This window comes from Rhizobium mayense, assembly GCF_030272705.1.
Classification (GTDB): domain Bacteria; phylum Pseudomonadota; class Alphaproteobacteria; order Rhizobiales; family Rhizobiaceae; genus Rhizobium; species Rhizobium mayense.
This window is the reverse complement of the sequence record NZ_JARFYM010000038.1, coordinates 1-57,671: the sequence shown is the minus strand read 5'-3', so window position 1 is coordinate 57,671 and position 57,671 is coordinate 1. Positions and strand designations below refer to the sequence as shown.

The 57,671-nt window shown below is 57.6% G+C and carries 48 protein-coding genes and 3 pseudogenes (1 of these 51 running past the window's edge); 25 read left to right on the top strand and 26 right to left on the bottom strand.

The features are described 5' to 3' along the window. From PY649_RS29960 to PY649_RS29935, 6 genes are all read right to left on the bottom strand, one after another. Positions 1-565 carry the 5' portion of a thiamine pyrophosphate-binding protein gene (locus tag PY649_RS29960; protein WP_285872540.1) on the bottom strand. 1,121 nt of this gene lie to the left of the window's left edge, so 565 of the gene's 1,686 nt are visible here — the first part of the coding sequence; it begins with the start codon at positions 563-565; its stop codon lies off the left edge, out of view. 66 nt (positions 566-631) lie between these two features. Then, the gene (locus PY649_RS29955) at positions 632-1,381 is read right to left on the bottom strand and encodes an SDR family NAD(P)-dependent oxidoreductase (protein ID WP_285872539.1); all 750 of its coding nucleotides are present in this window, start codon (positions 1,379-1,381) and stop codon (positions 632-634) included. A gap of 18 nt (positions 1,382-1,399) precedes the next feature. Continuing rightward, positions 1,400-2,137: an SDR family oxidoreductase gene (locus PY649_RS29950; protein WP_285872538.1), complete on the bottom strand. Its 738-nt coding sequence runs from the start codon at positions 2,135-2,137 to the stop codon at positions 1,400-1,402. An 18-nt stretch (positions 2,138-2,155) separates the two neighbouring features. After that, positions 2,156-3,361 (bottom strand): pyridoxal phosphate-dependent aminotransferase, encoded by a 1,206-nt coding sequence (locus tag PY649_RS29945; protein WP_285872536.1) that lies wholly within the window; start codon positions 3,359-3,361, stop codon positions 2,156-2,158. A gap of 95 nt (positions 3,362-3,456) precedes the next feature. Next, positions 3,457-5,097, bottom strand: a complete 1,641-nt coding sequence (locus PY649_RS29940; protein WP_285872535.1) for a hydantoinase B/oxoprolinase family protein — start codon at positions 5,095-5,097, stop codon at positions 3,457-3,459. Positions 5,098-5,110: 13 nt separating this feature from the next. Beyond that, positions 5,111-7,198 carry a hydantoinase/oxoprolinase family protein gene (locus PY649_RS29935; protein ID WP_285872534.1) on the bottom strand — a complete coding sequence of 696 codons (2,088 nt, stop codon included), beginning with the start codon at positions 7,196-7,198 and terminating at the stop codon, positions 5,111-5,113. 426 nt (positions 7,199-7,624) lie between these two features. Here PY649_RS29935 and PY649_RS29930 point away from each other — a divergent pair, with 426 nt between their 5' ends. After that, positions 7,625-8,380, top strand: coding sequence for a FadR/GntR family transcriptional regulator (locus PY649_RS29930; protein WP_432761428.1), 756 nt, complete (start codon positions 7,625-7,627; stop codon positions 8,378-8,380). A 2-nt stretch (positions 8,381-8,382) separates the two neighbouring features. Here the strand turns inward: PY649_RS29930 and PY649_RS29925 are convergent. Next, positions 8,383-8,713, bottom strand: a pseudogene (locus tag PY649_RS29925) (enolase C-terminal domain-like protein); the annotation flags it as partial. Here PY649_RS29925 and PY649_RS29920 point away from each other — a divergent pair. Further along, positions 8,711-9,439: pseudogene (locus PY649_RS29920) on the top strand (NADP-dependent oxidoreductase); the annotation flags it as partial. The pseudogenes PY649_RS29925 and PY649_RS29920 overlap by 3 nt on opposite strands. A gap of 1 nt (position 9,440) precedes the next feature. Here PY649_RS29920 and PY649_RS29915 read toward each other — a convergent pair. Further along, the gene (locus PY649_RS29915; protein ID WP_285872532.1) at positions 9,441-10,805 is read right to left on the bottom strand and encodes an FAD/NAD(P)-binding protein; all 1,365 of its coding nucleotides are present in this window, start codon (positions 10,803-10,805) and stop codon (positions 9,441-9,443) included. Positions 10,806-11,082: 277 nt separating this feature from the next. Between PY649_RS29915 and PY649_RS29910 the strand changes: the two genes are divergently transcribed. After that, complete coding sequence (locus PY649_RS29910; protein ID WP_285872542.1) at positions 11,083-11,784, top strand: IS6 family transposase; 702 nt, start codon at positions 11,083-11,085, stop codon at positions 11,782-11,784. Here the strand turns inward: PY649_RS29910 and PY649_RS29905 are convergent. From PY649_RS29905 to PY649_RS29890, 4 genes are read right to left on the bottom strand one after another with little or no spacing between them, the layout of a single operon-like run. Next, positions 11,727-12,071, bottom strand: coding sequence for a phospholipase effector Tle1 domain-containing protein (locus PY649_RS29905; protein ID WP_285872531.1), 345 nt, complete (start codon positions 12,069-12,071; stop codon positions 11,727-11,729). The two genes, PY649_RS29910 and PY649_RS29905, sit on opposite strands and share 58 nt — an antisense overlap. Beyond that, on the bottom strand, positions 12,068-13,609 hold the full coding sequence (locus PY649_RS29900; protein WP_285872530.1) for an MBL fold metallo-hydrolase: 1,542 nt from the start codon (positions 13,607-13,609) through the stop codon (positions 12,068-12,070). Before PY649_RS29900 ends, PY649_RS29905 begins: the two co-directional genes overlap by 4 nt. 3 nt (positions 13,610-13,612) lie before the next feature. Further along, a complete protein-coding gene (locus PY649_RS29895; RefSeq protein ID WP_285872529.1) occupies positions 13,613-15,592 on the bottom strand; it encodes a gluzincin family metallopeptidase in 1,980 nt (659 codons plus the stop codon). A 13-nt stretch (positions 15,593-15,605) separates the two neighbouring features. After that, a complete protein-coding gene (locus tag PY649_RS29890; RefSeq protein ID WP_285872528.1) occupies positions 15,606-15,857 on the bottom strand; it encodes a hypothetical protein in 252 nt (83 codons plus the stop codon). A gap of 25 nt (positions 15,858-15,882) precedes the next feature. Here PY649_RS29890 and PY649_RS29885 point away from each other — a divergent pair, with 25 nt between their 5' ends. Then, positions 15,883-16,746 carry a hypothetical protein gene (locus PY649_RS29885; protein WP_285872527.1) on the top strand — a complete coding sequence of 288 codons (864 nt, stop codon included), beginning with the start codon at positions 15,883-15,885 and terminating at the stop codon, positions 16,744-16,746. Positions 16,747-17,108: 362 nt separating this feature from the next. Here PY649_RS29885 and PY649_RS29880 read toward each other — a convergent pair. Next, a pseudogene (locus tag PY649_RS29880) lies at positions 17,109-18,684 on the bottom strand (ISL3 family transposase). 928 nt (positions 18,685-19,612) lie between these two features. Here PY649_RS29880 and PY649_RS29875 point away from each other — a divergent pair. The 8 genes from PY649_RS29875 (at position 19,613) to PY649_RS29840 (ending at position 30,771) form a co-directional block, all read left to right on the top strand. Continuing rightward, on the top strand, positions 19,613-20,776 hold the full coding sequence (locus tag PY649_RS29875) for an alpha/beta hydrolase (RefSeq protein ID WP_285872525.1): 1,164 nt from the start codon (positions 19,613-19,615) through the stop codon (positions 20,774-20,776). Further along, a complete protein-coding gene (locus PY649_RS29870; RefSeq protein ID WP_285872523.1) occupies positions 20,773-21,894 on the top strand; it encodes a DUF3616 domain-containing protein in 1,122 nt (373 codons plus the stop codon). The genes PY649_RS29875 and PY649_RS29870 overlap by 4 nt, the downstream gene beginning before the upstream one ends. Before the next feature lie 48 nt (positions 21,895-21,942). Further along, the gene (locus tag PY649_RS29865; RefSeq protein ID WP_285872522.1) at positions 21,943-22,821 is read left to right on the top strand and encodes a hypothetical protein; all 879 of its coding nucleotides are present in this window, start codon (positions 21,943-21,945) and stop codon (positions 22,819-22,821) included. A 13-nt stretch (positions 22,822-22,834) separates the two neighbouring features. After that, complete coding sequence (locus PY649_RS29860; RefSeq protein ID WP_285872521.1) at positions 22,835-23,452, top strand: DUF2272 domain-containing protein; 618 nt, start codon at positions 22,835-22,837, stop codon at positions 23,450-23,452. Positions 23,453-23,620: 168 nt separating this feature from the next. Next, positions 23,621-24,712, top strand: coding sequence for a hypothetical protein (locus PY649_RS29855; protein WP_285872520.1), 1,092 nt, complete (start codon positions 23,621-23,623; stop codon positions 24,710-24,712). A gap of 111 nt (positions 24,713-24,823) precedes the next feature. Continuing rightward, complete coding sequence (locus PY649_RS29850) at positions 24,824-26,626, top strand: phospholipase D-like domain-containing protein (RefSeq protein ID WP_285872518.1); 1,803 nt, start codon at positions 24,824-24,826, stop codon at positions 26,624-26,626. Positions 26,627-26,851: 225 nt separating this feature from the next. Beyond that, on the top strand, positions 26,852-26,977 hold the full coding sequence (locus PY649_RS29845; protein WP_285872517.1) for a hypothetical protein: 126 nt from the start codon (positions 26,852-26,854) through the stop codon (positions 26,975-26,977). Positions 26,978-27,459: 482 nt separating this feature from the next. Continuing rightward, the gene (locus PY649_RS29840) at positions 27,460-30,771 is read left to right on the top strand and encodes a type 2 periplasmic-binding domain-containing protein (protein ID WP_285872516.1); all 3,312 of its coding nucleotides are present in this window, start codon (positions 27,460-27,462) and stop codon (positions 30,769-30,771) included. Between the two features lie 321 nt (positions 30,772-31,092). Here the strand turns inward: PY649_RS29840 and PY649_RS29835 are convergent, their stop codons facing one another. The 4 genes from PY649_RS29835 to PY649_RS29820 all read right to left on the bottom strand — a co-directional run bounded on the left by PY649_RS29835 (position 31,093) and on the right by PY649_RS29820 (position 32,940). After that, positions 31,093-31,386, bottom strand: coding sequence for a type II toxin-antitoxin system RelE/ParE family toxin (locus tag PY649_RS29835; RefSeq protein ID WP_285872515.1), 294 nt, complete (start codon positions 31,384-31,386; stop codon positions 31,093-31,095). Next, positions 31,383-31,625, bottom strand: coding sequence for a type II toxin-antitoxin system ParD family antitoxin (locus PY649_RS29830; protein ID WP_285872514.1), 243 nt, complete (start codon positions 31,623-31,625; stop codon positions 31,383-31,385). Before PY649_RS29830 ends, PY649_RS29835 begins: the two co-directional genes overlap by 4 nt. A 252-nt stretch (positions 31,626-31,877) precedes the next feature. Beyond that, the gene (locus tag PY649_RS29825) at positions 31,878-32,384 is read right to left on the bottom strand and encodes an Hsp20/alpha crystallin family protein (protein ID WP_285872513.1); all 507 of its coding nucleotides are present in this window, start codon (positions 32,382-32,384) and stop codon (positions 31,878-31,880) included. A 94-nt stretch (positions 32,385-32,478) separates the two neighbouring features. Further along, on the bottom strand, positions 32,479-32,940 hold the full coding sequence (locus PY649_RS29820) for an Hsp20 family protein (RefSeq protein WP_285872512.1): 462 nt from the start codon (positions 32,938-32,940) through the stop codon (positions 32,479-32,481). Between the two features lie 363 nt (positions 32,941-33,303). Here PY649_RS29820 and groES point away from each other — a divergent pair, with 363 nt between their 5' ends. Next, complete coding sequence (gene groES, locus PY649_RS29815; RefSeq protein WP_285872511.1) at positions 33,304-33,615, top strand: co-chaperone GroES; 312 nt, start codon at positions 33,304-33,306, stop codon at positions 33,613-33,615. 30 nt (positions 33,616-33,645) lie between these two features. Next, the gene (gene groL / locus PY649_RS29810) at positions 33,646-35,274 is read left to right on the top strand and encodes a chaperonin GroEL (protein ID WP_285872510.1); all 1,629 of its coding nucleotides are present in this window, start codon (positions 33,646-33,648) and stop codon (positions 35,272-35,274) included. A gap of 283 nt (positions 35,275-35,557) precedes the next feature. On the opposite strand, the gene PY649_RS29805 is transcribed toward groL, so the two are convergent. Continuing rightward, positions 35,558-36,250: an alpha/beta fold hydrolase gene (locus PY649_RS29805; RefSeq protein ID WP_285872509.1), complete on the bottom strand. Its 693-nt coding sequence runs from the start codon at positions 36,248-36,250 to the stop codon at positions 35,558-35,560. Positions 36,251-36,434: 184 nt separating this feature from the next. After that, positions 36,435-37,841, bottom strand: a complete 1,407-nt coding sequence (locus tag PY649_RS29800; protein ID WP_285872508.1) for an amidase — start codon at positions 37,839-37,841, stop codon at positions 36,435-36,437. A 109-nt stretch (positions 37,842-37,950) separates the two neighbouring features. Here PY649_RS29800 and PY649_RS29795 point away from each other — a divergent pair, with 109 nt between their 5' ends. From PY649_RS29795 to PY649_RS29785, 3 genes are all read left to right on the top strand, one after another. Then, on the top strand, positions 37,951-38,514 hold the full coding sequence (locus PY649_RS29795; RefSeq protein WP_285872507.1) for a TetR/AcrR family transcriptional regulator: 564 nt from the start codon (positions 37,951-37,953) through the stop codon (positions 38,512-38,514). A 766-nt stretch (positions 38,515-39,280) separates the two neighbouring features. Beyond that, positions 39,281-40,855, top strand: coding sequence for a VPA1262 family N-terminal domain-containing protein (locus PY649_RS29790; RefSeq protein WP_285872506.1), 1,575 nt, complete (start codon positions 39,281-39,283; stop codon positions 40,853-40,855). A gap of 34 nt (positions 40,856-40,889) precedes the next feature. Next, positions 40,890-42,677, top strand: a complete 1,788-nt coding sequence (locus PY649_RS29785) for a hypothetical protein (protein WP_285872505.1) — start codon at positions 40,890-40,892, stop codon at positions 42,675-42,677. Positions 42,678-42,834: 157 nt separating this feature from the next. On the opposite strand, the gene PY649_RS29780 is transcribed toward PY649_RS29785, so the two are convergent. The 4 genes from PY649_RS29780 to PY649_RS29765 all read right to left on the bottom strand — a co-directional run bounded on the left by PY649_RS29780 (position 42,835) and on the right by PY649_RS29765 (position 46,575). After that, positions 42,835-43,266 (bottom strand): TIR domain-containing protein, encoded by a 432-nt coding sequence (locus PY649_RS29780; protein WP_285872504.1) that lies wholly within the window; start codon positions 43,264-43,266, stop codon positions 42,835-42,837. Positions 43,267-43,272: 6 nt separating this feature from the next. Beyond that, complete coding sequence (locus PY649_RS29775) at positions 43,273-44,604, bottom strand: TRAFs-binding domain-containing protein (protein WP_285872503.1); 1,332 nt, start codon at positions 44,602-44,604, stop codon at positions 43,273-43,275. 27 nt (positions 44,605-44,631) lie between these two features. After that, the gene (locus PY649_RS29770; RefSeq protein ID WP_285872502.1) at positions 44,632-45,579 is read right to left on the bottom strand and encodes a TIR domain-containing protein; all 948 of its coding nucleotides are present in this window, start codon (positions 45,577-45,579) and stop codon (positions 44,632-44,634) included. A gap of 114 nt (positions 45,580-45,693) precedes the next feature. Then, positions 45,694-46,575 carry a DUF4231 domain-containing protein gene (locus tag PY649_RS29765; RefSeq protein ID WP_285872501.1) on the bottom strand — a complete coding sequence of 294 codons (882 nt, stop codon included), beginning with the start codon at positions 46,573-46,575 and terminating at the stop codon, positions 45,694-45,696. Positions 46,576-47,000: 425 nt separating this feature from the next. Here PY649_RS29765 and PY649_RS29760 point away from each other — a divergent pair, with 425 nt between their 5' ends. The 8 genes from PY649_RS29760 (at position 47,001) to PY649_RS29725 (ending at position 54,658) form a co-directional block, all read left to right on the top strand. After that, complete coding sequence (locus PY649_RS29760; RefSeq protein WP_285872500.1) at positions 47,001-47,948, top strand: carbohydrate kinase family protein; 948 nt, start codon at positions 47,001-47,003, stop codon at positions 47,946-47,948. A gap of 68 nt (positions 47,949-48,016) precedes the next feature. Further along, a complete protein-coding gene (locus tag PY649_RS29755) occupies positions 48,017-49,420 on the top strand; it encodes a toll/interleukin-1 receptor domain-containing protein (protein WP_285872498.1) in 1,404 nt (467 codons plus the stop codon). Continuing rightward, complete coding sequence (locus tag PY649_RS29750) at positions 49,417-50,103, top strand: 8-oxoguanine DNA glycosylase (protein ID WP_285872497.1); 687 nt, start codon at positions 49,417-49,419, stop codon at positions 50,101-50,103. The genes PY649_RS29755 and PY649_RS29750 overlap by 4 nt, the downstream gene beginning before the upstream one ends. Next, complete coding sequence (locus PY649_RS29745) at positions 50,100-50,690, top strand: 7-cyano-7-deazaguanine synthase (RefSeq protein ID WP_285872496.1); 591 nt, start codon at positions 50,100-50,102, stop codon at positions 50,688-50,690. The genes PY649_RS29750 and PY649_RS29745 overlap by 4 nt, the downstream gene beginning before the upstream one ends. After that, a complete protein-coding gene (locus PY649_RS29740; protein ID WP_285872495.1) occupies positions 50,691-51,158 on the top strand; it encodes a TIR domain-containing protein in 468 nt (155 codons plus the stop codon). Positions 51,159-51,435: 277 nt separating this feature from the next. Next, on the top strand, positions 51,436-51,861 hold the full coding sequence (locus PY649_RS29735) for a hypothetical protein (protein WP_285872494.1): 426 nt from the start codon (positions 51,436-51,438) through the stop codon (positions 51,859-51,861). After that, positions 51,858-53,210, top strand: coding sequence for a KGGVGR-motif variant AAA ATPase (locus tag PY649_RS29730; RefSeq protein ID WP_285872493.1), 1,353 nt, complete (start codon positions 51,858-51,860; stop codon positions 53,208-53,210). Before PY649_RS29735 ends, PY649_RS29730 begins: the two co-directional genes overlap by 4 nt. A 197-nt stretch (positions 53,211-53,407) precedes the next feature. Continuing rightward, a complete protein-coding gene (locus PY649_RS29725) occupies positions 53,408-54,658 on the top strand; it encodes a hypothetical protein (RefSeq protein ID WP_285872491.1) in 1,251 nt (416 codons plus the stop codon). Between the two features lie 326 nt (positions 54,659-54,984). Here PY649_RS29725 and PY649_RS29720 read toward each other — a convergent pair whose 3' ends face one another. The 3 genes from PY649_RS29720 to PY649_RS29710 all read right to left on the bottom strand — a co-directional run bounded on the left by PY649_RS29720 (position 54,985) and on the right by PY649_RS29710 (position 57,668). Further along, on the bottom strand, positions 54,985-55,653 hold the full coding sequence (locus tag PY649_RS29720; RefSeq protein ID WP_285872489.1) for a hypothetical protein: 669 nt from the start codon (positions 55,651-55,653) through the stop codon (positions 54,985-54,987). 17 nt (positions 55,654-55,670) lie between these two features. Beyond that, positions 55,671-56,378 carry a hypothetical protein gene (locus PY649_RS29715; protein ID WP_285872488.1) on the bottom strand — a complete coding sequence of 236 codons (708 nt, stop codon included), beginning with the start codon at positions 56,376-56,378 and terminating at the stop codon, positions 55,671-55,673. 198 nt (positions 56,379-56,576) lie between these two features. Then, positions 56,577-57,668, bottom strand: coding sequence for an RHE_PE00001 family protein (locus PY649_RS29710; RefSeq protein WP_432761427.1), 1,092 nt, complete (start codon positions 57,666-57,668; stop codon positions 56,577-56,579). Positions 57,669-57,671 lie beyond the last annotated feature (3 nt).

Genomic DNA, 57,671 nt, shown 5'->3' with positions numbered 1-57,671 from the left:
ATGTCTCGACGCGCGTATAGGGTGGAGTGTCTGCAACGGTCACAACGTCTGTCAGCATGTCCTCTGGAAGTGCGACGACCACCGGACCCTGTCGGCCGTTGACAGCCCTGTGGAAGGCCTGACTTATCAGTTCGGGGATACGGGCCGCGTCCTCGATCTCAACGACCCATTTGGCCATCTGGCCGAACATCCGCCGGTAGTCGATTTCCTGAAATGCCTCCCGCTCCATCTGGTCGCGCGCGACTTGCCCGATGAACAGGATCATTGGAGTCGAGTCCTGAAACGCCGTGTGAACGCCCACGGACGCGTTCGTTGCTCCCGGCCCTCTCGTTACAAAGCAGATCCCGGGTCTTCCCGTCAGCTTGCCATAGGCCTCAGCCATGTAAGCTGCGCCACCCTCCTGCCGGCAGATGACGAATTCGATCTCGCTCTCCAGATCGTGGAAGGCATCGAGCGCGGCAAGGTAGCTTTCGCCCGGTACGCCGAAGACGCGGTCAACGCCATGGATCCGCAAGGCATCGATTAGGATCCGGCCGCCGTTTCGGCTGGATAGGCTTTGTTTCATGAATTTCTCCCGTTCCCACGTCAGCTGCGGTCGGTCGAAGCCAACCACAGCCAGAGTTGTTCCCTCTCACGCGTAGACGTAACCGCCAGATACGATGACTTGCTCGCCTGTCATGTACGTGTTCTTCGGACCAGCGACTATAACGACGAACTCGGCGATTTCAGCCGGCTCCGCGGCACGGCCAAGTGGATTTGCCGCGGCGAGTTCGCCTAAGAATCCCAAAGACTTCGCTTTCTCCGTCGCCATGCCCGCGGGCGCAACCGAGTTTACCAGAATCTGATCCTTGGCGAAGGCGTGCGCAAAGGAACGCGTCAAGCTGACCACGGCTGCCTTGGTTGCTGCATAGTGCGCGTTCTGCGGGTGAGCCTTGAAGGCATCGACTGACGTGATGTTGACGATACGGCCCGAGATCTGGCCTTCCGCCTTCTGCTCCTGCATGTGCTTCACGGCGGCGACCATGATGTGATAGGTGCCCTTGATATTGATCGCGTTTTCCGCGTCCCACATCTCGTCGGAGATCTCAAGCAGCGGCGCGCGGGGATAGATAGCTGCGCAGTTGACGACCGAATGAACCCGACCGACTGCATCAACAGCCTTGGCGAAGGCGCGATGGGCGGTGTCCGCGCGTGCGATGTCACCGGCAACCGTGATGATTTCCGTTCCCTTCCCGGAAAGCTCACCCTTGGCAGCTTCGAGACGCTCTTCGCTGATGTCGATGATGACGATCTTGCTCGCTTGATCCCTGATCATGAGTTTGACGGTTTCAAGTCCGAAGCCGTTGGCTCCTCCGATAACGACAACATTCAAGCCTTGCACGCTGGTTCCCTTTCTTTGTTAACGAGTAAGAGCAGCGATCTGACCGCCACCGACAACTTGCCCTGTCGGCAAGATCTCCATGCGGGTCACATCGACGTAATCGGGTAGCTCAAGCGCCGTCAGAACCAGGCGCGCGACGTGCTCCGGCTTGACCGCTTCGTAGTCGTCGTAAAGCTTCTTTTGGGCGGCTTCTTCTCCCAACGCGGTGCGATAGAGATTGGTCTCCACGCGTCCCGGCACGAGTTCGGTGATCCGGATCGGCAGTCCAAGCAGTTCGCATCGCAGCGCGGATGCGAACATGCTGACCGCAGCCTTGGTGGCTCCGTACACCGCGGATCCGGGGAAGGGCGTAAAGCCAGCAGTGGAGCCCGTAAAAAAGATATGGCCGCGACGTCGCGAAACCATAGCCTTCAGCACGTGTCTGGTGAGCTGTAAGACCGACCGCACGTTGATTTCGATCATCGCATCGATGTCTTGTGGGGTGAGTTCAACCAGGTTCGCTGACCGTGTCAGCAAACCTGCGTTGTTCACCAGCACGTCGATCTCTTCGCCGTCGATCACGGCATAGAGACTGTCCAATTTGGAAAGATCACATGCAAGGGGAACGATGTTCGCTTTCGTGGCAAGGTCGTCCAACGCGTTTCTGTCACGTCCAACCGCCAGAACTTTCAGACCCTTGGAGGCCAGTTCCAACGCAATCGCCCTGCCGATTCCGCTGGACGCTCCCGTGACAAGCGCCGTCCTGTAGTTTTCCATTGCATGCCCCTCCACCAGCTATTTTTGCAAGGAGGCAACCATTTGCTCGAGACGGTCGCATGCACTCTTAAGTTCGGCGTCGGAGGCTGCGATCGAAAGACGAATAAATGAGGGTGCCCCAAATGCAGCGCCTGGCACGCTCGACAGGCCGAAAGTGTTGAGGAGATAGGCCGCCACCGCAGTGTCGTCCGACAGGACTTGCCCATCAGGCGTGGTCCGGCCGATCAATTTTTGCACGCCGATGAACGCATAGAACGCGCCATCCGGCGGCGTGAACTGTAGTTCCTGGATTCGTTCGAGCCGTTCGGAAACGAGCTTCGACCGCCGGGCAAAAGTCTGAGAGGCTTGGCCAACAAAAGCCTGATCTCCCTTGAGCGCGGCGAGTGCAGCGGCCTGGGCAACAGAGCAAACCGAGGTCACGCTCTGCGACTGCATCTTATTGATGGTTGCGACAAGCGCCTTCGGTCCGGCTGCGTAGCCGACACGCCAGCCGGTCATCGCAAAAGCCTTTGAGACACCATTGACGATAAGCGTGCGATCACGAAGCGACGGGCATACCGAACCGAACGAGACGAAGGGCTGGTCACCGAGTAGAATGTGTTCGTAGATTTCGTCTGACAGCACAAGAATACGATCATTCCCGAGAAGCACCTTCTCGAGCGAGCGGTACTCATCCGCGCTGTAAATCGCGCCCGTAGGATTTGAAGGAGAGTTCAACATGAGCCAACGCGTGCGAGGCGTGATGGCTTTGGCAAGCACATCCGCGCTTATTTTGAAGCCATCCTCAGGTCCGCAGTTCACATAGATCGGGGTGCCACCATGTAGTGAAACGATGTCGCCGTAGGACACCCAGCAAGGGGTCGGTATGATCACCTCGTCGCCCGCTTCAAGCGTCGCGAGAAACGCATCAAACAGGATCTGTTTGGCGCCATTGGCGATCGTGATTTCATCGAGCGAAAACTCGAGGCCGTTCTCGCGGCTGAACTTCTCGACGATGGCTTTGCGCAGATCTTCATTGCCCGCCGACGCGCCGTATCGGATACCACCCTTTTTGATAGCCTCGCAAGCGGCGTCCCCGACATGCGCCGGTGGCTCGAAGTCGGGTTCACCTAAGGAAAGATCGACGATGTCGCGACCTTCCGATCGGAGTTTCTTTGCTGCCATGGCGATCGCCATGCTTGGCGATGCCTTGATACTGGAAGCGCGTGCGTTTTCGTAATTCATAATAAGATCCTTCCTGGAGATCTCCTTTGAAGATCCCTGGCAAATAGGGTTGGAGCCGGCGCGGCGGGTTGCTGCCGCGCCACGGCTCCTGCTAATCAGGATTTCTGCTGGATGTAGTCGAAAGCGATATCTTGCTTGACCAGGTCGGCGGAACGCTTCGACGCCGGGCCGTAGCCGCCGCCGCCGGGAAGCTCCAGGATCAGTCGGCGACCAGCTGGAACGTGCTGGCGACCCTTGGCCGCAAGAACAGTGCCGTCGTCCAACTTCACTGAACCGGGAGCGCCGTCCTTACCGCCTTCGCGGCCACGCGGCGCGTTCTTCACACGATCGAACATCGCGTTGAAATAGATCTCGTGACCGCTTGTCGGAGAAATCTCGACAATCTGACCAAGACCCCCGCGGTACTGGCCCTCGCCCCCCGACCCGTCGCGCAGCTCTTTGCGCCAGAAAATGACGGGGCCGACGTGTTCAGTCGCTTCGATTGACATCGACTGGACGCCGCTTGGAAACGCGGTTGCACTCGGTCCGTCCAGCTCCGGGCGAGCACCCATTCCCCCACTGTTGAACAAAAGAACCTCTGCGCGCTGTCCGCCGTCGGCGGGGCCGTTGTTGCCCTGCAGCGGTCGAGCGCTGATGTGAAGGTTCCAAAGCGCACCAGATCCCTCTGCGGGAACCTTGCCCGGCAGCATCTTGTGGATAGCACCGAGCACGGCATCCGGGACGAGGTGTCCGAGGACGTGTCGTACCGAAACGGGTGCCGGCCGCTGGGCATTGAGAATGCAGTTCGTCGGCGCCTGGATCTTGAACGGCTTCAGCGAAGCGTGGTTGTTTGGGATCTCGGGCGCGATCGCGCACTTGATGGCATAGCAAGCATAGGCAGCCGAATAGATCAGCGGGCAGTTGATGCCTTTCGGGCTCGGCGGAGACGTGCCTTCGAAGTCCGCGACGATGTGGTCGCTATGGACGTCCAAACGGACGGCAATGTCGATCGGCGAGTCGTAGCCGTCGACGCGCATCGAATTGGAGAAGGAGCCCTGCGGCAGGTCGGCGAGACGCTCGACGGTCGCATCGTAGCTTCGCTTGAAGATGAAGGAGGCGAGTTCTTCCAGATCATTCATCCGGAACTCGTCCATCATGTCCATGAGGCGGCGCTGACCGATCTCGTTGCAGGCTGCAAGAGAATAGACGTCGCCGACGACCTGGTCGCTCTCGCGGACGTTGTTGCGAATGATGTTGATGAGGTCGCGATTGACCACACCACGCTCCGCGAACTTCATGATCGGGATGAAGATGCCTTCTTCATAAACTTCGTTGGCATCCGGCCCGAAACCACGCCCGCCGACGTCGACAACGTGGGCCGTACAGGCGAAATAGCCGATGAGCTTTCCACCGCGGAAGCTCGGGGAGACGACCGTGAAGTCGTGAAGGTGGCCCGTTCCCTTCCACGGATCATTGGTGATGTAGGCATCTCCTTCGAAGATGTTTTCCACCCCGATGTCGCGGATGAAGTGGCCTACGGCCTCGGCCATCGCGTTCACGTGGCCGGGTGTCCCAGTAACCGCCTGGGCGATCATCTCGCCAGCCTGATTAAAGACACCAGCTGAAAGGTCGCCGGATTCTCTCACGCTCGTGCTGAAGGCAGTCCGGATCAGCGTAAGTGCCTGTTCCTCGACCACCGAGATCAGCCGGTTCCACATGATCTGCATGTGGACATCTGAAAGAAGATTTTTCGTCATGTCCAATTCTCCATCAAGCCTGCTTGGCACGAAGCAGCAAGCATCCGTCTGCTTGCATGACCACTTCGCGGCTGGCGGTAACGATCGTCGATGTCTCGCGTTCGGTGATGACAGCGGGCCCTGCGACCCAGTCGCCCGGCTTAAGGGATGAACGTTCAACGACGCTCGCCTGCTGGAAAAGCCCTTCCTGAGCGTCGAACATCCGCCGCTCTCCCGACGCTTGGGCAGCCTTTCCCTTTGCTGAGCGATCTACGGTAGACGGCGGAGCCACCTTCGAGGTCGCGCGCAGCGACCAACTGACGATCTCGATATCCAGCCCGTCGATAATCCGCCCGAAGAACTGCTCGTAGCTGCGATTGAACGAATTGCGGAACTCAGTCTCGTCAGCGTCGGAATACGAACGGACATCGACGGCAACGGGCACTTCCCAGCCTTGGCCGACATAACGCATGTAGGCGGTGCATTCGAGATCCGGAGTTACGTCTGGCGCTCCGGAGTGAACAAACGATGTTGCCTCGTCGGAAAGCTCCTTGATGACATCGTTGATGCCCTGCGCGTCAAAGCGGCTGAGGCGGCTGTAGGCGCTTCGCACACTTTCAAAGCCGAAGGGTGCGCGCAGGAAGCCAATAGCCGATCCGACACCTGCGCCCGGAGGAATGATCAGTTCATCAATGCCGAGCTTTTCGCACAGGCGAGCAGCATGAAGTGGAGCAGCGCCGCCGAAGGCGATCATCGTGAACTCACCGAGTTCCTTGCCATTTTCAACAGCATGCATACGCGCCGCGTTGCTCATGTTTTCGTCAACGACCTCACTAATGCCATAGGCCGCCGTGGCGCTGTCGATCTCGAGTTTGGAACCAACGTCCCTTGCCATCGCAACTGCCGACGCGTCCTTGAGTAGCTTGATCGAGCCGCCCGCAAATGCATCCGGATCAAGCCTTCCCAGCAAAAGATCGGCGTCGGTAACGGTGGGGTTTTCGCCGCCACGGCCATAACAAGCCGGACCGGGCTCGGAGCCAGCGCTGTGGGGACCAACGCGGATCTGCCGCATGGCGTCGACGGAAGCAATGGATCCGCCCCCCGCACCGATTTCCACCATCTCGATAACCGGAATGGAGATCGGCATGCCACTGCCCTTCTTGAAGCGGTAGGTACGCGCTACTTCAAAGGTCTTCGATGTCCTCGGTACATAATCTTCGATCAGGCAGATCTTCGCAGTCGTTCCACCCATGTCGTAGGACACGACCTGGTTAAGGCCGTAGCGGGTCGCGACATGGGCCGCAAAAATAGCACCGCCAGCTGGGCCGGATTCAAGGAGACGGACTGGGAATTCGATCGCGCTTTCGACGCTGATGATGCCGCCGCCCGAATGGATCATGAAGACCGGGCATCGTGTTCCTTCGGAATTGAGGCGGCCGACCAACCGGTTGAGGTAGGACGCGATCAGCGGCTTCACGAAAGCATTCGCGCACACGGTATTGAACCGCTGGAACTCGCGCATCTGAGGCGAGACTTCAGAGGAAATGGAGACAGACAGCTCTGGCTTCTTCGCAAGGAGTCGGTCACGAACCTGCTTCTCATGCGCTCCATTCAGATAGGAGTGAATGAAACCGATCGCGACGCTCTCATATCCTGCGGCGATAATACGACCACAGAGAGCATCGACTTCCTCGACGTCGAGTGGCTTGAGAACTTCGGCCTTCGGACCGATGCGCTCGTCAATCACAAATCGCTCGTTGCGACGAACCAGCGGCGCGGGAAGAGTGATATTCAAGTCATATTGCTCGAAGCGGCTCTCCGTCCGCATTTCGATAACGTCGCGGAAGCCCTTGGTCGTAATGAAAGCTGTCTTTGCGCCTCTGCGCTCGATGAGCGCATTGGTGGCGAGTGTTGTGCCGTGAATAATCGTATCGATCTGAGAAAGCTGTACATCAGCGTCCTCGGCGACGTGGCGTATGCCCTTGACAATTGCCGCCTCTGGAAAGGAGTAGTCGGTCAAGACCTTAGTCGAATGCAGGGTATCCCCCACTTCCATTGCGACATCGGTAAACGTGCCGCCGATGTCGACACCCACCCTTACCTGCTTCCCATCTTTTGCCATCGCTAAATCATGCTCCAAAGGACAATCTCAAAGCCCGGCATGAGAGAACAACCTCCGATCCGGGACGCCTTGCGAGGTAAGATCACTGAAATAATATCTCGTGTCAATACTCTTATCAAGATCGTATCTCTATACGGTAGACCTGCGGCTAAACCCAATGATTTCGGAGACTTACGTGATAATATCTCTTGGGGATATCTCAAAAGGTCGACGTAAACTCCTGTCTTTTGGCGGCGAAATCGCTGAGTCAGCCCCGTCCTCGGCACGCTGTGGCCAAAAAACCGGCACGAGGATGTTTTTTTTGGCGGTCTAATTCTGCGGTTGCATCAATGCAGGTTGTCGTACTATCACTAGAAGCGTGATATTATCTTGAGCTTTCGTTTCGCGAGGGAGCGGAGCAGTGCTGAAAAAAGCGGCGGGTGCAAATTGAAATCTCTAATGTCGAGAACGATCGAACAGATTAAAGAGAAAATCAGCCAAGGGGGTCTCAAACCTGGCGACAAGCTGCCCACGTTGAACGAGTTGGCGGTCGAAATGGGCGTCAGCAGGACCGTCATTCGCGAGGCGGTGATATCCCTAAGCTCAGATGGCGTCCTGGAATCCAAGCACGGTGTTGGCGTCTTTGTGCGGGATAAATCCGCGGGCCCTGCTGCCCCCACTCTTTCCGACGCAGTTCTAGCACCACTGTCGAAGTTCAAGACGTCTTTCATGGATTTGCTCGAACTCAGAATGGCGTTTGAAGTCCATGCGGCGGGGTTGGCAGCAGCGCGTCGTTCCTGGGGTCAGGAATCGGCGATCTGGGACGCGGCCGCAAAGTTCGAGGAAGCCCTGGACGCGGATGACGATCTTGACGATCGCGATGTCGCTTTTCATCGTGCGATTGCCGAGGCGACCAACAACTCTGCATTCATCGAGTTTTTTAATTTGATGAGCGCGAACATGATGCCACGCCCTGCGTTCTCACGCGCACTGAATCCAACTTTAATCACTCCGGAATACATCCAGCATACTGTTCAGGAGCATCGGGCGATCTGCGAAGGCATTAGTTCCGGCGACGCAACACGCGCTGCAGACGCAATGAGAGCGCACTTGCAGCGCAGCCATAAGCGATACCGTGGCTTCCAAGAAAGCGCCGTTTCACCCCTTAGCAACGTGGCGCCCGAGGCTGCCGACGCTAAATGACGTTATTGTTTCGCTCTGAACTCTTCGAGCGCAGCGCGATCAATTTCGATACCTAGCCCAGGTCCATCTGGTATAGCGACGACCATCAACTGCTTCGATCGGTGAAGTCAGTACAGCTTGCCGAAATGGATTCTCAGTCCGGTCGAATTCCATGATGGGTTCGACCGGGTTTACGCGCACTGGGTCTGGGGCCATTGCGGCCATAAACTGCAGGGCTGCGGCAATTTGTACCCCGGTTCCCCAAACATGCGGTACAACTCTTGTTCCCTTGAGCGTAGCGAAGTCAAGAATCTTGGTCGCCTCAGAGAATCCGCCGCACCCGCATAAGTCTGGCAGAGCCATGCGATTTCAGACGGCGATGGATTGCGCAAACTCGACCCGAATGCGGCGCCGATCTCTACGGCACTCGGCATTCTTGGAATGCCGGGTTTCACCGCCTATGCGGGGCTACGCAATATCGGGAGGCCCAAGGCGGGCGAAACATTGGTCGTGGCGGCTGCAAGCGGCGCGGTTGGTTCGGCAGTCGGCCAGATAGCGAAGATTTTCGGTGCAAGGGTCGTTGGGATCGCAGGTGGCCCCGACAAGTGCCGCTATATACGCGAAGAGCTTGGCTTCGACGCCGCGATAGACCATAGCGCGAGCGACTTTCAAACCCAGCTTGCATCGGCCTGCCGGAACGGTATCGACATCTATTTCGAAAATGTCGGCGGGCAGGTCTGGAATGCGGTGTTTCCGCTGTTGAACGATTTCGCGCGGGTGCCGATCTGCGGGCTGATTGCGCATTACAACGATGACGCCGCCGCATCGCGAGGCCCCGACCCATTACCTGCGGTGATGCGTGCCATATTGCGCAAGAGCCTGACGCTACGCGGTTTCATTCAGCGCGAATTTGCCGATCAACGCACCGATTTCTATCGCGAAGCCGAACAATGGATCGCCGAGGGGCGCCTCAAATATAGAGAAGACGTCGTGGACGGGCTCGAAAACGCTCCCGAAGCTTTTATCGGCCTCCTGGAAGGACGAAATTTCGGCAAGCTGGTGGTGCGCATCGCGCCATGATTCAGGGGTGGTCGCTGCGGGGTCCGTCAGCGATAGCCTGGGCGACCTTTCTTGCCTGTATTCGGATATCCGGTACGGCGGTGATTTCCCAGAACTGGCCTGCGGTCAGTGCGCCGACCGCATAGAGGGTCACCTTGCTGCCTGTCGGTGTGGAGATACGGGACTGGGCGTCGACAACCAGTCCAAGATGAAGCGGATCAGCCTCCACCAGACCTTTGCGCCGCATCTCCTGCAACAACGGCGAGTGCGCTATGCCCGCACGTTCCATGCCGGTGCAATTGACGATCCAGTCCGCTTGTATCAACGCCGCAACGCTTCCTCCGCGAGGACGGTAGTGCAAGGTTAGAGCCCTCGCGTCCTCCACATTCCGCAGATAGCCGGCTCGCACCGAAACCTGACCGCTTTGCATCATGCTGTCGAACCTGCGATAGACGTCAGGGGCAACGCGGTGACGGTGGATGTTCCACCATGGCAATGCGTGGCGCAGAAAGCGGCGGCGTTCGCTATCTGGCAGCCTCAGCCACAGAGCCTGGGTTTTCGGGCGCAGACCATCCATGACCCTGCGCCAGTCGCCGGCATTCCTGCTTTCACGACGCAGAGCATGCAGGATTTCACTCACCCTCGTGGGCAAGGCCTCGACATCGATTTCCTCAGCCGGCTTTGGATGACTGATATGATTGAGCGGAACGAGGCCGCGCCGTGAGAGCACGATTACCTTGCCCATGAATCCGTGGGCAAACAGCGCGAGAACCTGATCGATCATCGTCAGTCCCGAGCCGAGAATACAGACCGTGTCGGTCTTCCCCACCCGCCTGAGCCAAGACAGCCGCCATGGATTTTCGATGATATGCGATTGCGCATCGGCCGATAACTGCGACTGATCGAACGGCAACTTGGCATTTCCGACGCCAAGACAAAGCACGATGCTTCGGCCGGCAATCTCACCGCCATTGTCCAGCAGAAAACCGAGCGCGGCGCCATACCGCTCGACACATCCGCTGGCCTTTGTCTTGATGAAATCAACCCGGCATCGGCGCTTCCTGTTGCGCAAAAGAGCGGCCAAGCTGTCGCGGAGATACAGGCCATAATCCTGTCTGGAGGCGAAGTCTCCTCCACCCAATGGCCGCTTGCGCTCACGCAGCCATTCGACAAACGCATCCGGGCGGTCCGGAAAGAGGCTCATGCGTCCGGCGGGTACGTTCAAGCGATGCAGATAAAGCTCGGTACGATAAGCCGTTCCCCGGCCAAATCCGGGATCGTCGCCGACAACGGCGATGGATGCCGTCTCCGGAAGTAGCTCGACGAGGTTGCCGACCGTGGCGATGGCGGAAAAGCCGGAGCCCACAACAACGGCATCATAGATCATCGCTTGTTCTTTCTGCTTTCAAAAGAGCGGGAGAATTACCCATATCTTTCTCCCTTACGGTCTGATCTAGGGCAGGCGACTCCAATCCAATATGCACTGGTTCCGCCGCCCGAAATACCGGTTTCGTCCTACGCGCTTCCACTCATGAGGCGGACCCGGCTTGTCACACTTTCGAAGTCGTGGATAGCCCGAAGCTCATTGGCAACGAGTTTCTGAAGCCTCCACAGGGGCGTCGTCAACTTAACGAACCGTGGAAATCGGTGTGCGATTATTGGCCATGACACACCGTGATCCGCTCTACCGCCGCCATCGATTTCCCGCTGAAATCATTGCTCATGCCGTGTGGCTTTATTTCCGCTTCCCTCTCAGCCTGCGGATGGTGGAGGACATGTTGGGTGCCCTTGGGATCATTGTCTCGCATCAGACGGTCCGACTTTGGGCGGAGAAATTTGGTCGGGCCTTTGCCAACGACATCCGTCGTCGATCATCCGGTCAACTCGGTGACAAATGGTATCTCGACGAGGTCGTCATTTCGATCCGTGGCAAAATGCATCGGCTCTGGCGCGCCGTGGATCAGGACGGCTTTGTTCTGGAGGTTCTGGTGCAAAGCCGCCGCAATGTGAAGGCGGCCAAGCGCCTGATGCGCAAACTCCTGAAGGGCCAGGGTCAAACTCCACGGGTGATGATCACCGACAAGCTTCGGTCCTACGATGCTGCCAAGCGAGAGGTAATGCCGGGCGTCGAGCATCGCTCGCACAAAGGCTTGAACAATCGGGCGGAGAATTCCCATCAGCCCGTACGGCGGCGAGAACGGATCATGAAACGCTTCAAGTCGCAGCGACAGCTACAACGCCATCCATCCATCCATGACCCGATTGCCAACCTCTTTCACATCCCGCGCCACGACATCCCATCCAGCCATCACCGAGAACTGCGCACAGCGGCCACGAGCCTGTGGGGGAAAATCGCTCGGGCGTGAACGATAAAGTCGGCCAGCATCAGAGTCTGTGCCCTATTGCCATTAAGTTTACGATGCCGGACGTTGTCATCGAGCCCGGCACCGAAAGCGAGACGCTTGATCATGGACCAGCGCTTGCGGACGGGGCCTTGCGCGAAGGGATCGGCCATAGTGCCCACGCCAGGATCGTAGAAGGCGGTCTGGCGGTCGTCCTTCACGACGACCTCGAACATGCGCACGACATTGGTTAGGTCGCCATTGAGCTGGTTGTTGGTGCCATCGCAACAGACTACGATATTTTTGCTCATACGAAATAATCGGTGTAGAGGGGTTGGGTCCTGACAGTGGCGATTTTTTTTGTCACCTTATCCCTCATCCTAACATCAAATTGTTCGGAGGAATCCTCCCAGCGGAAAGGAACCGGCTTTTTGGACAAGGTCTCCATATCCGACTGGAAGATCACGGCGCACCTCTCCTCCAATCGGGTGCGAATGGCGGGAAGGGGCATGTGTTCCCAGCCCTTCACCTCGTGCGCTACTTTCGTATCTACCGGGATGAAAGCGGCGAGGCGGTTGCTTTTCATGAGTTCGAGCCCCTTCGTTTTCATGGTGGCATTGTGACTGCCGTGGTGGCCGACCTTGTAAAAGATGGTGCGATTGAGCAAGTCGGCGGCCGTGACGCTGCGGAATTCATCGTTTTTGTCTTTTACGGTCCAGGTGCAGGACTCCCAGGACCGCCAGTTCCCGGCCTGAGCGTCCCCCACGAAGAGCAGGACGTCCTTGCCCCCCAACTCAATTGCCAGGACGAGGCTGGTGTTGTTGGTGGCACTATCTAGTTGCAGAGCCAACCGCTCGCCTGTAGCGAGCCAGGCATTGTCGATGGAGCGCCAGGCAAATTCCTCGTGATAATAGCCTTCGATGCCTGGCAGTAGCGGGTCTTCTATCAGGGAGCCGTCTGGGCTTTTCTTGCGCCGAGCAGCGGTGGCCTGTTTCTTGCGGTTCTCAGCGTGCTTTTTTAGCTCGTCCAGTTCGCGGCCCAAAGACGAGTGAAAAGGCTGGGCACTCTCATCACCGGGACTGAATGCCGCGAGAAACGCCTCGGCGAGGCCGATGGGAGGGTCGCTAAGTCCATATCCCTCGCCTTTAGAAGGATTGGTCTTTCGCATTGCGTCGTCGTCCCTTGGCGGGCCGACCACAAAGACTCTGACGTCATCCACACCATCCAGCAGGATGGAAGTTCCCGTCTTCATGATAGTAGGGGAGCGCTTATTCTTCAGGAACTGAAGGGCTCCTCCCGTGCCTCCGGCATCCTCGTCTTCACCACCGGGTGCGCCGGCAGCTGCGGCGCCAAAGAAGCCAAGGAGCTCCGACATGCGCGCAACCTGCTGATCCAGATTGTTTTTTTTCGCAGCCTCCTTTGCGGCTTTGACGGCCTCCATTTTCCTTTGCCTCTCCTCGCGTAGACTGGTGGCGAGATCGTCGGTCTCATCCTCCGTCCACGCGAGCCAAAGCTCCTTAATCTCCATGGTATCAAACAGACCGCGCGCCTGTTTTTCGTCGAACCCTGACAAGTGGTCCCAGTGTTCGTGGGTAATGACGACGACGTCGAGAACGCCACCGGTTGCGTCTTTCACGTTCTGCGCGACCTGCCGCATGACGGAGCCCGGCTCGCCCGTTCCAAGGACGACGCCGCAATCGATCAGCATGTGAAGATGCTTTTCCTGACCTTTGGGGAAACTGAGCAAAAAGCAGTCGCCTAGACCGTGGCGGTACATGCGAATGCGGACCCGAAAGTCCGGATTGGCCGCAGTGGCGGCGGCAGGAGCGGAGTTTTTTCTGGTAGGCATGGTCTATTCTCCGGAGTGGAGCATTGCGAACGGCTCCGCATCGTCGATCATGCCGTAAGTCGCGGCCAGCGACATCACGGCCGGATCTTTGGCCCACTGCTGCGCGCGTGTGATGCGATTGTCTTTTTTTCCATTGCTGTAGAGGGGTTTGCGGATCACATAGCGGATAGCCTGTTCACTGGTGGCGTGTCCCAGATCAACGATAATAGTGCAGCCGCCCCAAATTTGCTTACCGGGCGATTCACCCGTAGTGACCGCAAGCCCCGCAGCCGGCTCTTCCAACGGCTTGTGCTGGAGGATGGAGAAAATCACCTGGTTGAGGACCGACCCATCCTGACGCTGGCGCTGCACCGGCCACATGGCATGAACTTCGAAACGAACCATATCATCGCCGGAAAACCTACGCGTGATATTGAAGTCCAGGCCGGTGATTTTTTGGAGCACCGGATCGTTATATTCCAGCCAGAACTTTTCCTGCAAATAGTCGTGCAGCTTTGCCCGTTGCTGCCGGGTCTTTTGCCACCGGGCGTGCCGGTCCTGATCTATGCCGAGGTCATGATAAAACTGTTGCAGAGTTTTACTGAGCTCGGCCAACCGCGTATAGGTGTTGATTTCATCGGCGCGGTCCCACGTCAGGGCCTCCTCGGAGAGAGACCTCAACTTGCGCGGATAAATGCCGTGCTGTCGAAAAGCGTCGATGAAAGCGATGCGATAACCCCGGATGTCGTCGGGGAAGACATCACAATCGGCGGTGATCAGCGCGCGCAGATAATCCCCAAAATCAATATCCACCGGAGGACAGTAATCGAGCGCCCGGATACACATGTTGAGGACGTGTTTGGCCGCCTTTACGGCTTCAGCCGAAAGGCGGTTTACTAGATCGGGGTGAAGTTCGCCTTCATTTAAAATGCCGGTGCCTCCGCTGGCGATGCGCCGCAAATCCGCAATGCGGGATTCGTAGATAGACACAAACGAGTCGAACACCGCAGAGACGAGAATGGATCCACGATCGTGCGGTTCCACTTCCGTTTCCATGCGCCGCGGGTCGGGAGGGCGCCTTTCCCACTTGCCGGTTTTTTTGTTGATGGAACCAAGCGCGTTGCGGAGGGAGCCCCTGTTGCCGGTGGCCCGTCCAAATTCCTGAGCGAGTTCTCCCAGGAGGCTGTTCATGCCCATATCACCGCGGGTTTTGGAAATCTGATGTTTTACGACCTCGATGAAAGTGAAATGCTGAAACATGGCGACAATGTCCGCGAAAGCCTCATGGAAGGCCAGACCGTCCGGCTGCGTCACCTCCATGAACCGAGGATGGATGCCGTCGAGGATGGCGTGAGCGGTTTCGTGCGCGACGATATCGTGGGACAGGCATCCAAAAACAATGCCTCCCGGATAGACTGCGGGATCTCCCGCCGCCGACGCCGGGAAATAGCCAAAGAGAAGTGCTTTTTTTGCTGGAGAATAGTAGGCGTTGGCCTCGCGTAAGGCATGCGGATAAACGGCCAAGCGGCGGACCCAGGTGTTCTGCCAGTCCTGCGGAGTCATTTCCCGGTATTTCTTCCACGGGGCGCGGTCGGACCACATCACCGGCCTTGCGATGGCGCGCTCGAAGTTTTTGACAGTGGTCATGACCACGGCATAGACCATCTGCTGATGGAACTTCGGATTTAGCGGCGAAGCCGGCAGTCCATCTTGAGCCAGCAGGTGCGGATCCTCCAAGTCCACCGGGTCGTAGTAAAATTTGCTGGCGGGATCGACGTCGATGACCTCGACGTATTCTCCGACCGGACCCTTGGCGAGCGGTTCCCACGGCACCGTGTATATGCGCTCGTTGATGAAGGCTGTTTCGAGCTTGGCGGAAAGACTCGGGTCGAACGAATACCCCCGCAGTCGGCGGTTGGTGGGCGTGTGCCGACGCTTATCATCTTTGGAATAGTCGATCGTCTCCGGGGAAGACCGTGCCCTCGGTCCTGTCGATCTCGCCATAATGCAGGCCCCTCTAAAATCTCAAGCCAACGCGCTGAACTTCGAGACGTCGCCAAGCGCTCCGGCGCGATGTCGAACCGCCTGAACGCGGTTTCAAACTGTCGTCATCGAGATCGATAGTAGTCAACATCGCAATCCCCCGAAGAGCATTCCCAGCCTCACGATCGGCGGCGCGCCACAAGCCGGTGGCCAGGAAGATTTCCACTCCCGCATACGCGTTGAAATTGTACAACAACTGATGTTCAAGTACAATCGTCGCGATCATGTTGCCGATCTTGGGGAGGAAGCAAATGAGCACGCCCTGGACAACCTCCATCAAACAGTTGGGACCTGTTCGCAATCCCGAGCCGCCCGCAAATCCGCATGCCGGCAGCTTCGCCCCACCCGGTTTTGGCACCGTCACCATGGCGCCACTCGACCTCTTCAAGAGCATCGCGCGCTGTACCGCGCTCACGCGTTCATCGCCGGCACTGGTCGCGGCATTGCTTACCAGCAGCCGGGCGCTCCTGGAATTTTTGGTTGACGACGCGACCAATGTCATCGCCTTCATCGATGACGTGACGAACCTTGCGGATTCCGAGCGGACGGCGCTGTCGGGTCGCATGGGCGCCGGCATCACCGACCAGACGATGGAAATGCTTGGCTTCGTCTGGCGCGACGTGACCGAGGAGCTGATCGCGAGTGCCGGCCCGCTCGCGGACTATGTCTATGAAGATTCGACCGGAACGCTCGTCCTTGCGGAGGCAAAGGGATCGATCACGACTGGCGCGACGCAATCCGGCACTGATATCAGGGCGCGCAACGCCTATCGGCGCCAGGTCGATCCCTACGCATACACGTACCCGCTGGGCGCCAAGGGCGGACCGTCGGTGGGGCTGATCGAGCACGGTTACGCCATGGCATTCGCCGCCTTGCCGGGCCCTGCTACGGCGCCGGCGCCGCTCGGGCAACGGCATTTCCCCCCGTGCCTCCTACCGCGGCTCTGCACGCTCCGCCGAGTCTTCTGCTCCGGCTTGGCAACTATCGCGCTGTGTTCTTGCTTTCGGATGCACCTATCGTCGTGGAAAAGATCGACAATGTCCTGCGCGGGACTACGGCCGACCTTCCTCCGCAGATGTTTTGGGAGGTCCGGTGTAACGAGAGGTTTTTCCTGATTGGCCTCGATCCGAGATTTGCGTCAATCGACACGCTCGAGAAACACCTTGGCGACTGGGTTTTTTGCAATTGCCGTCCAGCCGGCGGTAGAAGTCCTCAGGCAGATCGCATACGGCTTCGATCCGTGCTTCCCCCAAGGACTATCCATCATGCCGCTCATCCGCGCAGTCGGCGAGTTTCCTCCCTTCCTCCAGTCCCGCGACGGCTTTGCTATGCTTCGCCGGAGCGCAAGTCAGCTCACGCAGGAGATCAAATGGGGTCCGAACACGGGCATCTTCAACACCGCCCCTATCGCTCCACCGCCCTTGTGACGAATCCATGCTTGTCGAAGTTGTTGTTTTACAGTTAACCGGGCTCATCCTCAATTTCTGTGGTTCAGTGGCAGCATTCTCGCCCTCATCAGTTCTGGGCCGGCGCGCCCGTACATTGCTCGCTTCAGCATCTTGAGGCGGTTGATCTGACCTTCGGCTTGACCGTCGCTCCAAGGGAGTTCGATTGCATTTTTGACGGCATCAGTATCCCGGCGCAGAACGCTGGCGAAACGCATGATTGCCGTGAACTCGGTGTCTACGGCATCGTCTATCCCTTCATCCAGTGCTTGCGAGCGCCCGCTGCGCAAGATGCCGTTGAAGCGCATGGCCAAGCCACGCATGATAGCGAACCCTCGAGAGCCCTGCTTCAATGCGTTGACCTTTCTGGCCTGACGATCTGTCAGCAGGCCGCGCGGTTTTATGCACAAAGCTGCAGCCACCGCTGACGAGATCATATGGCCCGTGTCGGGATCGCGGACGGGTTCTGAAACATCCATCTCCGGAGGCGACCGTCGGGTTGAATGTTTTCGACTTCACGCCACACCTTCAACAGGCGCTCCAGATTGGAGCGGCTGCCCGTGTAACCGCGGTTCTTGATATCGTAAAACAGATGGCGCCCAACCCGGTTTCCATTTTTCCAGCATTCAGCCAGGAAAGCTTCAAAATACAGTGGCGATGTCGGATTCAATGCCGCCCGATTTCTGTCTCGAGGTGCATTGGAAGTAAGCCAATTCGATGCTGCGGCGCTCGTATCCGGTCCGCCTTGCAATCTCGCTGTAGGTGAGGCCCTGCTGGCGCAAAGCTTGAAGCGTGTCGAATATTTCCTGACGGGATTTTCTGTGCGCCAAGCGGGCTCGGCGCTGTTGTGACCTGGCGCTGGCGACAGCATCTTCGGAGAGAATGGGTCTAACATGGGCGTGACCATAAACGCTCATCTGTTCCTTGATTGCCTCCCTGAGATTTTGGACCAGATGAAAACGGTCAGCCACCTGGCGGGCCTGAGGCGCACCCTCTCGGGCTGCCTGAGCATACAAACCACAGCGATCTCGGCTCACGACCTCGATCGTCGGACGCTCTTGCAACCAAGATTTTGTGCTCTCGACGCTGCGATCGTCCCGTACCGCGAGGAATGTCGCCAGCTCCAATGATCGACGCCCACAACCCGAATAGTGTCTTTTTGTATGGACGCCGGATTACCGCGCTTCAATTGCCGCAAGATAGTGTCGTCGCTGACCGGCATGCCGAGCCGATGCATCAAGTTCTCTCCCGGACGACCACCCAGTCTGTGGCCAACCAAGCCCACAATCTCAGCCATCCGCTCGGTTCGTCGCACATAGGGTGCAGCAATCTCGGGCAGCCTGTCGGTGAAGGTTCGTCGCCCGCATTTCCGGTGTCTACACTGCCACCGGTTCAGTGCCAGCTTGATTTTCACAACTTGACCTTGAACAGGCAAGTCCTGGAGGCGTCGGTTGTGCCAGCCGTGCCGATGCCGGCTTCGCGTTCCACAATCCGGGCAGATACCGACAGGTTTCGCAGCAGCGGAAACAACCCAGTTTCTTCATCTTGAAGGGTGATACCCAGAATTTTGACCCCTGGGCCGGGTGACCATTTCAATTGCGCTCGCATCCTCTCAGATAGCAGTCGAGGCGCTAACATCCTGTTAACCACAGAGATTGAGGAAGAACCTCTCTTCCTGTTTCACCGCAAACATCAAACTGCCGCCGATCACCGAACCTTCGCACAGAGGCTATCGCCGTTTGGCGTAAAATCACGCTGCCGAACGCCACATAAGGTCGACCGCCGCGGCACTCTAACGCCCTCTTTAAGCTAAGGCGACGCTGCCGCTGGCGTAGCGGCGCGTGGTCGGGGCATCCTTGGAAAAGTTGGCCATGGAACGTTCCTCCTGTTGAAAGGAATCCCATGGTCGGCCAACACCCACTGCCGGCCTAGAACTTCGGATAATCACACCAGCCTTACCGCGAGCGCCCTCCCGCGCAGCGGGTTCGTGCATGGGGGCGCAAAGCTGTCAAAGTCTTGCTCCTGAAAGGACTCGAATCCTCAGCCCACCTTTTGGCCACCGCCAAACTGCTATTCCCTCGGATGAATTCTAAAGATCAACAGCTGAGCGCGATAGACAGGACGGTGGCCGCTAGGCCTGTCGGCAGTTTCATCTTCGTTCGTTTGGCGCTCAGAGCGCCATATTATTCCCGTGGCGAACCACAAAAATCGAGCTTTTGACCGTTTCGGCGGATTCTATAAATGCAATCACAGTAGTTATAAAGTTGGCTTTGCCGCCTCAATCTGATTCCAGTTGCAATCACCACGAGAATGTATTAGTAATTACTTGGGGACAATACTCAGTTGTTACGTCGCCAATCTATAAAGTCGCGTAACTAATTGTGATTAATACGTCATATCACGCAACATAAACTGTTATTTTCTGCAGCGCTTTTCGTGAACGCGAGGGCGTTGCTATGCGATGCACTGCGAATTTTTTGTGTGCCCGTGCTCTGACGTAGCTGATGGCTTTCGGAACAATTCCACGTGACTGGCTATGATCCGCGAAACGATCGAGGCGGGGGCGAAGCGCATCATGATCCAAACGGTTTACTTCGCGACCAATCGTCAGCCGCTACTGGATCCATCGGATCCACAGCAAAAGCGGATCATTGGCTTCGGATCGGAGCTTGGGCCGACCAGCGGTATCGATGTTCGCTACGGGAGCGCGAAGATCGAGGTAAATCTTTCGAAAAAGACAAATGTCCTTGTTACGGGATCGTTGGTAGTCGCCAACCAACACCTGTTGTTCACCGAAGGTCAATCGCCAATTTTGGGTAGTGACACAATCTTTGATGCCATAAGGGCGTCGATGAAGGCCGATAATAAGCCCACGATCGCGTTCATCCACGGCTTCAGCAACAGTTTCGTCGATTCCATTGAACGCGGCGGCTGGCTGAGCGCCTTCTGCGGAATAGACGTGAACATGTTCGTCTTCTCCTGGCCGTCGATCATTTCGTTGCTGCCAACGCCGACGCCGTTTGGAGACTACACCCACGATCGCAAAACAGCGGCCGCCTCTGGGCTGGCGGTCGCTCGAACCCTGCGCCGTCTCAGCGATTTCGTTGATAAGCTGGATCAGGAAGATCGCTGCGACCAGAGTATCCATCTCATCTGCCACAGCATGGGAAATTACGTGTTCAGAAACGGGCTGCAGGCTCTTATGACGCTGCCGGAACCCGCCTCTTCGGCCCTTTCTGCCGTCAACGCCATGACATCTCTCGACGGCCCGTCGCCCTCACTCCGTCGCTATTTCGACAAGGTGATCCTGGCGGCTGCAGACGAAGACGCCGATGCTTTCGATGACCCCACGAAACTCAAGTTTCTGCCCAGGATCTGTAGGTCAGTCACCGTGTATTACTCGGAGAAAGACTGGATACTGGGGACGTTGAGCCGTGGCACGAAATTCAACGGCCCCCGCCTCGGGTCGGACGGCCCCGACAATATGAGCACCATCAGCGACAAAGTGTCAGCGGTTGACGTCAGCGATGTGCTGGAAGCATCGGAGCCAGAAAATCATCAATATTACCGCGTGTTTCCGCAGGTCCGCGACGACATAAAGGCGGTTCTCAAGGGGACGCCGCCTGACAAGATCGCAAATCGTCAGGCGATTTCGCAAGCGCGGTGGAAGATCGTCAAAAAAGCGGGGAAAATTGCATGAGTAAGATATGCTCAGTGATTTCTCTTCGTTCGGAGCGTCTAATTCAGACCGCGATATGGTCGATCCTTGCCGCGTTGTCTTTGCTGGTAAATTCCGGCGTTGCGGCCGAAACCTTATCTGCGACAACCACTCTAAAAATCGACACCGGTGAACCAAACCCGAAGGCCGAGGATATGCGCTTCAGCGGCGCGGCTTGCGATGTCGTCGCGGGGTTACGACGCTCTTGCTTGCTGGTGGGAGACGAGTTCCGGTACGCGCGACTATTTGCGTTCGATGATCAGAAATTGTCGACGGGCAAGAAGGTCTACCTTCTTCCGAAGGCAAATCCCAACCCACCTTCTGGGGGCAACGCAGAGTTTGACGAGACGGATGCCGAAGGCGTCGCTTTCGATGATAACTACTACTATCTCATTGGTTCTCATAGTCGGAACAAGCACGGCGAGCAGCAGCCGTCGCGCTATTTCGTTTATCGAATAAGGGTCGACGGCACGACCGGACTACCGGATGACTACGGGACATCAAAGACTGCTTCCGGTTCCGTTGAGCGCAGCTCCGTGTTGGCATCGGAGCTCGAGAAAGTTAGTGTTTTTAACTCAGAGTTTCCCGCCGACCCATCGTGTGGCGCATTACAAGCTTCTACCGGCCAAACTCCACTGGAATTGGCGCCTGAGCAGAATGGCGTCAATATCGAGGGATTGGCCGCATCGAACGGTCAGCTCTACATTGGATTTCGCGGTCCGCTTAAGAAGACCGGAGCCGTCATCGGCATCATCAATGCGTCTGCCGTGTTCGACCACCAAGAACCTCACTTCAAGCCCCAGCAAGTCCAGCTCGGCAACTGTCAAGCCGTTCGAGATCTGGCAGCCGTGCCGGGAGGAGTGCTGATCCTATCCGGGCCACAGAGCAGACAGTCCGGCCCCGCGTCGATCTTTTTCTGGAAGCCTGGTTCAGAAGTGCAACGGTTGGCGGATCTCGATCAAACTTGGTCGGGAGGTGCCCAACCTGAAACGCTGACGATCACAAGAGAGCATGCCGATCGGTATTCAGTCTTGGTGACGCAGGACGGGGACAATAACGGTCCCCCAGCCACCTACGAAATTCCAAAGCAGCGAAATTGAGAAAGCAAAGCAATCTTCCAAAAGTCTCGACCAAATCGGGGGGCATCGATGGCAATCGAAATCACAATTGAGCGTAAGGACAGGACTTACAAGGCAAGAGCGGACGGCGCGGCCGCATTTTACGTTGGGCTGTCCACGCATTACCGGGACAAGAGCTCTGGGGAAGACTTTCAAGGGCTATATAACGTTCCGACGAACGGGCTTCCCAAGCTCGTCTACTCGGCCGCCGACCAGAGGTCCGCCTTTGGGTTTTGGGCCGATGTCATCGAGCCGACATCCAAATGTGAAGGCGGCAATTATCTCACACTCAACACCTATGATCGCGCCAAATTCACCTTCGGTTTTGGACAATTCGGGGCACACGTTCCGGATGGCGATTTCGTCATCTACTTCCGCGACATGCTCGGACGCCCGGAGGCGACGGACTACTTTCCGGACCTGAAGGTCAAGGCGGGCCGGATCACTCGGCTCTCGACAACGGGCGAGGTCCCGCTGGAGAGTTCAAGTTCGACGCGGCCGTTGATGGACTATCTCAATCCCTCGACCACACACATCGAGGATGACGAGGTCATCGCGTCGGCGAAATTCATGCATTGGACCGCAAACCATGAGGCTGCGCAAGCAATGCAAGTCTTCCATATGATCGGTACCTTCAAGGGCTTGATGGCGGCGGCGGATAGAAATCTGGACCTCAATGGGAAAACAGCGGATCTGTGCGTCATCGTTTGCGACATACTTCACCAGGGCCGGTCGAAATATCCGGCGATCCGACAAGCATTGGCTTCGTCCAATAAGCGAGACGCTTTGTTGGCCCTCGGCTCAATATCTTACCCCGACCGCATCGCTACGTTGAAGGCAGCACTGAACGCGGCCGGGGCCTCTCTGACGGGAAAGCATTGGAGCACGTCGAAACAGGATTTTGTGTGAAGGGGGGTCCGCGATGTCCATTAATGAGGAGCTTGTTAGGGCCGCAGCCCAGCAGTGGGAGAGGTGGGGATTCTCCGTGGCGCCACTTCACAAGCCGAAGGCGGTCGTTGGATCGGAGGAAAAGCAACCCTTCGTGGGATATGTCCATGATTATTGGGTGGTGGTTAATAGGCCCGACCGAAACGGTCTGACAGACAAGCCTTGGTCCGCGGCGTTCATCTCGTTTTGCTTCAAGACTGCCGATCCTTCAAATTCCTTTCCGTACAACGAAGGTCATTACGGCTACTGCCAAAAGATCATGAAAGGGATGAAAGCTGAAAATCCCAAGATCACGATCGAGAAGCCAGCCGACACCGTCCTGGAGCTGGGCGATCTGATCTGGGCGGGAAGAGCAGGGACCGGTTGCGGAACTCCGCCGGGCACCTATGACGCGGCAATGGACGCACTTCGAAAGAAGGACGGCTTCTTTTGCAGCCACGCCGACATTGTAGTCGCCATTCGGCCCGGTGAAGTCGATGTGATCGGAGGAAACGTCTCCGATTCCGTGACGAAGACAACGTATGTCACGAGCAACGGGAAGATTGCCGACCCGCGCCACGCGTGGGTCGGCGTCATCAGGAACACGATTTGAGAAGGCGGGAGTCGTTCGCTTGGGCTCCGCCGACTAAGTTTCGGGGATACTACAGGAGGGCGGATCGCGCGAAGGCGTCGATGAAGGTAGCGCGGTCTAATTGGTGAAAAGATGCTCGCGCTGAAACGCCGACGCTTGCCCAAATTGTCCTTTAGTGGGGATTTGACCATGACAGCACAAGCAAGCCTGATTGCCAATCCGGCGTCCGACAGACAGGACGACGAAGGGGTCGCACGCGCCTCTAGCGAAAAAAAGCCGAGTCCCTCCGCGCGAGCAGCGTTGCCGGTAAGGCGTTCGATCTTTTGGCCGTTCAGCTGGAACGGCCAGGTGCGCCGGTCCGGAGGGACATTTTCGACGATCATACTTAGACCAGAGGACATCGTCGCCAACGCCCCATCAACCAAATATGCCCAGAAGCTATTCGGCGAGCTTAGTGCAATCAAGGACGATCGTTACATCTATTTCGACGACCTGCGACGCAAGAGTTCTGCGTGGGTCAATGGATCACGGCGGCTGTTGGCAGTTCTCGGCTCCGTAGCATTCCTCCTAACAGCATCGGCGGCAGGGCTAAATTTCATTCCGGCCAACGACGCCGCGCGCTTTACCGACCTTGAACGCTGGACGTTTTTGGCTGCCTTGCTGACCTATGCCTTGATGGGAGCTTTTGCATTTTATGATCGTACCACTGATGCGACATCCGCTTATTTCCGGCATGTGACAATCCTTTTGTCGATCCGCGACCTCTGGAGCACGTTCGAATTTTCAATCGCCAAATGCCTGACGAACGTCGCGCCGGATGACTCGGCCACCACAACCAAGCAACAACTTCTAGAGGTCGCTCAAGCGTTTAGCAAAGAGCTAGATGCAGTTACCGCCCAGGAAATGACGGATTGGAAGACCGAATTCACCGCCGCTTTGAGCCAGCTGCAGCAGGCCGCTGACAAAGGCGGCAGCGACCTCAATGACCGGCTCGAAGCTCTGGAAAAAGCTACCAAGGCCACTGCCGATGAGGCGATAGCGGCAGCTAAACCCGGACTGCTCAACATAACGATATCTGATGATTTCGACGGTCAAGCCGTGATCTTCGTCGACGAAAAAGAAGCTGTCCGCACCTCTGGGAAACACACTGCCATCGCCAATCTTGCAACCGGCCCACGAACCATCCGGATTGGGGCCAAGAAGGGTGATCGCGAAATGCAGACCGCGGTGGCGATCGAGATCAAGCCCGGCATCAATGATCGCAGTTTTGATTTGAGCTGAAAAGCCAACATCCGAGCAGCCTCGTAACAGCCAAAGCCACTGGCGCCTTGGGTGCTGCCACACGGCAAGAATGTCTGAAAGAGTCCACGAAAGAGTTTTTGGAGGATTATGATGCCAAAAGTAACGAATGAGAACGCAGACTTATCCGTCTCCGCCTATGCCGGCGACGCCAAGGTCATGCTTGCCTTTGATCTAAAGACACCGCAAAGTCGCAGGAAACTTGCAGGCTTCACCATTGAAGTCACGCCACAGGGGCATCCCTCCTATTACCTCTACAATAATTTGAGCTTCGAGATCCCGGCTAACCATGCTCAGATTGCGACCGAGCCAGTCTATTCGACAGCCAACGCACCGATCCATAAGTTCCGCTGGGTGCACGTGCCGGGTCTCGATCACCAGGGGCTCAATCCGCCCTTCGCAAACTATAGCTACAGGGTGACGCCTCGCTACTTCGACGACAACCAGCATATGCTCGCTCTCGACGATGGATTGGGTGTTTCGGTCACGATCCCCCTCCAACCCTTCCACAAGCAGGGCTTGAGACTGGGCTTCACGCGTGGCTTCGTGCAGAGCCAGGCCTTCTTGCATCACTTTGGGGAAAACGCGCCGATCCGACCGCATAACCAACCCCTCGTCTACGATACCAATGCAGTGGCGGGCCAGGATCGGCAGGGCAATCCGTTTACCTATGAGCAGCAATATCGGTGGCTGGGCTTTACCGCGCGTGAACGCATCCGAGAGATCTTGGACGCGATCAAAGGCGCCCCTCAGCTCAGTCTCGACGTCTTCGCCTATGATCTGGATGAGCCAGGAATCATCTCTGACCTATTGGAGCTCGGTCCGACCGGCAGGGTACGCATCATTCTCGACAATGCGGATCTGCATCACGATCCAAGCGATCCGACGCTCGAGGATGAGTTTGCAGAAGCTTTTGCCGCAAAGGCTGGGGCCGGTAAGATCCTGCGCGGCCGTTTCGGCCGCTTCGCGCATGACAAGATCTTCATCGTCTATCAAAGCAGTATGCCTATGACTGTGCTTACCGGATCCACTAATTTTTCCGTCACCGGCATCTACGTGAACTCCAACCACGTGATCGTTTTCGAGGATGCGGACGTCGCTACTCTCTACGCCCGGGTCTTTGACGAGGTCTGGACCGACAAGGCAACCGCCAGTCATTTCGCCGCAAGCCCCCTCGCCGCGCAGGCCTTTCCTTTTGCGACGGCAACGGTGCCGCGGTTCGACGTCAGCTTCTCCCCGCGCAGACAGCCGGTCGCGTTAGCCCGGCTAAATGAAATCGTTGATCGCTGTCGGACGGAGGCACGAGACCATGGCAATGTCTTCTTTGCGGTCATGGAACTGAGGAGCCAAAGCCCCAACCCCGTTTATGAGGCCCTGACTAATCTCCACGCCGATCCTAATCTCTTCAGTTACGGCATTTCCGACAGCCCGAAGGGGATCAGCCTCTATCCAGTCGGCGCCGGCACCGGTGTGCTTGTTACCGGCAAGCCGGGAAGCACGGCCTTGCCGCCGCCCTTCGACCAGGTTCCTCATATCGGCAGTGGCCATCAGATCCACCACAAATTCGTTGTCTGTGGTTTTGGAGGGACCGACCCGGTCGTCTATTGCGGTTCTTCGAACCTCGCGCTTGTCGGCGAGCAGGTTAATGGCGACAATCTTCTGTGCATCCACGATGCCGACGTGGTGACTGCCTTCACGATTGAAGCGCTGCTTCTCGTCGACCACTTCAATTTCCTGGATTCGATGCCAAAAGAAGCGACGTCTCCGTCGCCACCTGCTGACAAGCGGAGTGCAGCTCAGGCAGCTGGTTGGCATCTCTCGACCACAGATGCATGGGCGCAGAAATATTTCGATCCTGCCGATCTTCACTGCCGTGATCGTCAGCTGTTTGCCTAGGCTATCGGAGAGACGGTCGCGGCAAGGAGCCGCACATGGTTCGCTTTCTTCGGCACCTATCCGCTGAAGAAGGAGGAGCCGGGGCAACGCTTCGATCTGCATATTGCCGCCTTGTTTACTGTCTTGTGTCTGACCGGAGAGATAGGTCACGTCTTGGACCGGAGAGATGGGTAAGGCTTTCCGCCTTGGCGGAAGGTATTGATGCCCTGAAGAGAGGCGTCGGCGATGGAGGAACGTCTTCAGTTTGCCGCCCATCTTTTGGAAGGCGAAGGCGTGAGTGATGTGCCGTCAGTGGCACAACAATACTCCCCGATCGTGGGCTTTCTTGAGATGGACATGCCAAGTGGGTGACGTGGGCGACCGATTGCATGACTTTGCGGTTCGGCTGGCTCATGTCGCTCATTCCACTGCGACATATGGCTAGGCTGTATTGAAAGAGTTGCCCGGCCTCTGGATATGCTCAATTAATTCATCATTTGCTAATTCAATGAAGGATAGCAACCAGGCGAAATCGAATATCGTCCGGGAAACCGCAATAACTCCGTGTTTTTTAGCGTTTTTTGTGGCTGCCGGATGCCGCGCTCAATGCTTCCCTCTTCCCTAGATACCTCACTTCTGCTACTATAGAGTGAGTTAGGGAGGGTAAAATGCGTATTTTCGTTCTACTCGTTGCCTTGGGGCTATGCTTGTCGGCTGGGGTAGCCATTTCGCCAGCTGCGATCGCAGGCCCATGCGACCCGAACGTCGCTCGCTGCTAGCGAAGGATAGCTCGGATCTATCGGCTTTGATTGGTTCATTTAGGACCTGCGCATGCCACCATCTCGGGGGGGCGGATGGATAACGTTTGGCCAGCAGACATCCCGTGGTCTTTGTGGAAGTACCAAGGGTTAAACCTTAGTGACGTGCCCCAACTTCCCATGATGGGCGTCCGGTTCGATCCCTCTTTCCTCTATGCCTTTGCTTTCGGTTGCATTTTCGTGATGTTCTTCTCGTGGCCCAGATTCAAGAGCAAGGGCAGGAACATTAGCGCCACGTCCGAAGCGCTGCGCAACTTCGACGCAACCGATCTTGGCGGCCAAAATTCGCTTCACAGAGCCTATTTCATCTACGCAGGTGCACTGCTCATCCTTTATGTATCGCTCACCTTTTTCGGCAAGCTCATCTTCCAGGCAACGCAGATGATTCCTGTTGCCGGCATCTCGGTGGATATTGCCGAATTGAAGTTCGACAGCCCGCAATGGCCTCTCACGCTTGCCTTCGCTTTTGCGGGGCTTGCGGATCTGCTTCCTCCCGTGCGGCTTGCCGAAGAGTGGCTTCGAAATCGTGCTTTCCGCGCCGCTGGTATCCCCGTGCGTATCGAGCAGACGACACGCAGCCTCATCGCAACGCTGGAGGAGCCTTCCGTTCGTCTAGCACAGGATGGGAAGGGGAACGGTGGCAACAAAAGCGCCGGTTCGCTTCGTGAGTTGTTGGAGGTCTATCGCGAGAACTGGAAAGAGCAGATTGAAGGCAATGAACGCGTAAAACGGTTACTCGGGAAGCGGATCTCCCGAAGCAAGGAACTGCTCAACCTCCTATCGGAAATCGAACTGCTCGTCGTTTGGGCAAAGACCACCCGTGGGAGCTGGCCGGGCTCCGAAGTTTCAGCCCACGTGCGAGATGCCGAGAGCGATTTCGTCGGTCGGGCGGATAGGCTGCTGAACGACTGTCAGCGAAGGCTGCGGGAAACTGTGGATCCATCCAAACCCGAAACGCATTCCACTGAAGCCCGGTTTGATGATTATCTTTCGCAGGTCATCAAAGACGCTACCGCGATCCGCTTCGAGTTGGTGACCTTACTCGCGATCTTCCTCGAGCGCGATCCGGACTTTCGAGGACCAGGGAAGGCGCCAAAACCGGGTAATGTCCACCCTATCGACGCCCTTGCCGATCTGCTGCGGGCGACGGATCGGCCCGACGCCGTCGGCAGCGGGCCGGAAGCCGGGCTTCTGGTGTCGCTCATTCCAGTCTTCATCATTTTTGCTGCGGGCGCCTGGCAGGGCGGGCAAGAGCTTGTCAGCCAGTATGTCGAAACGACAAATCTGGCTGGCGTCCTGCTCACTGCCCTGGTAGGGACACTCACAATCGCTTCCCTTACCTGGCTGCCTCTTCTTGCGGCATTTTCGCTCCGCCAATATCGATGGGACACGAAGGATTGGGCTGGAGCCCAATCGGGCAGCGAATACAGCCATTCATCGCGGTTGTCGCAGATGATGGCGTGCCTTGCACTTGCCTTGGCTGCGTCAGTGATCGGATTGACCGGCGTCGCGATGCTACGCGCATTCGCGGTCGCTCAGAATGCGAATTATTTCAACGCCCTGCTTGTCGGCGGATCGATTCCCTTCATGCTGTATTACCCGACTCTTGCCGTCACCGTTATTCCCATGGTGCCGATATGCCTCTTGGCGGCCGATGAGCGGGCTCACGGCAAACCGGTGTTCGGTTATGCTGTGACCTGCACTGTTGCGGTCCTAGTGTTCTCCATCGCTCACAGTTCGTTCTGGGATCCCGGCTGGGCCCATGATTGCTTGAAAATGGCGACCATAGCGACCGCCGATTGCAGCCGGCGGACAGACACCCTCAGTCGCCTGATATTGCTGGTTCTGGTCTTTCTGTCGACCTGGGTTTTGGGACAGCCCGGTTCGAGCCGCATGCACTTGCGGATCGACCACAGGGCGGCCGGACTAGCGTTCTGCGTCATACTGGCAACCGCCTTTGCCCTGAGCACCCCGGTTCTCGCCAAGCGGATCAGGGTTGGCTTTCGCGACGATGTCGAGCCATTTTCCTACCTTGTCGATGACGGAAATGGAAAGCCTCACCACATCGGCTATCTGGCTGACCTGTGTCACCAGATATTTGAGGGTGGAGAGTACACGGTCGAGGAGGAGCGGGTTGCGGCCGCCGAACGTTTCAAGCTGGTGAATGGAGAAACGGTCGACAACAAGCTACCCATCCAGGTTCTGTGTGATACGGTCACTATGCGCTTTTCCGGATCGTCGCTCAGCGCTAACGGTGATGACGATAATGATGCCGATGGGCAGGCCAAGCGTAACTGGAATAGTGTTTACTCGCCGATTGTATTCACTTCCGGCGTCTCATATTTGGATCGGTCGTCAAGGGATGCCACGACACGGTCGGGCGACGTTGCCATTGGTTATGTCTCCGCGACGACCGCCGCTGACGTTGCTCTGAAGAGCTGTCAGGTCGACCTTTTCAAGGTATTTCCGCCTACCCAGCGAAAAGCGATCTATGAACGGTGCCGCTTTCTCGATGCGGCAGCTGGGGCAAAGCGCAGGATCCGGATATTTCGGGATAGCAGGACCCGGAATATTTTCGGAGATGACAAGCTCCGGAACGCCGCCCAAACATCGATAGAAAAGGCGCTTATTTATGCTCGGATCCTGAAAGATCTCACAATTCAGCCACCCGATGAGGCTCCATCGCTTCTCCCTCTCCCGTCCAAGCAGATGGCTAGCAATCTGCTGACGACACTGAACGAGGTCTGCCCACTCGGCACGAAGGAGCCAGATGAGAAGGGCGAGCAAATCAAACTGTGCGAGACGGCATTTGATAACGGAAACTTGGACAAGCTGGAATTGGCCCTTACCGATCAGGTATGCCCACCGACCAACTCGGCTGCCAAGGACGATAAGACCGAAAAAAAGTCCTGGCGCGAATATCATTTCTGTCCCATGGATGACTATGGTGACCTCATCCAATGGTTCTGTGGCGCGAACACGGGACTACGGCCCATCTTCATGGGCGATCGAGAGCTTATTCTCGGTAAGCTCGACAGTTGGAACGCCACGAACACCCCATGTACGGTTGAGCAGCCAACTGGCGCTGAATATCTGACGTATGAGCCCTATGCGTTGCTCGTGGACAGGAATGATCCCGATCTGGTGCAGTTCGTCCAGAAACGCGTCTATGAGATATTCTCCCACCGCTCAACAGCAACGGCGCTGTTCGCCTCTTATTTCCCGAAGCGCAGCATGTCTCCCGCGCTCGCTTATCTCTTCCTGCTCAACGCGATTGATTCGGAGGAGGGCTATCTCATTCCGGGCGACAGTCATACAGATACGCACAGCGATGCTGGAAAACGCTGAAATTGACATCTCTATGGACGATAAAGGTCCATGACTGGACAGCGTTTCCGTTGAAAGGTCTTGCTTTGGACATTGCCCCTTAACTTATCCGATTTTGAGTTCATTTTAGTCGTTTTAGGACATGCCCTGCGCATTACAGGCTAATGTACCACGGTCAGCTGCGCTGCGTGACGGCGGTGGCAAAATTTCATGATTGAAACTGCCCTGCGACAATTGAGATTTTCGGACGAGGAGGCTACCGCTGTGGATCAGTGTACTTGTCGCGCCTTGAACCGATTCGAACTTGAGACCCACCAAATCCCCCAGCTCCATCCGAGGGCGCTAAATTGAATTACTTTCCCAATCTTCATGCCCGTGGCGAATTCGTATTACAAAAACTGTCTCATCGTCTTCGATCCGATAAACGATTAGATGTGCTTTGAAGGGATGAATTCTAACGGGCGGATCAACTTCATCCCGTTCGCGCGCGATGCGTGGATTGAAAGCTATCAGATCAAATAATGCGAAAAGTTCATCGTGGTAGCGCTTTGCCTGCCCCGCCCCGAACATACGGACACCTTGCTCGGCGATCGCAATAATGTCCTCTTCCGCTTCGACAGAAAGCTTAAAACTCATGACTTGCTGGCGCGAGCCATTGCTTCAGCAAAGAGTTCATCCTTTGATCGGATGCCAACACCACTTTGGAGCCCGGCCTCGACGAAGCTTTGCATGGCGGCAATCTTGTCGTTTCGTGTCTGGTCGCGGCGGATCAGGTCACGCACGTAGTCGCTAGCGTTCGAATATCGCCCGGTCCTAGCCTGGGCTTCCACCCAATCCTTCATCGAGTCTGGAAGAGATACGTTCATCGTGGCCATTGGTAACCTCCATTTGAAGGCACCATAACCGATTTTGGCAAAGTTTGTCAAAGGCGCTGGAAGGGATAATAACCAATACCCCTCCATGGCGGGTTGATGCCAACCGCCAGGCGCCGGTTGCCGACGTGCTCCGCGAACTTCCGCTCAGCACGGACCCAATTGTCTATGGTTCCGTCATCGACGTCGTCGGTTCGAACCGCGCTAGTAACCAGCCGGGCATGTCTCTACCCGGCTGGCTTGCGGCGAGCGGTATTATTTGGTGCTATCGATCGTGATCCGCTTGACGTTGGCTCGCGCCTTTTCGGTCTTCGGCAGCGTCACTGTGAGCAGGCCGTTCTTGAACGTAGCGGCAACCTTACCCTCATCGACCTGACGACCAAGAGCCAGTCGCCGTTCGAAGCGCCCGTAGTAGCGCTCGCTGAAGCGGCGATCCTTGTCCTCGGCCTCCTTTTTGTTTTCGCCGCGAAGCGTAAGCACACCGTCTTCCAGCAGCACCTCGACGGCGTCTGGATCGATGCCCGGAACCTCCGCTGTGATGCGGATCTCGTTGTCATTCTCCTCGATCTCCACGTGCGGCCACGCGCCATTGATGGGCGTATCACCGAACAACGATGGCGAGCCGAAACCGCGGAAGACTTCGTCGAACAAACGGTTGACATTGCGGTGCAGCGACAGGAATGGATCCATGTCATCACCGCGATACACGCTCGGAACCTGGCTGCTGCCACGGCTCCAAGGGATCAGATCACGTACACTCATAGCTTCATCCTTTCTTCGGTTTCTTTTTCTCCTTTTTGTCAACTGCTTCCTCGGCTGTTCGGCAACAACCGAGGATCGAGTATTGCGCGCCACACTAGGCTGCCTTGTCGCCTTCGATCTGCTTCGAAGCGGGCTTCGTCGGCTCGGCCTGGATGGCTATTCGACGCGGCTTCATCTCCTCAGGGATTTCCTTTTTGAGATTGATGACGAGGAGCCCGTTTTCGAGCTTTGCGCCCTCGACGATGACATGATCGGCGAGTTCAAATCTGCGCGCAAACGGCCTCACAGCGAGGCCCTGATGCAGGTACTGTACCTCCTCATCCTCCGACTTCGCGCCGTTGACCACGAGCATGTTCGCCTCGTGGGTGATCGTCAGCTCGTCCTCGGCAAAACCTGCCACCGCGATGACGATGCGGTACGCGTCTTCGCCGAGTTTGACAATGTTGTAAGGCGGCCAGTTGTCACCGTTGAGGCTGGCGTTTTCGAGCAGGTCGAACATGCGGTCGAAGCCGATGCTTGACCTGTAGAAGGGGGTAAAGTCGAGGTTTGTTCTCATAACCACATCCTCCGTAGAGCAACATAGAAACGAGGGAGCGCCAAGAAGCTCGGCGCTCCCTGACCATGCCGACCCCATTTGGGCATCGACAGGAATCAGTTGGGAATGCCATTGTCTTGCGTCAAGAGGGGTGTCAAACCTAGTCGAGCCGGACCGGCGTGAAATGGCCCTGTGAATTCATGGCGTTAGCACTCAATAGGCACGAGTGCTAAAAAATTCTCTCCACCCTCTTGAAACTCGAAAAACCAGAAACCAGATCGATTGGCGCGCGATGCCGAAAGCATCGTACGCCCCGCGTCGGATTCGCTCCGAATGCGGCGCGGAGGAACCTCTAAAAACCTGTTTGTCCATGAGGAGAACGACATGTTCCATCCATTGCATGACCGAATCCTGGTCCGCCGCATTGAAGCCGAGGAAAAGACGGCCGGCGGCATCATCATCCCAGACACGGCGAAGGAAAAGCCGCAGGAAGGTGAGGTCATCGCTGTTGGGCCGGGCGCACGCGATGACAGCGGCAAGCTGGTCGAACTCGACGTCAAAGTGGGCGACCGTATCCTGTTCGGCAAATGGTCCGGCACAGAGATCAAGCTCAACGGTGAGGACCTCCTAATCATGAAGGAATCCGACGTAGTGGGCGTGATCGAGAGCGAAGCATCGGCGAAGAAGGTCGCCTGAGCGAGCCAGATCGATTGAAGGAGTAGAAAAATGGCTGCCAAAGAAGTGAGATTCCACACCGAAGCCCGCGAGAAGATGCTGCGCGGCGTCGATATTCTCGCCAATGCCGTCAAGGTCACGTTGGGCCCCAAGGGACGCAACGTCGTTATCGACAAGTCGTACGGTGCGCCCCGCATCACCAAGGACGGCGTGACCGTCGCCAAAGAGATTGAGCTTGAAGACAAGTTCGAGAATATGGGCGCCCAGATGGTGCGCGAAGTGGCCTCGAAAACCAGTGACATCGCCGGCGACGGTACCACCACGGCAACGGTTCTCGCCCAGGCGATCGTCAAGGAGGGAGCGAAAGCCGTCACCTCCGGCATGAACCCCATGGACCTCAAGCGTGGCATCGACAAGGCGGTCGACGCTGTGGTCGCGGAGCTGCGGAGGAACGCCCGTAAAGTCACCAGGAACGACGAGATCGCCCAGGTTGGCACAATCTCGGCCAATGGCGACGCGGAGATTGGCCGTTTCCTTGCAGAGGCGATGGAAAAGGTCGGCAACGAAGGGGTGATCACGGTCGAGGAAGCCAAGACCGCCGTGACGGAGCTCGAGGTCGTTGAAGGCATGCAATTCGACCGCGGTTATCTCTCGCCTTATTTCATCACCAATCCGGACAAGATGCGCGTCGAGCTGGAGGAACCATACATCCTGATCCACGAGAAGAAGCTCTCGAACCTGCAGGCGCTGCTTCCGGTGCTCGAGGCGGTCGTTCAATCCGGCAAACCGTTGCTGATCATCGCCGAGGACGTGGAGGGTGAGGCGCTGGCGACCCTCGTGGTCAACAAGCTGCGCGGCGGTCTGAAGATCGCTGCTGTCAAGGCGCCGGGCTTCGGCGATCGCCGCAAGGCCATGCTCGAGGACATCGCCATCCTGACCGGCGGGACGGCGGTTTCCGAGGACCTCGGCATTAAGCTCGAAAACGTCACCCTCAACATGCTTGGCCGTGCGCAGAAGGTCGTCGTCGAGAAGGAAACCACGACGATCGTCGACGGCGCAGGCTCGAAGAGCGAGATTCAGGGCCGCGTCGCCCAGATCAAGGCGCAGATCGAGGAAACCACCTCCGACTACGATCGCGAGAAGCTGCAGGAGCGGCTGGCCAAACTTGCTGGCGGCGTTGCAGTCATCCGCGTTGGCGGCTCGACCGAGGTCGAGGTGAAGGAACGCAAGGACCGCGTTGACGACGCTATGCACGCCACGCGGGCGGCGGTCGAGGAGGGCGTGCTGCCCGGCGGTGGCGTCGCTTTGTTGCGAGCCGTCAAGGCACTCGACAGCGTTCAGACCGAGAATCCCGACCAGAGGCACGGCATCGAGCTTGTCCGCCGTGCAATCGAAGCGCCGGTGCGCCAGATCGCCGAGAACGCGGGTGCCGAAGGCTCGATCATCGTCGGTAAGCTGCGTGAGAAATCAGAATTTGGCTATGGCTGGAACGCCCAGACCAACGAGTTCGGTGACCTTTACGATCAGGGTGTGATCGACCCGGTCAAGGTCGTTCGCACTGCGCTGCAGGACGCTGCCTCGGTCGCCGGCCTGCTGATTACCACCGAGGCAATGGTTGCCGAGAAGCCGAAGAAGGATGTACCGGTCCCGCCGATGCCGCCTGGAGGCATGGACTTCTGATGTCCGTCTGAGTGACAAAGGAAGAACTTTGAAATGACCCGGAGATTTCATCGGCATGACGAGCCGTTGACCTCAGAGGATTTATTGAAATGCCAAGCGGCTCTTGACCAGTTCTGCCAACAGAACCACCTGGAAGCCTCATCTGAGGAAGCCGAGCGAGCGGCCGCGATCATCATCAAACTCTACCAGAAAGGCATCCATGACGAGCGACAACTGAAGCGAAACTCCTCGCAGACAGCATGTGTCCGAGCAGCATCGTGATAGGTCGCAGTATATTCGGCCCTCACATCGCGACCAAACGAGCCTTGGCCGAATGTGTTGTCGAAGATGGCATCCGGATCACCGGCAAGGTATCTTTCAGGAAGCGGTGCCTTCTGAGCAAGAAGCGTCCAGGGCCAGTAAGCCAGAGCAAATCTTGCATCGGCATGACCCCAACCCTCGGAGGAATGGCGTCAAACGCCGCCAGCCGCAGGACCTTTTCGGGGTGATCGAGCGTGAGGCGATAGGCGACACGCGCGCCGCGATCGTGACCGACGACATCGAATTTGGAGAATCCGAGCTTGTCCATAACCTCGACAAGCTCGTCGCCCATGGCTCTCTTCGAATAGGCATAATGGTTGTCACCCGAAGCGGGCACGCCGCTGCGCCCATAACCGCGAAGGTCGACACAAATGACGGTGTGGTTCTTTGCCAGGACCGGCGCCATGAAGCGCCACATCAGGCTGCTGCGGGGAAAGCCGTGCACGAGAAGCAGAGGAGAGCCGCTTCCATATTCGCGGACGAAAATCGTGTTGTCTTTGGTCTCTACATCGATCGGCTCGAAGTCGGTTGGACCGAACGCGCCAGCAACGGGCTTTATCGTGCTCGACTGAGCCGAAGCAGGTTTTGCCATGATTGCCGATGCGAGAACCGTGCCCGATGCCGCGGTCATGGCGCGCAGAAGGGCACGGCGGTGGAGGTCTGTCTTTCCAGTCATCTGTGAGATCTCCTGATCAAGAATATGGGGTGATTTTGAATTCCGGCTGCCTGAACGGTCCGTGCAGGAGGCTGATCGAGGATCAGCAACTCAAACGGGGCGAGAAATGTCTTCTTCGTGACATTCCAGCCGGCCGCCTGGTTCCGATCAACGGACTTGGAAACGCGATCCGGGTGACTTTGCTTTAGAGCGCCGGATGCAGGTTACGAACCTGGCTTACCGACTCCAGACGCGCGGCCGCGTCGAACATCGTCGACTCCGCATACCAGGAGGACACGACTTGCACGCCGATCGGCAGGCCGTTGTGGCTGGTCCCGAACCGCAGGGTCATCGCCGGCAGGCCGGTCAGGCTGAAGGGCGAGGTCCCGTTCATGACCTGGAAGGGCGACCAGGCCTTTCCGTCCACGATCACGTCGTTCAGGCCGTGCTTCGTGGCCGGGAACGGCGTGACAGGCGCAAGCAGCACGTCGTACCGCTGGAAGTAGCTGGCGAACTCGTCGCGCAGGCGTTCCACCGTCTGCTCGTGGGCGACGAAGTCAGCGATCGGCGTCTCGGCGCCATCGAGAACCAGTTTGGCATGACGGAACACCAGATCCTCATGACCGGCGACGGCCTTCCGAAATCCGGGGCCGGCTTCCATCTGATGGAGCTGCCACAGAACGCTGACGGTGTCGGTGTCGCGCAGGAGCGGCAGATCGACTTCCTCCACCTCGGCGCCGATGCTGGCCAGCGCCTGCGCTGCGGCCTTCGCCGTTGCCGCCACCTCTGGATCGATCGGCCCGAAGAAGCCATTGTCGGCGATCCAACCCACGCGGAGTGGGCGGATCTGAAGCCCGCCGAGATCGATCGTCGGCGGGACGGTGGAGAAGCCGTCGGCACCGTCGGGGCCGGCGATGATCGAGTAGGCCAGTGCCACGTCACGCACGCTGCGCGCCATCGGGCCGATATGCCAAAGGCGGCGCGGTGCGCGCGGCCAGTGCCCGGTCAACGGCACGCGGCCATGCGTTGCCTTGAGGCCGACAATGCCGGTGTGGGCGGCGGGTCCACGGGTCGAGATCGACAGATCGCTGCCGATACCAAGCGGGGACATGCCGGCTGCGATCGCGGCCGACTCGCCGCCACTCGACCCGCCCGGCGTGTAGTCGAGATTCCAGGGGTTGTTGGTCTGGCCGGTAAGAAGGTTGTCGGTCTCAATGGAGGTGGCGAACTCCGGCGGATTGGTCTTGGCGATCAGGATGCCTCCGGCGGCCTTGACACGGGCGACGGCGGTGGCGTCGGTGTCGGGCACACGTCCCTTGAAGATCGGCGAGCCGCGCTGGGTGAGAACGCCGGCCGTATCGATGCTGTCCTTGACGGTGAAAGGAACCCCGTGAAGTGGACCGAGCGTGTCGCCGGCCATGACAGCCGCTTCGGCCTTCTTGGCGGCTGCGATCGCGCCGTCAGCCATCGTGACAATGGCGTTGACCTTGGGATCGACCGCGTCGATGCGATCGAGATGCGCCTTAACGACCTCGACGGGCGAAACTTGCTTGGTGAGGATGAGTTCGGCCAGTTTGGTGGCGTCGGTATAGTAGAGGTTATCCTGTTGCATTTTGTGCTCCATTTATCTAACTAACGTTAGTTAGATTACGCTAGAAGCAAACTTTCCCTTGGTCAATCCCCTTTTTTTGATTAACTGGGCTCGATCAGAAAGGCATGAAATGAGCAGGAATGCGCGTGAGGATATCCTTGAAGCCGCAAAGAAAACGGCGCAGGCCCGTGGCTATGGTGGTCTCAGCATGCGCGATCTGGCTGCCGAAGTAGGCATAAAGGCTGCCAGCCTCTACTATCACTTTCCAAGCAAGGCTGACTTAGCGTCAGCGGTCGCCAAACGCTATTGGGAGGACGCGGCTGCCGATCTTGACAAGGCTTGGGACGAGATTGCCGATCCGGCGGAGCGGCTGCGCTTCTACCCGGAAACATTTCGGCGCGCCCTCGAAAACGAGAACCGCATGTGCCTGTGCAGTTTCATGGGTGCGGAATATGACGATCTGCCAGACCAGTTGAAAACGGAAGTCCAGATATTTGCCGACGTCAATGTTGCCTGGTTGAAGAAGGCGCTGGTCGCGACGGGCGTCGTCAGTCTGGAAGCGAGCGAGGCACGCGCCAAGGCCGTGTTCGCAGCGGTGGCAGGCGCCCAACTCATGGCAAGAAGCCGTGCGGACATCTCGCTGTATGACACTCTGATCGAAAGCTACCGCGCTGCAGGCCTTCTGCCGGCATAGTTTGCTGAAGGATCGATCGAATGTAACTATGGAGTGTCGCGCAAGCGGCTCCCATCGTTCCACCACCTGCGCGGGTCTGCCAGATAGCTCACGATCTGCTGTCTCAGATCAAGTGCAACCTGGGGTGGAATACCGCCTCACTCCAAGCGGCGGCAGACGCATCGCCTCGTGCGGCTGTCACTCACCAATATGCACACAATCCACTCCATAGAACGTCGTGGTTGCGCAGATCTCACGCCTTGAAAGGACTCGAACCGCCGACCCCGTCGTTGAGTCGTTATGTTCGCGCCGAATTCCCCTGTACGGGCGGCTACCTGCTCTCGGGAATGCCGATGTGGGGCCGGCTACCGACCATCGACTTCTGGCGCGGGATCGGCAAAAGCTGCCGCTCGAAATCCGGGCATACGACTTTCATCGATTGGCGTAGTTTGAATCGAAGTCGGGTGCCACCGTCTTTCGAAGACGCTCTATGGCCGCCGAAACCCGTCGACAGTACGATGTAATTGATAGCTTGAGGGGCGTCTCCTGCTCCTAACAGGCTGTGCGCAAGAAACAGACGCCGGAGTGGGTCCGAAAGCACAACGCTCCAGTTGCCGGCGAGGTGGGGATAAGGCGCTCTATTAGTCCGCCTGGAAGGAGATCTGACTCGCTTCCATTGACCGAATCTACCATATTCCACCTAATGCAATCAACAGCTTCCCATGGGCCGGCGTCGCAGCCAGGGCGGTGGCCGCCTCTTGTCCCTGGCGACTACAACGCTGGCGTATTGCGCCTGGTCACACTCGTGCGCGACCGGGTGAACCATCTGCTGTTCGCTTCGGTTGAGCTGTTGCCGACCGAAATGCCAGCTCCCCCAAATCCGCCAGGCGGCGGCTGGTGGGACAACTTCGGTGACGATCGGCTGTGCGTGGGCCGGACCGCGCTGCCGTTGGCGGAGGCGCTCGACTGGTACGAGGCCTTGAAAGATGGGCGCGCTACTATTCCGGGCAAGGCCTTTGCGATCACCGCCTCGGCGCTAGGTCCTGAACCCGACTACCACGGTTTTACGGTCCTCGCGGAGCCGCCGCCCTTCTCGCCATCTTGGCACGGCCGACCGCGGTTACATCGCTTGGTGCCGATGGCGGCTCTGGCCGAGCCGGTTCAAGCGCTGCGCGATAGCATGGTCGACGTCAGCGCCCAAGGCCGCGCCCGGCAATGGCTTCGTGACCACATCCATTTTGATTTGCTGGCCTATGATGACTGGCTGGGCGCGGGCGTTCTGATTGCGCCAAATCCGCTGCTGCGCAGCTTTGGCGCGCGCATCGTCAACCGGTCGGCGACATCAGAGACTCTGGAGCTTGGCGGCACCCCGCGACGGGGCGCCAACGTCACGTCACTGCGAATGGCGGTCGAAGAGGTTCGCGCGGGCGCGCCGGCGTGGCGCGCCGAAGGCGCGCCAAATGCACTGGGCCGCTTCCGCGCTCCGGCGCGCTCCCAGGTCGCCATGGTGCGCGAGGAGTTGTTCTGTCCCGTGCGCGGCGTATTGGACCGCGAGCCGCCGGCCTTCTTCTTCCGCAGCGTCTCTGTCTCCTCCTCTGTCGTAGCGGAGGCCAAGGCTCGTCACGTTGACCCGCCGGCCAGGGCCCCTGATGCGCGTGCGCGCACGGTGTATGTCCGACCCACTCCAGCTCGGCGATCTGAGCCCCCTATGACACCCTTGCGGGCACTCGAACGCCTCCAGGACGCGCGGGCTGAGCGGCAGGGCGCGCTCCGGCCTGCGGAGGCCCCGCAGGTCCCGCCGGGCGTTCGCCTGTTTGAGCACAACCGCGAGGAGACGGTGAATTGGATATGTGGGCTGATCGCCTGCGCACGCTCTCATGTCCTATTCGTTGACCCTTACTTGGACGCTGACGACCTGCAGCAGTTCGCGACGGCCACCCAGTACCAGGGCGTCGCGATCCGCGGCCTGATCAATCCTCGTCCCCGCCGTCACAAGCGTGTCGACCCCAACGGCGATAGCTTCGGGGATCTCATGCTGAAGAAAATCGCGGCCTTCCGCGACCCGGCCCAAGAGTTCGGCGAGATCGACATCCGAGTGTCCCGTGGGCGCCGTCTGCACGACCGCTTCCTTCAGATCGACGATGTCATCTGGCACGCCGGCCATTCGTTCAACAAGATGGGGGGCGGCGAGATTAGTCTGATGACCCTCGTCGCCCAACCCACTGAATTGGCCCAGGCCTTAGCGGAGACTTTCGCCGAAGCTGAGCCGTTCGAGACATGGTGGCCCAATCGGCCGCCGGCGATTTGGTCGTTGAGGCATGAGGTGGGCCATCAGCTACGCCGCTTGGCCAAATGGATCTAACGTCCGCCTGCCGGCCAAGTGCGAGGGGACGTCGATGACTAACGGCCTGACTCTTCCAGCGCCGGTCGACGGCGCCGCAGCGCTCGCTGCGACCATGGAGTGGATTGCAGCATCCGAAGGCTCGGATGAGCTCTTTTCACGCGGCTTAAAGCCGCTGGACGACTCGGGCGGCTCGGAGAGCCTAGCCCAGCATTTGGCAGCGGCCGGGCTACCCAGTTGGCGTGACGCGATCGTCGCCAATGCGGCCGCGGGACAGCCCCTTCATCTTGATCCGCCTCTCGCGTGGCTGATGGCTCACGCAGCCCTGGAAGTCGCCGTTTCCGCAACCCGGACGGGGCTTTTCTATGCGGTCGACGAGCTTCAGATACTCGGCGATGTCGGTAACAGGGACTTGGCCGCCGCGATCTGCGCCCGCGTCGCGGGTCAAGCGGACACCTACCCGCTGTTGGCGCGATTGCAGACGCGCCTACAGGGCTTATGGGGCTCTCGTTTCAATGATCGTCTGCGGCAGTACGCCGAACGGACGGTCGGGGCGCCACTGACCACGCGCGACCTGTGGCCCCGCCATGACGGCATGCCTGTAGGCGATCGCTGGGCGCACCAAGCAGCCGCTACTCTCTGGCCCGAGAGCTACATGGTGCTGCTAACCGGCTTACCCTCGCTGTTTCAGTCGGGGTTCGCCGAGCCACTAGAATCGCTCGACATCGACCGGGTCGCAGCCTTGGTCAGCGCCTGCCCGCCGATCTTTTCTGACGACGGCGCACCCTTGGGTCCGGTCGTTCCGTTCGTGCTGCTTGAGGCGATCGAGGGGCGCCTCCCGGCCATGGCCATGGATGACATGCCTAGCGCGGAGGCCTGCGTTGAGCGCATCTTGGAGGTGGTTCTATCTCGGCCTGACGGACACTGGTTGGGGCGGGCATGGCTGCAGCAGATCATCTGGCGCGGTACTTCCCGTCGAGCCGGTCGGGCCCAGGTGGATATCGACGCCCAACGCGCCGTCCGCGACCGTCTCCTCGCCGGCCTATCCACCCACATCACACCACTCGGTGAAGCGGCGTTCGGGTGGATCCGCGCCGAAGAGCCGCTTTGGGTAGTTCATCGGATCTTGGCCGAGGCCTCGATCCTGGAGGCGCATGGCGATGCAATTGCGGCGGCAGAAATCCTTGCCAACGGGGTCCGGCAGGGGTTGGTGACGGCGACAGGTCGCGCCGACGGCATGACCACGCGCTCGCCGGAGTCCGACGTGGTCGCTCGTGTCCTCTCCCGCATCCCGGACCTCGCCCTGTGGTTTAAGACCTTGTGGTTGGAAACCTACGAGGTGCGGGAGGCACTGAGCTATCCGGTCCAGCGCGGCGTAGACAACCCGGCCTACCCGGCCCTCGCCTGGGGCCTAAACGGCTTGAACGCCTCGCAGCAAGCCGCAGTCGACCAGGCGGGGTTTTGGCGGGCGATCGCCGGTGCTGTGTTCGAGACTCAGCGGATCGACCCCAATGCCTGGTTGTTCAACGGCGCAATGCCGCCCATTACCCGGATTACCGTACAACTGGGCGCCGCGCTTGGCGAGCGGGGCATCGTGCCCGTCGATGATCTAGCCCGTTTTTTGGGCGATCAGCTTGACCCGACCGCGGAGCACGTCCGGCTTTGGCAAATCGCACGGGCCGAAGCGTCTGATGCGCTGACACTGGAGGTCGGCCGCAAGGTCGGCGCCGCCTTGGTGCGTGAGGCAATCGAGACCGCCCTCAGAGAGCCGCAGCCCAACTGGGACATGGCGTTGGACTCTGCCGCCAAGGCGGAGCTAGCGGACTTCGCGCGTCGCCTCTGACGCTCGTTGGGGTTTCCACTCGGCTCCACGACGTGACCGGTGACAGCCCAACTTATCTCAAATATGCCATCTGAGGATCGTCGGATGCGTTTCGCGTCGCCTTCTAAGGCCCGCACTGCGTGAAGGCAGGGGCGTAGCGCGGACCGCCTCTTTTGGCCTATCCGCAAACCTCGTATATCGCGGTGGCCAGACTGTTGCTGTTCCAGTTGACCATCACGTTTGCCTGACGCTCGAGCTCGACCGGTGTTCTTTGTTGGCTGCGCCTTCGGATGCCAATGATCGGCTTGGGATACATGAACGCGTTGAGCGCCAAGTCGATCTCCGTTTGTATCCAGAAACGATCGTTCACGTACATACCGGCAGGCACGATCACGCAGCTTGCCTGGCGGATTTGCTCTTTCAGCCGCGCTTTCAAGACCGAGTTTCGGACGGTTTCGTTGGGCGCTATGATGGGTTCGCTTCGGGGAACGCTATAGTCCCTGTAGGAGAACCAAGAGAGGTTGCGAGAAGCGATATCCAGCAACCGAATGACACCCGCGTAGCGTTCGCTATAGCTCCAGGCGTGACTGATGAAGACGTCGTATGCCATGCTAGATCAGGTTCCAAGCAACTCGTTGATGATATTCTCGATCCAGCGACGATCATTGGAGTCCGCTGGTAGTGCCTCAAGAAGGACTGACAAATTTTTTGCCGTCGTCTTGGGCTCCCAGCCCTCTCGGATGTGGCTGAGCGCGTCACCGAGATGAGTTTCACTGGATACTGGATCCTTAGCCAGGACGGCCAACTCCAAGAGACTCGCGTAATCCCAATAGTCTGAAATCCCGCTGGCAATCTTTCTTCTAACCGCATACTCGACAACCGATCTCAATTCAGGAATTCGCGGATCCGCGTGATCTTGGGCGTGAATCAAGGTGAGCGCGTTTATGCCCGGGTAGGCATCTCTCCAATCCGCCTCGAAGCCCTTCAGGTAGGTTTCAATGGCTTGTCGTAGATGACCCTTAGCCTTGCCAGTCTTTCCCTCTTCCTTCGCCTTCAACCAGCGATCCTTGTAAACGCGGCCAAGTATCCCGTAGGTCTCGCTGCTCGGACCCCTCTCATGGATGAGTTGCTCCAAAATCTTCTGGGCTTCCTCACCATCACCATTTCGATTGAAAGCCAGGGCATACTGCTCGCGAAGCAAGATCGTGTTACGCAGGGTGGCGTCCACTTTCGAGAACATTCGGACCATGTCGGCCCAGGCCTCTAGGCTGCGATAGGAGATGAATAGATCCACGATCACCCCGGCTTCTTCATCCTCGAGGCTTCCAAGCGACTCCTCGATGGCGTAGACAGCGTCCCGTCCCTCTTTTCGAGCCGCGCGAAGTTTCGTCTTAAGCTCTTCTCCGTAGGCTACCTGCTCGCGAAAGATGTCGGTCTTTTCGTGGGCAATCTTCGTTTCTGGATACTCGTCAATCAGTTGGAAGAGTGGACTATCCTTATCGACAGCCGTCCTGGCTGCCTTCAAACGCGCGACCAGCGCTTCAATTGACTTCGTCTTATCAATGGGGCCGCCGCTGGCACCGATCGAATAGGGCATGGCCCTGAGAGGGGCGACATCGAACGGCAGTCGGCCCTGGTCCTTCGCGAACAGGAGGACCGTCGTTCGTGGCTTCGCCGCGTGACGGACCCCAAGTTCATAAAAGACGTTTGCGTTTGCCGTTGTGAGGTCAGCGATTGCGTACTCGCAGAGAACAAGCCGCTCGAACATTGGCTTGTGGATTATTCCTCCAGCCTGCTCCTCGTCCGCGCGAATGGGATCGAGACCGGCCTCCTCGATGGCGGGCTTGATGAATTCGTCATAGACAGCGTCGAAATTGATAGGTTTTTCGCCGCCGGCCGATTTCGTGCCGAACGGCATTAAGACAAAGCACAGCGGTTTACGTGCCATCGGAGATCTCCGTTGTTGACCGTTGTTTCAAAGGATTCCGTTAAGGTCGAAGCGAAGACCGGCAGCTTTGAATTCCTTCACGAGAGGCAGTAGCCAAGCGCCCGAGGTGTCGTAGTCAATCGTAACAACCCCGGCGAAGTCGCTAGGTAGCTCGAGATTTCCGGATTTGAGGATGGCGATCTTGGATGCACCCAGCTTTCCAAGGAAATAACCAAGTTCCAGAATCGCGTTTTGTCGCGGGCGGTAGGCCTGCTCTCCACCCTTGGGGCCGCCGACGTCGTCTGGGGTTAGGATGACCACTGCATATTTCACGTCAGATGATAGGCTGAGCAATTTCGATATCACGGTATTGCCGGCATTCGCGCGCTCCGCGAGCACGACATCCTCGAGTTTCATTTTGCCTATGTAACGGGCGACGTTGTAGAGGGCGCTTTTGTCGTGCCCATGCACAACGAAAACCCTGTCCTTCTCCTCTCCAGGTTTCGCGATATCATTCGCGAAACTACGCAATTCGTCCTCGACCTTGGGTGCTGTTATAGTCCTGTAAAGACTTTCTTTTTTCAGGAGTTCAATGAGGTCGACGGGTTTGAGCGCCCAATGTGACCGGAAGTTTTCACCAGATTGAATTTGTAGTTGATCGGCGATCCGATAGATTTCCCGCGCGTTGATGGGCTCGACGCCAGGATCGATCTCGAAAGTAACATCGACTTGCTTCGTAGAAGGTTTGATATCGACAATTCGTCCAATCCTCAAAGGCCCCGGAAGGTCCCCATCGTTCTCCGGTGGTTTCTTGGAATACTCGTAGGTGAACAGTACCGGCATGCCCAGGAGGCGCTCTATCGCCTCCTGGGCATGAGGCATATACGTCCGTTTCAATTCCGGATCGGTATATTCAAACACTCGATCCCAACCAAAAGACGTTTCGTTCGTCTCGGTCCAGTAATCCTCGACGCTCGTCATGAATAAATTAAACATCTTCTCTTCCGTGTGACCGTCCGCGCCTATGGCGCGATCTATTGAAAGGTTGAAGCGCCAAGCCAGGGCATCTCCCCGGAGGTCAGCCCAGCACTGGTGATCCATGGAGAACCGCTATGTATGTTGTTGCCGGGCGACCCATTGCGTGTGCTCGCGGGAAAACGCTTGCTCGGCGTCCAGGACAAACTTCGAAAACTCATCCTCGCTAGAGATGTCCGCGATCCTGCCCTGGATGATGCCAATCTCGTGTGCCGTGAGTGTGTAGGAGGATGCCAGTTCATTGAATTTCTTTATCTGAACCCATCCAAGAATGGATGAGGCCACCACGATGACGGGCTCGACTGGCCAATACGCGAAACCGGGGTCGGTGATGCGGACGAGGCTCAACACAATCGCGATGCCGTAGAAGGCGATGCTCGCGATCATCCAGTTTCTGCTTGATTTCTTGTTGCCGCTCGCCTTTTTCGCGTACCAGGTACGCTGGTTCCTCACTCGGTTTTTGTCGTAATACTTTTTACGCTCTTCCAGAGGTAGCGCCCTGACTGCCTCCATTGAGGTCGTGATCTGTTCCTCTGCCGCGTTGTCGGCCGGGAGGCGATCCCCAATGAGGCGGTTAGCTCGCAAGATCTCGGTGAGGTAGGTGCGAAATTCGGCATGGCGTGTCGCAACGCTGTCATTGTCGCCGAAAGGCTCCGATCTCATGCAATATTTCCAGCATGAAGTTTTGATGGATTCGGCGAGGGCCCTTCCTCTGTACCAATCCTGCTCCGGTTTTTGCAGACTTCTGAAAATGAGGATAACCAGGGATGCGATTAGTATCACCGCCGGGATGATGAAATAGTGCGACGTCGCGTAGAAGTTCATGGACAGAACGGCGGCCATAAAAAGCAGGGCGTATTCTCCGCGCACCAGCCACAGGAACAACCTCTGCGAGTCTGTCGACATCTTCCCCGCCGTTTCATAGAGAGCGGGATAATCGAATTGTTCCGTGATCACTGTCGCCCCTGCCGCACGTCGTTAAAACTTTCCTGGTACGAGCAGTATAGGGTAATACCACCCAACAACCTCGGCAATCTTTAACGCGCGAATATCGCAACCACAAGACGCGACCCGTCGCCCTGAAAGGTTATCACCAGCATGTTCAAGGGTTGTTTTTGTTCTTGAAATATCGATTGGTTACGAAGGTCGCTGGATTGGGATGGACACGGCGGGAGGTTGAAATGCACGTCGCGGGTGGCATCTACAGGGAATTGTGTGAAACTCCTCGGTGGGACGGCGTTTGGGGGTCCGGTCTGCGGGCGGCCATGGCGGTTAGTCGTTTGAGCGCTAGCATCACGCTGCACTGTTATGATAGGCAGCCACCCGTCGATACGGTCGCGTTTCTTGAGCGACTTGGTGTGGCTTTCCGATGGCGGCCAAGGATGCAGGACATAGCGTTCGCTTATTTCCATCCCCTCTCCGATCCGTTTATCGAGCCGCGTCCGGGCGCCATCAAGCAATGCCAGCCGATTGAGGTTGACGGACGGAGTGTTCTTCGTTTTGGCATGCTCGAAGGCACGGCTCGTGTTCGAGGAGAGAGAGTTGTCTATGATCCACAATCGCCTCGCTCGCCCGAACCTTTCTCGGTGAACGGGTCAACCGCGCGCGACCTTGCCCTTGTGATGAACCGGGAAGAATTCCAAGCTTACTCAAGGAACGACGACATTCGCGACGGAGCATACAGGTTGCTCGCGTCCAAGGGCGCCGATGTCATCGTGGTCAAGCAAGGTATTCATGGGGCATTAGTCTTCGCGAACGGCATGCCTCCGAGTGAGATACCCATTTATCGATCAGCGAAGACATTCAAGATCGGAACAGGCGACGTCTTTTCAGGCGTTTTTGCTCACTATTGGGCGTTCGCGTCATATTCACCACAGGAAGCGGCCGACAAGGCATCCCGTGCCGTATCCGTGTATTGCGACAACCCGACGGATCCCATCGACGAATCCACCCTGCCCATGGCGCATCCGGTGAGCTTGCGGCATGAAATGATCGAGGTATTTGGTATCGGAAACACCCTTGGACGGCGCTATACTCTTCAAGAGGCGGCTTTCTGCATCCGTAAGCTTGGCCTAGAGGCGCGAATAATCGAAGATCCCATGATAATCGAAGAAACCATGATGACCGGGGAAACCAGCAAAGCCGTGCTTGTTATCGCCGACGGGCTTTCGGACGAAACGCTCTCCCATTTGCTGGCGAAAAGGACGTCGGGAGTGATCTTGGATGAGGAAGGACGCCCGCGCTTGTCTTCTCGCGCTCGGGGCGGGGTTGGCAACGATTTCGCGTCCGCGATTTATCAGGTCTGCACGGACGCCCGTAAGTTGAATTAACGCCGAAAGCGGTTGCAAATCTCTCTTGGATCAATAGGATCGGACGGCCTTGGGGAGAGAATCAACGCATGTCCGACGTCTATGTTATCCACGCGAGTGAGGATGACATCATAACAAGTGAAATCGTCGCGCTTCTCAAGAAGCACTGGGACGTGTGGTGGGATGACACGTTGGTTGGCGATTTCATCGAGATTGTACCCCAGCAGATCGCCAAGACAAAATGCGCGGTCGCGATAATGTCGGTGCATTCGACCGTCAAGGAAACGGTCATAGACGAGATGAGGCTGGCGCGAGACGCGGGGGTCGCGATCTTGCCGCTGATGATCGACGACGCGAGGCTTCCGTATACCTATGGAAGCTTAACTAGGGTTGACTTTCGGATATGGGATAGAACCGAGGGCCACCCTCTGTTTCAAAAGTTGCTGCGTAAAATTAGCACGCTCGTCCCTCGCCGCATGCCATCAACGAGGCCGTCATCGGTCGGGAATACCTCCCTGTCCTTGCCAGCAGTTTTCCTGTCGGTTTCGTCCCATGAAACTCAACTCGCTCCGCTAGACGCGGTCAAGGCTCTGCGTGTCTTCGGGTCGCCAACCGTTCTGGTATCCGCATATGACCTGTGGCGAGACCGTAGGCCCAAGGGCATCGAGTTGGAGCTCGAGGAAATTCGCGCGGCCGACGGCATAGTTCTCGTCGACTCGGGAAATTACGAGGCGACCCGGCGCGGAGACGCGGAATGGGTGGCGGATCGATTTCATGAGGCCCTGGAAGGTATTCCGCACGACTGGTCCTATTGCTTCGATGTCATGAACCCATCACCCGACCCCGCTATGGCAGCCCATGAGGTCATCGAAGCGGTTCGTCGTGACGCGCGTGCGACAGGTTCGAACGTCCTTCCGATCGTTCACGCGCACCGTACCACGGCGGGCTTCGTGACCGGCCAGCTACCAGGCGTTGTAAAGGCCGTGGCGGATGCCCTGAAACCTTCCATCATCGCGGTGGCCGAACGAGAACTTGGTCGCGGACTCATTGAACGCGCCGAGACCGTCCGAGCCCTTCGCAGAACATTGGATCAGCTCCCGTCATATCAACCTCTGCACTGCCTAGGCACCGGGAACCCCTGGAGCATAGCGCTCCTCGCGGCTGCTGGCGCCGACAGCTTCGACGGCCTAGAATGGTGCCGAATGGCGATAGATCACGCGACAAACAGGTTAAACCATTACCAGCATTATGATTTTTTTGTATATCAGACTGAATTTTCCGACTCACAGGTAACCTTGGCTGCGATTGACGACGATAGGGTCGACTACGCTGGTAAGGTTGCCTTCCACAATCTCGACTACTATCGGTCCTTCGCGGCGAAACTTTACGAGCACGCCCACACGGACAGAATGGAGGCGTTCATCTTGAAAATCCTGGGAGACGGTGCCACCAATCAGATCACCAACCAGTTACCGGGGATCTTCGCCAAATGACCCACGCTGGACGACTGGAACAAGCTGTCGTGTGCATTTATCCGGAAATACAGCGCCGGGTGGCTTCCTCCGAGGCCAAGACAAGCGAAACCGTTCTTTGGAAAGAGTTGTCGTGTTGCATATTGAGCAGCCAGGTCAAATATCCGCTGGCCGTGGCGGCGGCGGAGCTCTTGGAGGAAAAAGGGCACTTGCTAGGTCGCGCGCCGGTCTGCGTTGACACTCTCGAAAACACCTTAAGATCGACGCTGATGGTTGGCGACAGGCATCAACGGTATCGGTTTCCTCAGGCAAAGGCACAGCAGCTGGCCTCAACGCATCGCGCTGTTCACGCCAAGGCTCAAGGGCTGTCCGGTCTCCTGGAGGGGTTCCTCGATGCCGCGGACGCGCGTCGATGGTTCGTCGCGCACGCCGCGGGAATGGGGCCAAAACAAGCTAGCATGTTTCTGCGAAACACCGGGATAACGTATGGCTTGGCGGTTTTGGATAGGCATGTGCTAGACTACATGAGCGAGATCGGCCTTGGCTCCAAGGACTCATCGGGCTTATCCAACTTGAACGGATATTCGCGGCGCGAAGAGATACTGAAAAATTATGCTTCGGGACTGGGGATGGCGGTTGGCCTCATGGACTGGGCGATTTGGATCGTCATGCGCGTATTCAAAAGACAGGAGATTTGTGCATGAGCGTCGTGACATTGGTTTCCGGCGGATTGGACTCGACGCTCGTCACATACCTGGCCAAGGAAGAAGGGCTACTTATCCATCCCCTCTTCGTAAATTACGGCCAAAGGGCCCTGGAGCGTGAGCTCAGGGCCTGCAAACGCGCGATGACGAAGCTTTCGTTGAATAACCTGGAGATCGCTAATCTAGCGGGGTATGGTGCGCTAATCCGCTCGGGTCTCACGGATCCGAGCCAGCATATCATCGAGGACGCCTTCACCCCGGGTCGGAACATGCTGTTCTTGCTGGTGGCGTCGGCGCACGCGTTCAAGGTGGGAGCCGACGCAGTCTCGATTGGTTTGTTGCACGAGGAGACGGCCCTTTTCCCGGACCAGACTTCGGGTTTTCTTAGGGAAGCAGAAAGTCTTATCGGACGTATCATGGGCCGACAGATCCGGGTGCTTGCGCCCTTGGCGTCTTTCCACAAGGATGAAGTGATCGCCCTCGCGCGGATGAAGGGCATTGAGGGGACTTATTCCTGCCATATGGGCGACGAAGAGCCCTGCGGAAATTGTATCGCTTGTAACGAATTCAAGATCGAGGAGGCGTAAATGGGAGGAGGCAGCGGCGGAAGCTGGAGCCGTCTTGGCGACATTCGCAGTCTTGAGGAAAAGGCCAAGCAGGCGTTGCAAGGAGGCAAGCGCAACGTGTTCATAAGTTTCGCGACCGAGGATATGGACGAGGTGAATCTCCTCCGTGCACACGCGAAAAATGAGAACAGCGATATCGAATTTAACGACCACTCCGTGCGCGAGCCATACGACAGCGACCGGGCGGCTTATATCAAGGAGAAAATATCCGAACGTATTCAGCGGTCGTCTGTCTGCGTAGTATACGTCTCCGATAGCACGAAGCAAAGCAAATGGGTCACGTGGGAAGTTGAGGAAAGCTTACGCCAGGGCAAAAAGGTGGTTGGCGTGCATCCGCGCGGGAAGGCGCCGGCTTCAAATCCCGATTGGGTGTCGCGAGACAATATCAAGCTGGTGAATTGGAGCGATCTTCCCCAGGAATTGAAGTGACAGCCTCCTTTTGATAGGCGCCCAGCTTCCGGGTCCCACATTTCTTTTTTACAGGTTAAGCAGGGACTGTCTGCCGAGCTGCCTGATTGAGCGTCCACACCAAACCCACGTTGGCCGTCGAAGCTAAATCACGCCTCACGTCCGAAACCTCCCCTCCCCACCATCTCTCACCATATTAACTTCGATACTCGCATACCCACGGTTTCTCGGTTGTGCGGCAAGGCATTGACGGCGCGCAATGAACATGTATCGGTTGGCCGGCAAAGCGAGAGCGAGAATGGCCTATAGGCAAGACCTTATCAGTGCAGCGCGGCGCCACCTCAGGTCGGCGCAACGGCTTTACGAGACATCGGCGGCCGGAGACCAGCCCGGCTGCAAGGCAGTGGCCGGTTATCTTTTCGGCTTGGCCGGCGAACTTGCGCTCAAGGCAGCCATGCGCAATAGCGGCATGGCTCAGCTATCCAAGGAAGAGCGCAGAAGCGATCCCTTCTTTGCACATTTCCCGGCGTTGAAGACACTACTCCTTGACTCTGCGAAAGGACGAAGGGCTGGGGAACTTGTCAAACTGGCTGAGCAATCGCAACTTTTCCAAAACTGGGATACGGACATGCGCTACGCCCCTACCGACGATATACAGCTGACCTGGGTTGACGCCTGGAAGACGAGTGCAGAGGACCTAGTCCAACGGATGGACATCGCATGAACTCGACTGAAGCAATCTTCTTTGATGCAGCATTGCCGCGTTTCGTGAGCGCGATCGCTGAGGCGCTGGGCGATGAGGTTCTGCGCGATGGCCTCGTTCTTCGCGATGCGAACGGACGGCTGAGCTTCGTCAGCGCTGGCGCTGCACCGGCCGGAGATCGTGAGCCCCTTGAGAAAAAGTTGGTCGGATCCATAGGCGCCTATGCCCAGCAAGAACGGGTGCTCGCCTTTGGTGATGAGCCGGGCGCTGCGCGAGTGCTGAAAGATTCGGCAGTATTCCCCTTTCATGTCGAAGGGCGGACGATACGTTTGCTCGATCGCCGCATCGTTGGCTCGGCTTGGCTCGATGATCCGAGGGCGGAGGCGGAGGGTCCAGCCAGGATTGTATTTGCCAGCCTCAAAGGCGGCGTCGGGCGATCGACTGCCCTTGCTATTACTGCCTCCGATCTTGCCCGCCGTAACAAAAACGTATTGATGATTGACCTTGATCTCGAAGCACCTGGGCTGGGCGATCTTCTTCTCGATGCCGACAGGACACCCCTATTTGGTTCCCTCGACTTCCTGGTTGAAAACGGGATCGGTGGAGTTCCCGATGGGCTGCTCGACGATTTTATCGGCGTCAGCGCGTTGACGGAACCTGGAGGCGGTCGTGTTGACGTGCTGCCGGCCTTGGGACGGTCGGCAATCGAGCAGCCTGCCAACATGCTTGCGAAGCTTTCCAGGGCGATGATCGACGACCTAGAGGCCGATGGCGGGGCGATCACGGTCGCCACACAGATTGCCACGATGATTTCCCGCTTTACCCGGCGCAACAACTACGACGTCGTGCTGATCGACAGCAGAGCTGGACTTTCGGAACTGGCCGCACCCGCTATCCTTGGCCTCGGGGCAACGACACTTTTGTTCGGAACGGCGCAAAGGCAGACCATTCAGGGTTATAGTGCACTTTTTGCAGGACTGAAACTTCTTGCCGAACGGGATAAAGATGCTGGCCAATCAGCCGAATGGCGTTTCCTTCTGAAAGCGGTCTATGCCAAAGCGAGCCTCGAACCTAACACCGCTTCGCGCTACAGGGACGAGCTTTATGATCTGTTTGCGGAAAATCTGTACGACGCGGATCTTGGCGGGGAAACCGACCCGGACGCGATCAGTTTCGATATTGATGATAACACCGCACCCCATTGGCCACTCGTCATTCCGTTCAATGCCGGCATGGTCGACTTCGATCCCGTTCACGCACCGAACCAGCTGACGGCAAGTTTCTACGAGCAGACCTATCGGCCGTTTCTCGATGGCATAGACGCAATCATCCAGACACATGTCGATGAGAATGGGGCATTGGGGTCATGAACCAGGCGTTCGAATTTGATGTGCCGGCGGTACGCGCGGCAATGGCCGGTTTCGAAATCTCTCCGAGCGTCAGGCCAAATGAGACGATCGAGGTCGATCGTGTCTTCTTTCCGGAAGGGCATCGGGGCGTGCTCGACCTCAGGCGGCAGCTCGTCATCGGGAACCGCGGCGTGGGAAAAAGCTTCTGGACCCACGCCTTGACCAATCCGGCCATTCGGGAACGACTTGCACATGCCTATTCCTTTCCATCAGTGGCGAAAACTAATGTCGTCATTGGCTTTAACGGGTCAGTGAAACTCGGTGCCATTGCGTCAACCGTTGAGCAGATCCTTGCCGCCCACAGCAAGGGGCATGCTCCAGAAGTGATCTGGCGGACAGTAATTCTACGCGCCGTCCGCATGCTCCGTCCCGACGCTTCCAAACATAGCTTCACGGACGTATTGACGGAGCTCACAGCGCACCCAGGGCTTTACGCCGAAGAGCTCAGCGTCTTGGACGATCAACTTTCGATCGATGGCGGATCCCTTCTGATAGTTTTTGACGCGCTCGACCGGCTCGCTCATAACTGGGGCATTATCAGAGCTCTCACCAAGGGACTTCTGGTTACGGTCGTGGGACTGCAGTCCTTCCGCTCCATCCGAGCCAAAGTGTTTATGCGGGTCGATCAGTTTGCCGATTCCGAACTCTTTACCTTCCCCGATAGTTCAAAGATCCGCAATGACCGTGTGGATCTTGCCTGGCATCCGCACGAGCTTTATGGCCTGGTCTTCTTCGAATTGTTGCGGAACGCCACCGCGCGAACGACGCTCGAAGAGTTGGCCGCTCGACTGAATATTCCCTTCGCCCTGCCCAGCGAGGGCCGGCTAAACGTCGCTTCGCTTGATGGTCAAGCGATGCTCGTTACTGCTATCGCCGGCGAATACATGGGCCGCCACCGAAAGCGGGGGCGCGTCTATACCTGGGTGCCCCTGCATCTCGGCGACGCCGCGAACAACTGCTCTCCCCGAACCTTTCTGACGGCCTGGAAAACCGCAGCCGACCACGTGCCAGCGCCGCAAGGTCAGGCGGTAGACCATCTCGGGCTGAGCGAGGGCGTTCGGCGCGCATCGAGTGCTCGGCTGACAGAACTTCGCGAGGACTATCCGTGGATCGATCTGGCCCTGGAGCCACTGAGGCGGCAGTTTGTGCCAATCGCGAGGACAGATCTTTTCGATCTTTGGGCCAACCATAAAGTGACGGACCAAATCCTTGATCAGTCGGTCGGAAGCGGCTTTCTCGCACCGATCGGCATGTTTATCGAGGATAGCCCAGCCATGCTCCTGGCAACCATGACCAGTATTGCCGTGATGGAAGAGCGCGCGAACGGCAAGATCAACGTTCCAGATATTTTTCGCGTCGAAGCGGGGATTCTGCGCAAAGGCGGCGTTGCAGTTCCTCGACGCAGCTGAAACCGGAAACCATGACCACACCTGTTGGTTTTCGCACGGAACTGGGCCGGTGATGTCACACTGACGTGATTTGCAACAACGATGCGCCTTGAGAGAGTGGACCGCTTTTTCAAGAGCCGATACGCCGCCGGACATGATTGGGGATTCATGCTTGGCTGTGTGTTGGTGGAGATTACCGGAAACCCTGTCCGGGCTTTTCCGAAACCCGCACTTCAAGCAGCAAAATGGCACTATTCGATCTTGCTACAACTTGAATTCGCCAGTTGCGATGCCGGCGGATTGGTCAGTGCGGAACTTCGATGACACTCTGCGTCTCGTGCAGAATCTCAGGACTTTTCATCGTCCGCATCCGACGGAAGCTGCCCGTCATCCTTCTTCGTCCTCCTGGGAAACTTTGGACCGAGACGCTGGTCCTCCATGGCTCTTGCCTGCACTTCATCAATGGAAATGCTTACTGTTCCATCGTTGGTGAAGATCTTCGCGTCAGCGATCAGATCGATGAGTCCCGCTTCCTCGGCATCACAGTGAACAATCGAATGATACGGAATTTCGACGGTGATCGAAAGGAGGTCTCCGAATTTGGCGACGACCTGGTAACGCTCAAAGAGGGAACCTAAGACCGCTCTCGCGACCACAGAGTAGCGGATCAGTTGGATTGCCTGATCTTGGATTTCCGCATCTGTCGTCGCGACCAAGTCGACGGGAACTTGGACGGAAACCGCTTTATGCTCGATACTGTAGGCTATGGAAATGCAAGGCATGGATCGCTTAGCACATTCGGCGAACACGATTTTCCCAAGTAGATCCAAACGCTCTTTATCGGTGAGCCCTTCGGACGAACGGATCGGTTCGAGCCACCGGTTGCCCTCGGCCTTTATTGATAGCTGTGACGCCTTGTCGAGCACATAAAACGCTACGTGCTGATACATTTCAGGCGCGGAGAGGATTTCGGCGCAGTCTATTCCAAAAACCTCCACTGCCGCGTCGATTGCCATGCAAACTTCAAGTAGCTTTAGGACGTTGATGTGAGCTCGTCATGCGTCCATCTTCTGGTGGTGACGATTGGAGGAACTTGCCGCTTGATATTCCTGAACAGAACGGAATTTTTCTCATAAACTACCCCGCTGCTTCCCCCATGTGACAGAGCATTTCGGACAATGGGGTCATACCCGCTTAGAAAGTCGACAGGACCGCCACCTTCTTTGATCCGCGCCGCCAAATATTCTGCTTTGCTTCGCTCTCCCTGTCCAACATCTGTTTCGTGGATGTTAACGTACTTGCCCTCTTTGAATTGATAGCATGCCATAACAAGCGAAAGGTAGGGATCCAGCACATCGGCAACCAAAGGTCGATAAATTTTCGTCGCGATATGCGCGGTATCGGATTCTGAACAGACATCAAGCTCACTAAGGCGAGAAAATTCCTCAGATATTCTGATCATTTGGTTCTTCATGGATCGTTGGATCGAGACCCAGGGTAGGTAGACTTCTATCAAAAACCTTTCTTGGTCAGTGGCACGCGCCTCGTGGAGAATCAAAAGCAGGTATTCGAGATTCTGCAACCGGCTTGCAGGATCGTAACTCAATGCAATTTTGCAGATTAGGGCGTCAAAGGTTTCTGGTTCGAGGTCTGACCCCGAACGGATGAAGAAGAGTCTCTCCGGATCCATCCGGCCGAATATAGATTCCAGTTCTTCAAGTGTGTAAGTTGGGATCGACATTGATGATTTCCTCGGTACTCTATGCCCTGGTGAAGACGCGTTACCCATCGCGAAGCGCATAGGGTGTTGCGAACGCCGGTAGGACATTGCCCAGATATTGTTAATCCAAAATGCAATCCGGTATTGTACCGGACATCAATTCCCCGGAAAGCAGAGATGAATTTTTGGGAACGCAACGTTGCATCAAAACACGTTTGATTACAGCACTCCCCATGCGCGAAACCTCCCCCTCCCCGTCATCTCTCTTAGCCCAAGCTCCAAAACAATCCGCCGCGCCGCCTGCGGCGTCACATCCAGCGTGTTCGCTACCATACCGGCCGACACCGGTGGTTTTGCCATCACCAACTCGACCAGCTCCGGCATCTTCGAAGACGCCCGGCGCCCCTCCAACTTCCGCTCCATCATGGTACGTGCCAGCGCCAGCCGATCATGCTCCTTTATCCCGGTCTCCGCGGCCGCGATCAGACCGTGAGCGATGGCGAGCAGCCGTGTCTCCCGGTCGCGATGCCGACGCCGATTGACGGCGATGGTTTTCAGGCCAAGATTGATGGAGGCGAGATGGACGCCGCTCGTGACGCCGGCTTGACGCAGGATCGACGCCGTCAGCAGCCGGCCGAGCCAGGGGGCGTGCTGCAGCACCGAAATTTCGTTCCAGGCATCGAGAGCGATGATGGCCTGCAGCACCGTCGGTAGATGTTCCGCCTGGCGCAGCACGCCGCGCCATTCGTCGAGGCGGGCATCCTCGTCCCAGTCAAGATCATAGACGAGCGGATCTCGTTCGCGGGCGACAGCCTGCGCCCGGCCCGGCTTCCTGGCTTGTTCGATTGCAGCTTCGGATCGGGCGAGGAGCGCATCAATGGCGGCATAGTCGACACCCGGGAGATTTTCCGCACCACCACCATCGCTCCCCTCCCCTTCCAGGTCGGCAAGCGTGCGCCAGATGGTGCCGGCGGGCTCCCTCGCCTTAGCGGCGGCCGAGGAGATGTCCGACGTTTGTCGCAAAGTCCGGATACCCTCTGCGGACAACGTCCAGTCAGGTGATTGTGTAGCGATCCGTCGGCGCGTCCGAAGAACGTCGCGGGCGATGGTGAGTTCGTGGGTTGGGGTGCGGATGTCCCGGGTGGCGTCGTGGAGGACGACGTCTTCGAGATGGACGAGTTCGCCGTCGATCCACAGCGAGGCGCAGGCGTCGGCGAAATGCATGCGCTCAATCCAGCCGGGGCGGCCGATCCGCTCGTCCCGGCGGGCGAGTTCGATGCCCGCACTTGAAATCGGCGGTGGGACCCGGATCGG

What these genes read in the sequence shown, in the direction of transcription:
- PY649_RS29950 (WP_285872538.1), bottom strand. Translation starts at nt 2,137, where the DNA reads ATGGAAAACTACAGGACGGCGCTTGTCACGGGAGCGTCCAGCGGAATC.
- PY649_RS29945 (WP_285872536.1), bottom strand. Translation starts at nt 3,361, where the DNA reads ATGAATTACGAAAACGCACGCGCTTCCAGTATCAAGGCATCGCCAAGC.
- PY649_RS29940 (WP_285872535.1), bottom strand. Translation starts at nt 5,097, where the DNA reads ATGACGAAAAATCTTCTTTCAGATGTCCACATGCAGATCATGTGGAAC.
- PY649_RS29935 (WP_285872534.1), bottom strand. Translation starts at nt 7,198, where the DNA reads ATGGCAAAAGATGGGAAGCAGGTAAGGGTGGGTGTCGACATCGGCGGC.
- PY649_RS29915 (WP_285872532.1), bottom strand. Translation starts at nt 10,805, where the DNA reads ATGATCTATGATGCCGTTGTTGTGGGCTCCGGCTTTTCCGCCATCGCC.
- PY649_RS29910 (WP_285872542.1), top strand. Translation starts at nt 11,083, where the DNA reads ATGACACACCGTGATCCGCTCTACCGCCGCCATCGATTTCCCGCTGAA.
- PY649_RS29905 (WP_285872531.1), bottom strand. Translation starts at nt 12,071, where the DNA reads ATGAGCAAAAATATCGTAGTCTGTTGCGATGGCACCAACAACCAGCTC.
- PY649_RS29900 (WP_285872530.1), bottom strand. Translation starts at nt 13,609, where the DNA reads ATGCCTACCAGAAAAAACTCCGCTCCTGCCGCCGCCACTGCGGCCAAT.
- PY649_RS29895 (WP_285872529.1), bottom strand. Translation starts at nt 15,592, where the DNA reads ATGGCGAGATCGACAGGACCGAGGGCACGGTCTTCCCCGGAGACGATC.
- PY649_RS29890 (WP_285872528.1), bottom strand. Translation starts at nt 15,857, where the DNA reads ATGATCGCGACGATTGTACTTGAACATCAGTTGTTGTACAATTTCAAC.
- PY649_RS29885 (WP_285872527.1), top strand. Translation starts at nt 15,883, where the DNA reads ATGAGCACGCCCTGGACAACCTCCATCAAACAGTTGGGACCTGTTCGC.
- PY649_RS29875 (WP_285872525.1), top strand. Translation starts at nt 19,613, where the DNA reads ATGATCCGCGAAACGATCGAGGCGGGGGCGAAGCGCATCATGATCCAA.
- PY649_RS29870 (WP_285872523.1), top strand. Translation starts at nt 20,773, where the DNA reads ATGAGTAAGATATGCTCAGTGATTTCTCTTCGTTCGGAGCGTCTAATT.
- PY649_RS29865 (WP_285872522.1), top strand. Translation starts at nt 21,943, where the DNA reads ATGGCAATCGAAATCACAATTGAGCGTAAGGACAGGACTTACAAGGCA.
- PY649_RS29860 (WP_285872521.1), top strand. Translation starts at nt 22,835, where the DNA reads ATGTCCATTAATGAGGAGCTTGTTAGGGCCGCAGCCCAGCAGTGGGAG.
- PY649_RS29855 (WP_285872520.1), top strand. Translation starts at nt 23,621, where the DNA reads ATGACAGCACAAGCAAGCCTGATTGCCAATCCGGCGTCCGACAGACAG.
- PY649_RS29850 (WP_285872518.1), top strand. Translation starts at nt 24,824, where the DNA reads ATGCCAAAAGTAACGAATGAGAACGCAGACTTATCCGTCTCCGCCTAT.
- PY649_RS29845 (WP_285872517.1), top strand. Translation starts at nt 26,852, where the DNA reads ATGGAGGAACGTCTTCAGTTTGCCGCCCATCTTTTGGAAGGCGAAGGC.
- PY649_RS29840 (WP_285872516.1), top strand. Translation starts at nt 27,460, where the DNA reads ATGGATAACGTTTGGCCAGCAGACATCCCGTGGTCTTTGTGGAAGTAC.
- PY649_RS29835 (WP_285872515.1), bottom strand. Translation starts at nt 31,386, where the DNA reads ATGAGTTTTAAGCTTTCTGTCGAAGCGGAAGAGGACATTATTGCGATC.
- PY649_RS29830 (WP_285872514.1), bottom strand. Translation starts at nt 31,625, where the DNA reads ATGGCCACGATGAACGTATCTCTTCCAGACTCGATGAAGGATTGGGTG.
- PY649_RS29825 (WP_285872513.1), bottom strand. Translation starts at nt 32,384, where the DNA reads ATGAGTGTACGTGATCTGATCCCTTGGAGCCGTGGCAGCAGCCAGGTT.
- PY649_RS29820 (WP_285872512.1), bottom strand. Translation starts at nt 32,940, where the DNA reads ATGAGAACAAACCTCGACTTTACCCCCTTCTACAGGTCAAGCATCGGC.
- groES (WP_285872511.1), top strand. Translation starts at nt 33,304, where the DNA reads ATGTTCCATCCATTGCATGACCGAATCCTGGTCCGCCGCATTGAAGCC.
- groL (WP_285872510.1), top strand. Translation starts at nt 33,646, where the DNA reads ATGGCTGCCAAAGAAGTGAGATTCCACACCGAAGCCCGCGAGAAGATG.
- PY649_RS29805 (WP_285872509.1), bottom strand. Translation starts at nt 36,250, where the DNA reads ATGACTGGAAAGACAGACCTCCACCGCCGTGCCCTTCTGCGCGCCATG.
- PY649_RS29800 (WP_285872508.1), bottom strand. Translation starts at nt 37,841, where the DNA reads ATGCAACAGGATAACCTCTACTATACCGACGCCACCAAACTGGCCGAA.
- PY649_RS29795 (WP_285872507.1), top strand. Translation starts at nt 37,951, where the DNA reads ATGAGCAGGAATGCGCGTGAGGATATCCTTGAAGCCGCAAAGAAAACG.
- PY649_RS29785 (WP_285872505.1), top strand. Translation starts at nt 40,890, where the DNA reads ATGACTAACGGCCTGACTCTTCCAGCGCCGGTCGACGGCGCCGCAGCG.
- PY649_RS29780 (WP_285872504.1), bottom strand. Translation starts at nt 43,266, where the DNA reads ATGGCATACGACGTCTTCATCAGTCACGCCTGGAGCTATAGCGAACGC.
- PY649_RS29775 (WP_285872503.1), bottom strand. Translation starts at nt 44,604, where the DNA reads ATGGCACGTAAACCGCTGTGCTTTGTCTTAATGCCGTTCGGCACGAAA.
- PY649_RS29770 (WP_285872502.1), bottom strand. Translation starts at nt 45,579, where the DNA reads ATGTTTAATTTATTCATGACGAGCGTCGAGGATTACTGGACCGAGACG.
- PY649_RS29760 (WP_285872500.1), top strand. Translation starts at nt 47,001, where the DNA reads ATGCAGGACATAGCGTTCGCTTATTTCCATCCCCTCTCCGATCCGTTT.
- PY649_RS29755 (WP_285872498.1), top strand. Translation starts at nt 48,017, where the DNA reads ATGTCCGACGTCTATGTTATCCACGCGAGTGAGGATGACATCATAACA.
- PY649_RS29750 (WP_285872497.1), top strand. Translation starts at nt 49,417, where the DNA reads ATGACCCACGCTGGACGACTGGAACAAGCTGTCGTGTGCATTTATCCG.
- PY649_RS29745 (WP_285872496.1), top strand. Translation starts at nt 50,100, where the DNA reads ATGAGCGTCGTGACATTGGTTTCCGGCGGATTGGACTCGACGCTCGTC.
- PY649_RS29740 (WP_285872495.1), top strand. Translation starts at nt 50,691, where the DNA reads ATGGGAGGAGGCAGCGGCGGAAGCTGGAGCCGTCTTGGCGACATTCGC.
- PY649_RS29735 (WP_285872494.1), top strand. Translation starts at nt 51,436, where the DNA reads ATGGCCTATAGGCAAGACCTTATCAGTGCAGCGCGGCGCCACCTCAGG.
- PY649_RS29730 (WP_285872493.1), top strand. Translation starts at nt 51,858, where the DNA reads ATGAACTCGACTGAAGCAATCTTCTTTGATGCAGCATTGCCGCGTTTC.
- PY649_RS29720 (WP_285872489.1), bottom strand. Translation starts at nt 55,653, where the DNA reads ATGGCAATCGACGCGGCAGTGGAGGTTTTTGGAATAGACTGCGCCGAA.
- PY649_RS29715 (WP_285872488.1), bottom strand. Translation starts at nt 56,378, where the DNA reads ATGTCGATCCCAACTTACACACTTGAAGAACTGGAATCTATATTCGGC.